Raw genomic sequence first — 56,066 nt, 5'->3', positions numbered from 1 at the left:
CTTCGCGCCGGCCTGCACCGCCGGGCCGCCGTCGCTCTGCGAGCTGCCGCGCCACACGTAGTCGCTGGTCAGTGCGGCACTGCCGCTGACCTGCACCTGTGCTTGGGCGCTGCCGATGCCGAGCAGCCCTGCCAGGGCGGCCACCATCGCCGCCATCATCCCCTTGCTGTTCACTGCACTGTGTTCCTCGTCGAAGGCGGTCACGCCGCCGGGAACGCAGTGTCGAGGCGGTGGCCGTAACGGATCGAGGGTGCTGCCGGGCCCATGGCGCAAATTCGGCGTAAATCCCGTGGACCGGGGGCCGCGTGCCAGCGGCGCGGTATCATGGCGCCTTGTTTCCAGGAACCAACCGCGTGGACGCCATCCTGACTCCGGTATCGATCGGCGAGCTGATCGACAAGATCACCATTCTCGAGATCAAGGCCGAGCGCATCGGCGATGTGGCCAAGCTGGCCAACGTCCGCACCGAGCTGGATGGCCTGCTGCCCTTGCTGCAGCAGCAGCTGCAGGCACAGCCGGCACTGGCCGTGCTGAAGCAGCAGCTGAAGGCGATCAACGAGCGCATGTGGGATATCCAGGACCAGCTGCGCGACAAGGAAGCAGCCCAGGTGTTCGACGATGCGTTCATCCAGCTGGCACGCGGTGTCTATGGCACCAATGGCGAGCGCGTGCAGGTGAAGAACGAGATCAACCGCGTGGCCGGTTCGGCGCTGGTGGAAGAAAAGCAGTACCAGGGCGAATAAGCCGGCTCACCCTCACTCGAGCAGATGCCGGATGCGGAACAGTTCGCCGTCACTGCGGATGCCGAGCTTGCGATAGGCGGTCCGCTTCTGCGTACTGACCGTGCTGGCCGTACGGCCGAAACGCCGTGCGACCTCGCCGGTGCTGCAGCCCTGCAGGACCAGCCGGAGCACTTCGCGCTCACGTCGGCTCAATGCTGCGAGCAGCGGCTCCGGTGTCCGCCGCATCCGCGATCGACTCAACGGCGTGCGAAGTTCCGGCGGTACGAAGCGTCCGCCACGGACCAACACATCGACCGCGCGTCGCAGCATGTCCGGCGAAGTCTCCTTGGACAGGAAGCCGCGCGCGCCGGCCTGCATCGCCAGGGTCACCGTGCTGGCATTGCAGTGTGCGGACAGCACCAGCACCGGCAGCAGCGGCCAGCGCCGTGACAGCAGGCGAAGCAGGGACAATCCTTCCCCGGGCCCATGCGGTGCCAGCAGATCGACCAGCAACAGGTCGATGTCGCCGGGCTGGCGCTGCAGCAGGTCGAACAGTTCGCGCTCACAGGTGAAGCTGGCACAGACCTGCACGCCAGCGTGCCGGCGCAGTACGACTTCCACCCCCAGCCGAAGTACTGGATGCGGCGCCAGCATGGCCAGGCGGCAGGGCCGGTCGAGACACAGAGCGGGAACGGCAGGCGGCATCACACAGATCCGGCAATACGAAGTACCCACCGTAGGTCGGTGCTGCGGTCAGCGGAATCCAATTTATTGCAACAGAGCACGACCGGGGCGTGTGGTCAGGCGCGGTTTCGTTTCCCCACAACGCAACAGGCCCGGCAGAAGCCGGGCCTGTCGAGGCATCGTCAGCGCGCAGGCGCGCCGAAGAAGCAATTACCAGCTGAAGCGCGGGCCGACGGTGTATTCCTTGTCGCCGTCGCGGTTCATCTTCAGCTCGCCGTTCAGGCCCCAGTTCTGGTTCAGCTTGACCTGACCGCCCAGGCGACCGTACCACTGGCCTTCCGGATTGATGCCGTGCTTCTTCGAGAAGTCTTCGTAGCCGACCATGCCGTAGACTTCGGCGTGGGCACCGAAGGCGGTGCGGATACCGGCTTCAGCGCTGTAGCCGTTGAAGTCCAGGCCGTGCTTCTGGTCGCGCTTCTGGTAGGCAACGCGGGCAACGAAGTCGGTGGTCGGAGCGATTTCAACGTTGTAGCCGGCGCCGATCTTCCACTGGTCCAGCTTGATGTTGGTGTGGTCGATTTCCTGGCGGCTGTACTCACCGAAGGCGTGGAAGTTCGGCAGGAAGCCGTAGGAACCCTTCACGCCCCAGCCGTCGGCCTTGAACGCGTCGATGTCGGTCTTGGCGTAGTCGGCTTCGGCGTAGTTGTACGACAGGTTCTCAGCAGCCGAGGCGGTGAACGGCAGGGCAGCGGCCAGGGCCAGAGCAATCAGCGAATTCTTCATGGGGGTACACCTTTACTTTCTTATGGTGTGCAGCAGCGCCAGGGCGCCATCGCATCGGGAATGTAAATTCTCCGTTATTCGCCACAACGCTCCCTGAAAACAGCGGTCTTCGCATTGCTGAATTTTTTGGCTTGATTCAGGCTGCGTCTGGCATACGCGCGCGGCGCGCGTGCATTTGTGATTCGTCGTCGATTGCAACAGGAGGTTGCCTTGCACGTTTCCGATCCGCTGCTGATGCCTGTCCGCGCCGCCCTCCTGGCCTGCGCGGCCCTGTTCCCGATCCCCCCTGCGCACGCGTTGCAGGCGGCTGACTACCAACGCGCCGAACGCGTGCATGACAGTCATCTGCGCGGTGCGCTGCGCAATGCTTCGGTGCTGCCCCACTGGCTGGCCGATGGGCGGTTCTGGTACGAACGCGAAGACGCGCAGGGCCGGCGCCAGGCGATACTGGTCGATCCAATCCAGGCTACGCGCCAGATCCTGTTCGAACCCACTGCGCTGGACGCCGCAGTTGCACCTCTCGGTGCCAGCGGGCCACGCCTGCGCTTGAACAGTGTGCAGGTACTGGATGATGGCCTGCGCCTGCAGTTCAACGGCGAGGCGGCAATCAACTGCCAATGGCCACGCCTGCAGTGCACGGCCGCACCGCAGCCGTCGCCGCCAGCCGATGCATTGCCTTCGCCTGGCGGCGACGCCTGGCTGCAGGTACGCGATCACAATCTGTGGCTGCAGCGCTCTGGAACGGCGTCGCAGGTACTGACCCACGGCGGTGAGGCCGGGCATGGCTATGGCGTACTGCCGGACTTCACCCTGCGCGGCATTGCACGCCGTCAGGGCCGGATGCCGGTGCGTCCGTTCGCGGTCGGCTGGTCAGCGGACGGGCGCTACGTGGCCGGCATCCGCTACGACGAACGCGCGCTGCAGGACTACCCCTATCTGGAAAGCAGCCCGACCCACAGCGCGCGGCCACGCGTGCATACCGTGAAGCTGGGGGTGCTGGGCGATGCACAGCAGGTACGCGACAGCCTGTATGTGATCGATATCCTCAGCGGCAGGCAGCATGACATCGCTCTGCCCGAGGGCTGGAACACGCTCAGCGAGGCCGGCATCCTGGGTTGGGACGGTGATCGGTTGTATGCCGTGATCGCGCACTTCGGCACACCGCGCAGGCTGCGCCTGGTGGAGGTCGATGCCAACAGCGGTGCATTGCGCACGGTTCTGGAAGAAGCCAGCGACACTCGCCTGCAGCTCAACGTGTATTCCTACAACCGGCCCGCGGTGGCCATCCTGCCCGGGCAGGACACCGCCGTGTGGTTCTCGCAGCGCGATGGCTGGGGCCATCTGTACCGGGTGCGCCTGTCCGACGGCAAAGTGCTGCGCCAGCTCACCCGCGGCAGATGGGTGGTGCGTGACCTGCTGGGTGTGGACGCTGCGGGTGGCTGGGCGTACTTCAGCGCCGGTGGCGTCGACGGTGGCGACCCCTACGTGCGCGGCCTGTACCGGGTATCGCTGCAGGGCGGTTCGATCCAGCGCCTGGCCGCTGATGGCAACGACCACATGGCCGATGCCGGTACCGGCGCGCTGTTCGGGGCACGCGCGCCGCAGGCGATGTCGCCTGGCGGCGGCTATCTGGTGGATACCGTTTCCCGTCTCGGCCAGCCACCACGCACCGTGCTGCGGGCCAGCGATGACGGCCGTGAAGTGATGGTGCTGGAAACAGCCGATGACAGCGCGATCGTTGCTGCCGGTTGGCGCCCACCACGGCGCGAGCGGCTGCTGGCCGCCGATGGGCGCACGCCGATCTTCGCCACCGTCTACCTGCCCCGTGACTATCGCGATGACGGCAGCTTCCCGGTGATCGACGCGATGTACGGTGGCTCCTTCATCAGCAATGCGCCGGTGACCTACGCCGAGGCGGTATCTGCCTTGAACCCGGTGTCACGCGCCAGCCTGGCCGAACTCGGCTTCGTGGTGGTCAGCATCGATGCGCGCGGCACCGGTGGCCGCGACAAGGCGTTCCATGACAGCAGCTTCCTGCGCGCCGCCGATGTGCAGCTGGATGACCATGTGGCCGCGCTGCGCCAGCTGGGCGAACGCTACCCGGGCATCGACCTGCAGCGGGTCGGCATCTATGGGCATTCGTTCGGCGGTTACAGCGCGGCGCGTGCATTGCTGCGCTATCCGGCGTTCTACAAGGTGGGCGTGGCCTCGGCCGGCAGCCACAATTTCCAGGGCATGTACGGCGGCGCGCTGCACGGCATGGACCGGCTGTTCGGTGGCGTGCTGCCAGCTACGGCCATGGCCGATGGCGTGCCGGCGCCCTTTGCCGGGCTCGACAATGCGGCACTGGCCGGCAACCTGCGCGGGCATCTGCTGCTGGTCTATGGCGAACTGGACGAGAACGCGCCACCGGCGCTGACCCTGCAGCTGGCCGCCGCCCTGAACAAGGCCCAGCGCGGCTACGACCTGCTGTACCTGGCCCGGCAGGACCACGAACTGTTCCGCAACGACGCCACCTACACGCACCGCATGTGGGACTACTTCGTGCGCCACCTGGCCGGCCAGCAGCCGCCGGATACGGTGCTGGCACCGCTGCCCGGTGGCCCGGGCTGAACAGGCGCACACAGGATGTCGATCCCCGACGCCCTGGTTCGTCGGGTATTTGAAGGCCGTGCATGCGGCACGGTCCATCCGGAGGCAGGCAATGAGCTACATCGATGGTTTCGTCCTGGCGGTGCCCACCGCCAACAAAGAGAAGTTCCTCGCCCATGCACGCACAGGGGATCCCGTTTTCATCGAGTACGGCGCGCTGCGCGTGGTCGAGTGCTGGGGCGACGACGTGCCACACGGCAAGACCACCGACTTCTTCGGCGCAGTGAAAGCCACGCCAGACGAGACGGTGGTGTTTTCGTGGATCGAATGGCCGGACAAGCCGACCCGCGACGCCGGCATGAAGAAGATGATGGAAGACCCGCGGTTTGATCCGGCGACGAATCCGATGCCATTCGACGGCGCGCGGATGATCTACGGTGGCTTCGTACCAATCTACGAACTGACCCGCTGAACCGGGCGGACGTGCTCAGCGCGCGTCCGTTTCATCGCTGGCGGAGGCATGGCCGGCGCCCAGTGCGGCGCCGGCGCCGAGGCCCACACCGCCCATGCCGGCCCCCATTCCGCCACCGCCGCCTCCACCCGCACGACCGCCCTTGGCATCGCCGTCGTTGCGGCCCTTGCCACCGCCACTGGCACCGCCCGGCCGGTCGGCCCCTGTGGCGGTATCTGCAGGTCGGCCGGAATCGGCGCGAGGTCCAGCGCTTCGCGCACGAAGTCGCGCAGCGAGACCACCAGTTCGTGGGTGTGCACCGGTCGCCCCTGCGCAAGATCGTTGGCAGCGCGCGCAGCCAGCCGCACCTGTTCGTCGGTGCCCAGCAACAGGATGTCCGACAGCGCCGCTTCAACGGCATCACGGATGCGGCGCGCGCGATCCGAGCGGGGTTCGGCAATGCCTTCGGCATCTTCGCGCTGGCGCAGGTCGCGGCGGTGGCTGGGATCCACGCCCAGTTCGCCGGTGAACGAACCGCCCAGGGTCTTGTAGGCCGCCATCAGCGTGCGCAGCCGTTCGTTGATCTGCCGGTTCTCGCGCTCGCGGCGCTGTTGCAGGGTCTGCATCACCAGCAGGCGGATGCCCACGCCCAGCAGGGTGATCAGGACCAGGCCGGCCAAGGTGGACAGCACGCCCTGCCAGGAACTGAAGTCGATACCACGCATGCACGGGGCTCCGGCGGGAAGAACCTGCATCTTGCCCCAGACCGCGCCCCAGAAACGCGAAAGGCCCCACCACCCGGTGGGTGGCAGGGCCTTCGGTCACGGCGCGATTACTTGCGCTTGGCGACCTTGCGCACGGCCTTCTTGGCCGGCGCCTTCTTGGCGGCGACCTTCTTCAGCGGGGCAGCCTTCTTGGCAACCGTCTTGCGGGTGGCGGCAACCTTCTTGCCCACTGCCTTCTTGGCAACGGCGGACTTCTTGCCGACCACCTTCTTGGCAGCAGCGGTCTTCTTGCCGACGGCCTTCTTGGCCACAGCAGCCTTCTTGCCGACAACCTTCTTGGCGACGGCGGTCTTCTTGGTGGCGACCTTCCTGGTGGCGGCAACCTTCTTGCCGACAACCTTCTTCGCAGCCACGGCCTTCTTGCCAGCGACCTTCTTGGCGGCGACGGTCTTCTTGGCCACGGCCTTCTTGGCGGTGGCGACCTTCTTGCCGACAACCTTCTTGGCGGCCGCGGTCTTCTTGGCGACGGTCTTCTTGGCGACGGCAGCCTTCTTGGTGGCGGCCTTCTTCACGGTAGCGACCTTCTTGCCGGCAGCCTTGGTGGCGGCCTTGGTGGTCTTCTTGGCAGCGGCGGCCTTCTTGGTCACAGCCTTGCCTGCAGTTGCCTTCTTCTTGGCCACTTCCTTCTTCAGGGCAGCGGCTTCGGCCTTGGCGTTCTTCTTGGCCGCTTCCAGCTTCTTCTTGGCGTTGGCAACGGTCTTGCCGACCGACTTGGCGGCCTTCTCGGCCTTCTTGGCAACGGTCTTCTCGACCTTGGCCACAGCCTTCTTGGCCTTGGCAACGCGGGTACCGGCAGCCTTGGTGGCGCGCTTGACGGTCTTCTTGACCGACTTCACGGCGTCTTCGGCGGCGTGGGCGATGGTCTCGCCAACGTTGGTGGCGGTTTCTTTGACGTTCTCGACGGCGTCGGTCACGACCGACACACCATTACCGTTGCTCATGTTGCCCTCCTGGGGGCCTTAAGTATCAAAACGGGGCGATGCTATACCGACATTGACGATCGTGGAACGGGGCACGCACCAGCAATCGCATCTGATGCGACGGCAATGGTGTAGCCCGCCACTGCTGCAGCAGTGGCGGGTTTACAGGAAACCCCTTTTTTTTAAGGACTACGCCACATCGACCGCGTGGTCGAAGATGGCCGTTGCGTGCCGTTGAACGGATGCAGCGTCCAGTGCGCGCTGTGACGCATTGCGGCGCCCTGTTGCGCGGAACTGCGCAAGTATCAGTCTGTGTCCACGCGCCGTGCGATGGTCTTCGGTGGTGCAGGAATCGCCCCTGCGGGCGTCGCCACAGCCTTGTTGCCATCCTCCGCCCCCCCCTTCGCGGCCTGTGGTTTTCATGGCGCATTTATCCAGATCGCGACACACTCATTCAGCATGTTTTACCGTAGGGCCGAACCGTCCCCATCCACGCCAGCGAACCGACTCCCATGCGACCGCTTCCCACCCTGCTCACGCTCGCAATCGCCGCCGCCTTCGGTGGCTTCGTTGCCACCGGCATCAATGCGCACCTGGACAACCGGGCCGATGCCGCACCGCTGCCGGCGGTCGTGCCGACCACCGCTGCATTGCCGGCCTCGGTGGCCGGACAAGCGGTACCGTCGCTGGCACCGATGCTGGAGAAGGCGATGCCGGCGGTGGTCAGCGTCAACACCAAGCAGGTGGTTCGCGTGCGCAACCCCTTCTTCAACGACCCGTTCTTCCGCCGCCTGTTCCCGGACATCCCGCAGGAACGCATCAACGAGTCGCTGGGCTCGGGCGTGATCATCGACGCCAAGGAGGGCCTGGTACTGACCAACCACCATGTCATCGACAACGCCGATGACGTACAGGTGACACTGGCCGACGGGCGCACGGTCAAGGCCGAGTTCCTCGGTTCGGACCGCGATACCGACATCGCGCTGATCCGCATTCCGGCGCAGAACCTGACCGACATCAAGCTCGGCAACAGCGACCAGCTGCGGGTGGGCGACTTCGTAGTGGCGATCGGCAATCCGTTCGGCTTCAGCCAGACGGTCACCTCGGGCATCGTCTCGGCGGTGGGCCGCAGCGGCATCCGCGGGCTGGGCTACCAGAACTTCATCCAGACCGACGCGTCGATCAACCCGGGCAACTCGGGTGGCGCACTGGTCGATCTGCAGGGCCAGCTGGTCGGCATCAATACCGCCAGCTTCAACCCGCAGGGCAGCATGGCCGGCAACATCGGCCTGGGCCTGGCGATTCCGTCCAACCTGGCGCGCAGCGTGGTCGACCAGCTGGTCAAGCACGGCGTCGTGGTGCGCGGCACGCTGGGCGTGGAAAGCCAGAACCTGACCGCGCAGATCGCGCAGGGCCTGGGCCTGGGCGAAACCCGTGGCGCACTGATCACCCGCGTGCTGGCCGGTTCGGCCGCCGCCGCTGCCGGCCTGAAGCCGGGCGACGTGGTGGTCTCGGCCAATGGCCAGCGCGTGGACAGCGCCGAGGCCCTGCACAACGTGGAAGGCCTGGCCGCGGTCGGCAGCGCGTTGACGCTGGACGTACGCCGCGAAGGCAAGCCACTGCAGATCAAGGCAACGCTGAAGGAACAGGCGCGCGCGGTCACCGGCGAGAGCCTGGACCCGCGCCTGACCGGGGCCACCTTCGTCGACCTGCCCGAGTCACTGCGTCAGTCCGGAGTCGGCGGCGTGCTGGTCAGTGAGGTCAAGCGCGGCAGCCGCGCGGCCACCAACGGCCTGCAGCAGGGCGACATCATCACCGATGCCACGGTGGGCGAATTCGCCGACCTGGCCAGCTGGCGCGCCAACTTCCAGCAGCGCCCGCCGACCCTGGTGGTACGCGTGCTGCGCAACAATGGCCAGCAGCAGGGCCAGCTCGTGATGCGGTGATCGCCCTGCCGTAACACCCCCTATACCCCGGCAATGCTATTGCTGTCAGTCCAGGTCGGCACCGCCGACACCCGTTCCCCCATCGCAACAGGAGTGATTCGATGAGCCCCACCAATACCGAGAACCTGAAGGAACACCTGGGTGAAGCCGGTTCCCACCTGAAGCAGGCCGCGTCGGCCGCCGGCGGTGCGATCAAGGGTGCAACCGGCGCAGCCGGCGACGAACTGCGTATCGGCAAGGCCAACGTCAAGGCTGAACTGTCCGACAGCGCGCTGTCCGGCCTGGCTGCCGCCGAGTTCGGTGGTGCCGCCGCCAAGGAACAGGTTGACGCACTGATGGACAAGGGCAAGGACCTGATCGACAGCGCCGCTGAGCTCATCCGTGAACGTCCGCTGGCCTCGTTCGGCGTCGCCTTTGCTGCCGGCTGGATCATTGCCAAGCTGGCCCGCAGCAGCAGCGACAAGTAAGCCGCGGCGTGAGCGAAGACAACGCGCAAACCCCTGATCCAGCGGCCACCCCGCCGCTGGATGAGAGCATCCGTCAGGTCGGCGCGGCCGGTCGTGCCGCCGCCGATTCGGCCAGGCATTCGCTGCGTTCGCTGCGCCGGTTGGCCTCGGCCGACTTCGCGCTGGCGCGCAGCGCGTTCGGCCGTGCGCTGGCTTGGGCCGGCGTGGCGATCGTATTCGGTGCCTCGGCCTGGCTGCTGATGGCCGCCACCCTCATCGCCCTGCTGCAGAGCTGGGGCCTGAGCTGGCTGCAGGCCCTGCTGATCACCTCGCTGCTGAGCCTGGCCGTCACCGGTTATGCGATCTGGCGGGTGTCCTACTTCTTCCACCACACCGGCATGCACGCCACCCGGCGCCAGTTGTCACGCCTGGGCCTGTTCGACGAGCCCAGCGAAGACGATCCCGATGCCGATGTGCAGCTGCCTGAGGGCAAGCCATGAAGTTCGGTGCGCTGCAGCGGCGGGTGAAACGCTGCGAACAGGTGGTGACCGTGCGACTGGTCGAAACCCAGGACCACTGGTCCACGCTCAGCGACGTCTGGCGAAAAGGCTGGTCGCCGCTGCGCATCGTGGTGGTCGGCCTCGCCGGTGGCTTCATTGCCGGCAAACTGGAAGTCCCGGGCAAGGTCAACGGTGCGCGCTGGTTGCAGATGGTGGGTTCGGTCTCGAACCTGTTCGCCAGTGCGCAGGCCGCGTTCGCCACGGCGATGGCAGCACAGGCGGCGGCCACCGCCGACGATGCAGCCGAAGAAGCCGCCGACGCCAGCGAACAGGCGCAGGCCACCGCATCGGCATCCACCGCACGGCCGGCACCGGCGGCGCAATCCACCGCGGAACCGGAAGTGAGCGAACCGCGCCCGGCCGAAGCCGCCACCGAGCTGTCCGAACGTTGATCCACGAAATCCGCCGCGCCGATCGCGGCCGGCGGATAATGCGCTCCCCTTTCCGGTTGATGCGTCGATGAGCGAGTCACTCCTGTCCCCGTCACCGGCTGGCCCTGACGAGCCAGAGGCAGCGCTGCCACCGCCGTCGCGCCCGCGCGGGCCGATGTCGCTGGTGGTGCTTGCGACCCTGGCGGTGGGCTACACGCTGTGGGCCGCACAGGACATCATCCTGCCGGTGCTGCTGGCGATGTTCTTCGCGCTGGTCGGCAACCCGATCCTGCGCCTGCTGCAGAAGCTGTGGATTCCGCGCGCGCTGGGCGCGCTGCTGATCCTTGGCGCCGGCTTGGGCGTGACCGGATCGCTGGCCGTGCAGCTGATCGGGCCGGCGATGGAGTGGGCGCAGGAAGCACCGCAGCAGCTGCGCAAGGTTGCCCGCCAGGTGCAGGACCTGACCAAGCCGGTGCAGCAGGCCAACCAGGCCGCGGAGAACTTCGCCCGCGTGGCCGGTGGTGACAGCAACCGCAAGGTGCAGGTGATCCGCACCCAGCTCGACGACCCGTACCGCATGCTGACCCGTGCGCCGCGACTGGCCGCCTCCGTGCTGGCGGTGGTGCTGCTGACCCTGTTCTTCATGATCTACGGGCAGAGCCTGCAGCGCGCGGCGATCGCCCTGTTCCCGAACCGCCAGCAGCAGCGCTTCACCACGGACATCCTGCGTTCAATCGAGCGCGAGGTCTCGCGTTACGTGCTGACCATCAGCGTGATCAACACCCTGGTCGGGCTGGTGTTCGCCGGCGTGCTGATGCTGCTCGGCATCGGCCTGCAGGAAGCGCTGCTGTGGGGCACGGTGGCCGCACTGCTGAATTTTGCGCCGTATGTGGGTCCGTTGATCGGCGTGGCGCTGATGCTGCTGATGGGCTTCGTGGAATTCCGCGACCCGCTGCAGGCGCTGCTGCCAGCGGCCGCCTACCTGGCCCTGCACACCCTGGAGGGACAGATGGTGACCCCGATCGTGCTGGGCCGGCGCATGAAGCTGTCGCCGCTGGTGCTGATCCTGGCGCTGATGGTGTTCGGCTGGGCCTGGGGCATGATCGGGCTGCTGCTGGCGGTGCCACTGCTGGTATGCATCAAGCTGGTGCTGGCGCGGCTGGACGGCATGCAGGGCTGGGCGCGGCTGCTGGAATGAAAGCCGCGCGGGCAGGGGTAGAATGGCGGGGTGAATTTCCCCGTCCAAGCCATCACCCTCGACCTTGACGACACGCTGTGGCCGTTCGCTCCGATCGGCGCCCGCATCGACCTGGTCCTGCACGAGTGGATGCGCGAACACAGCCCCGCCACGGCCGCGATGTATCCGGTGGCGGCGATGCGCGAACTGCGCGAACGCCTGTACCACGCCCATCCGCACCTCCATCATGACCTGAGCGCGCTGCGCCGGCTGACCCTGCACGAAGCGCTGCACACCAGTGGTGCCAGCCTGGAGCTGCTGGAGCCGGCGTATGAAGTCTTCTTCGCCGCGCGCAACCAGGTCGAGTGCTACCCCGATGCGATCGATGCGCTGGCGCGGATTGCCGCGCGGGTACCGGTGGCAGCGCTGAGCAACGGCAATGCCGATCTGGAGCGGATCGGCCTGGCCCATCATTTCGCCTTCCAGCTGGGCGCGCGCGAACACGGCGCGGCCAAGCCTGAGGCGAGCATCTTCCATGCCGCCTGCACCCGCCTGGGTGTGGCGCCGGCACAGGTACTGCACGTCGGCGACCACGCCGAAATGGACGTGGCCGGAGCGATCGCCGCCGGCCTGCGCGGCTGCTGGATCAACCGCGAAGCAGCCACCTGGACCCATCCGCAGCTGCAGCCGGACCTGCAGTTCGACACCCTCACCGGCCTGGCCGACTGGTTGGATGCCAACCTCGACGCTGCCGCACCCCGGAGTACCTGACGCATGAGCGAGATCACTGGTTTCACTGCCGACACCGCCGCAGCGCTGCCGCTGTATGTGCTGGACCGCGAGCAGTTCGCGGTCTGGAAGGACGGCCAGCCGGCCGCCACCCGGGCATGGCTGGCGTCGCAGGGCTTCACCGCCGGTGCCTTCACCACGGCGTTGCTGCCCGGCGCCGATGGTCTGGCCGGAGCGGTGATCGGTGTCGGTGATCGTGCCGATGCCTACAGCTATTCGCATGCCCCGCATGCCCTGCCGGAAGGCAGCGTGTGGCAGCTGGCCAGCGAACTGCCGGCCGCCGAACTGGCGCTGCTGCAGCTGGGCTGGGGCCTGGGTAGCTACCGCTTCGACCGCTATCGCAAGCGCCACCGTGCGCCGGCGCGCCTGGTGGCCGAGCCGACCGGCGAAGTGGCCGAGCTGATCGCCGCCAGCCTGCGCGTGCGTGACTGGGTCAACACCCCGACCGAAGACATGGGTCCGCAGCAGCTGGAAGATGCCGCACGCGCGCTGGCCGATGCGCATGGCGCGCAGGTCGAGGCGATCACCGGCGACGAACTGCTGAAGCAGAATTTCCCGGCCATCCACGCCGTGGGCCGCGCATCGCACCGCGCACCGCGCCTGGTCGTGCTGCGCTGGGGCAAGGACACCGATCCAGCACTGGTGCTGGTCGGCAAGGGCGTGTGCTTCGATACCGGCGGCCTGGACATCAAGCCGGCCGACGGCATGCGCAACATGAAGAAGGACATGGGCGGCGCCGCGCATGCCCTGGCCCTGGCAGGCCTGGTGATGGCACGCGGGCTGCCGGTACGGCTGACCCTGCTGGTGCCGGCGGTGGAAAACGCGATCGGTCCCGATGCCTTCCGCCCGGGCGAAGTGATCGCCACCCGCAAGGGCTTGAGCGTGGAGATCGACAACACCGACGCCGAAGGCCGCGTGATCCTGTGCGATGCACTGACCTTCGCCAGCGAGCAGAAACCGGACCTGGTGCTGGACTTCGCCACCCTCACCGGCGCCGCGCGCATCGCGCTGGGCCCGGATCTGCCGGCGCTCTTCAGCAATGACGACAGCGTGGCGCAGCAATGGCTGCAGGCTGGTGATGCGACCCGCGACCCGGTCTGGCGCATGCCGCTGTGGCGCCCCTACCTGCGTTACCTGACCAGCGGCATCGCCGATCTGGCCAACGCCGGCTCGCGCATGGCCGGTTCGGTTACCGCCGCGCTGTACCTGGAACGCTTCCTGGAAGACGGCCAGCGCTGGGCGCATCTGGACGTGTACGCCTGGAACGACGGTGAACGCCCGGGCCGTCCGGCCGGTGGCGAAGCGCTGGCGCTGCGTTCGGCGTGGGCAATGCTGAAGCAGCGCTACAGCTGATCGGGTGGGTGCCGACCGTTGGTCGGCACGCCGTCCCCGGAAAATCTGACGAAAAATTGAATTTCGGGCCCGGCCGGGTTCTGCGAGGATGTGTGGGTCGACCACCCACACGCTCCGTGAAGGCAGGACTCCGACCATGTCGCTCTTCCGCTACACCCGCGCCGGCCAGACGCCGGGCACACCGCGCACGCATTCGCCGCTGCCCTGGATCGCACTGATCGCGCTCATTCTGGGTGCCATCGCGCTGGCGTTCGCCTGGCTGGCCGGCTGGATCGGCGACCGCCTGACCGCGCAGCGCTTCACCGACACCATCGAGGCCACCGGCCCGGCCCATCCGGGCTTCCGACGCGCGCACAGCAAGGGCATCTGCGTGAGCGGCTGGTTCGAACCCAGCGCGCAGGCCCCTACCCTGTCCAGCGCCCGCGTGTTCTCGCAGCGCCGCGTACCGGTGATGGGCCGCCTGTCGATTGGCGGCGGTGACCCCTACGGTGCCGACAACACCGCACGCGTGCGCAGCCTGGCGGTGCAGATGGTCAGCGATGACGGCCAGGAATGGCGGATGGCGATGAACAGCTTCCCGTTCTTCGCCGTGCCCGATGCCGAGGCGTTCTACGAACAGACACGCGCCTCCATTCCGGACCCGGCCACCGGCAAGCCCGACCCGCAGAAGATGGCCGCCGTACTGGCCAAGTACCCCAGTGCGCAGGCGTTCCAGCAGTGGGCCAAGACGGCACCGTGGACCAGCAGCTGGGCCGACACCACCTTCAACAGCGTCAACAGCTTCTGGTTTACCAATGCGCAGGGCCAGAAGCGCGCGGTGCGCTGGCGCTGGCAGCCACAGGCGCCGGTGGTGGAAATGGATGCGGAAACGCGCACGCAGGCCAGCGTCGATTTCCTCAGCCAGGAACTGCGGCAGCGCCTGGCCAGCGGTCCGGTGCGCTGGAACCTGGTGGTTACCACCGCCGAGCCTGGCGATGCCATCGACGATCCGTCGGTACCGTGGCCCGAGTCGCGTGATCAGGTAGTAGCCGGCGTACTCAGCCTGGACCGCATGCAGTCGCAGGAACAGGGTGCGTGCGGCCAGATCAACTTCGATCCGCTGATCCTGCCCAGCGGCGTGCGCGGCAGTGACGATCCGATCCTGGCCGCCCGCTCGGCGGTGTATTCGCAGTCCTTCAACCGCCGCGAACGCGAGCGCGCCAGCGGCAACGTCGAACAACCGAAGGAGGCCGCACGATGAGCACTGGCAACGGCCACTTCAACCTGCTGGCGCGGGTGCTGCACTGGTCCATGGCGCTGATGATCATCGCCATGTTGTTCATCGGCGTGACCATGGTCGCCTCACTGCACCTGCGGCCAATGCTGATCGACCTGCACCGCCCGCTGGGCATCGCCATCCTGGTGCTGGTGCTGCTGCGCCTGTACAACCGGCTGCGCCATCGCCCGCCGCCGCTGCCGGCGGATCTTCCGGTATGGCAGGTGATGGCGGCCAAGGCCTCGCACTGGATGCTGTATGCACTGATGCTGGCGATGCCGCTGATCGGCTGGGCGATGCTGTCGGCCGGTGGGTACCCGATCGTGCTGTGGGGCGGCCTGCATCTGCCGCCGATCGTGCCACACACACCGGCGCTGTACGCCGCGTTGCGTAATGCGCACAGTCTGCTGGCCTACGTGCTGTTCGCAACGGTGCTGATGCACGTGGGTGCGGCGCTGTTCCACCTGTGGGTGCGGCGCGATGGGGTGTTCCAGGCGATGGCGCGCGGGAAGGATTGATCGGGTTCGCCGGGAATTCCCGGCGGATCGTTTCCGCGCCTGCGGAGAGGTGTCACTTTCTTTGCGCGCAAAGAAAGTAACCAAAGAAAACGCTCCGCCGGCCGCGAGCGACGTGCTTCGCACGCCGGTGCCCTGCGCTTCTCGGTCCGTCGAGGGACGGCGCGGGAACTCGCTGCGCTCAGACACCCGCGCCTCTTCGCCCTCGCCGGTCCTGCGGTGCTCGGCTCGCTTGAAGGCGGACTTGAAGATCAAGATCAACAGCAAGAGCATCCACGCGCGGCGTGGATCTACTGGGTGCAGCTTTTTCCTTTGACGTTGGGTCCGCCTTGAGCGAGCCGAGCATCGCAGGGGAATCAGGGGCGCAGAGGCGCCGGTGTCTGAGCGCAGCGAGTTCGGCGCCGTCCCCTGATTCGCCGAGAAGCGCAGGGAACCGTCGCGTAGCGACGGCTCGCGCTCTGGCGGCGTGTTTCTTTGGTTACTTTCTTTGCACGAGCAAAGAAAGTGACACCTCTCCGCAGGCGCGGAAATGATCCGCCGGGCAGCGCCCGGCGCTACCAGTGCGTCGGCGCACGCCCCTACAACCACCCCTTCTGCCGCGCCAGCCGATACGCCTCGATCCGGTTAGCCACGCCCAGCTTGCCGATGCACTCGGACAGGTAATTGCGCACCGTACCGTGCGACAACCCCAGCTGCTCGGCAATCTCGCTGGCGGTTCGGCCCTCCCCTGCCAGGCGCAGCACACGGCGCTCGCGGTCGGTCAGCGGATCGGCCTGCGACCACGCATCCAGCGCCAGCTGCGGGTCGATCGCACGGATGCCCTGTTTCACCTTGCGCAGTGCATCGGCCAGGTTCTCGGCCGGGGCGTCCTTCAGCAGGTAGCCCAGCACGCCCGCCTCCAGCGCGCGGCGCAGGAAACCGGCGCGGGCGAAGGTGGTCACGATCACCACCTTGATCGGCAGCTCATGGCGGGCGATGCGCTGCGCCAGCTCCAGCCCGGACAGGCCCGGCATCTCGATGTCGGTGACCAGGATGTCCGGCATCAGCTGCTGCAGCATCCGCCACGCAGCTTCGCCGTCGGCCGCGCTGCCCAGCACCTCGATATCAGGCTCCAACCCCAGCAGCGCCGACAGCGCGCCGCGCACCATCGCCTGGTCCTCGGCCAGCAGAATGCGGATCATGCGGGTCCCCCCTGTGCCAGCGATGCCGAGGACAGCGACATGGTGGCGGCCCCCAAGGGCACGCGCACGGTCAGCAGCGTGCCTTCGCCGCGGGGCGACTGCAGCGTCAGCTGCCCACCCAGCGCCGCCGCACGTTCGCGCATGCCGCACAGCCCATTGCCCTCGGCCTGCACGCCACCGCGGCCGTCATCGCGTATCTGCATCGCCAACTGTCGGTCCTCCAGCATGAAATCCACCTGCACGCGGGTCGCCTGCGCATGGCGCACGATGTTGGTTGCGGCCTCGCGCAGCACCAGCGCCAGTCCACGTTCCACGTCCACCGGCATCGGCGGTGGCGTCGTGTACTGCAGGTGCACCTGCTGGCATTCCAGCAGCAGACGGGCCGACGCCAGTTCGCCGGCCAGGTCGCTGGCACGGATACCGGTCACCGCGCTGCGCACCTGTGCCAGCGCTTCGCGGGCGATGGCCTCGGCTTCACCGATCTCCTGCCGCGCCCGTGCGTCATCGCGGTCGTACAGCTTGCGTGCCAGTTCCAGCTTCAAGGTGATCAGCGAGAGCGTGTGGCCGAGCAGGTCGTGCAGGTCACGGCCGATGCGTTCGCGCTCAGCAGTGGTCGCCAGCCGCCGTACTTCGTCCTGCGACAGCTGCAGGGCAACGTCGCGCTGCTGGCTCAAGGCCTCCACGTTCACCACCAGCCCGACAATGAACGACACTGCCGGCATCCACACCATGGCTTGCCACGGATAGCCGAAGTAGAGCGCAGCACCGCAGAACAACAGGTTCAGCCCGGTGAGCTGCAACAGGTACACCCACCAGCCTCCACGGCTGCTCATGCGGATCATCACGCAACCGAACACGAAGTAGCTCAGGCCCGACGGGTACCACGGCAGCAGTACCAGGGCGAGCACGATCATGCCCAGCGCATAGCGCCACCCATGGTGCCGGGGCGCCAGCATCACCTTGGCATAGAGCAGCAGGAACAGCGGATAGCTGGCCAGGGTCAGCAGCAGCCAGCGCAGCGTGAAGCCATTGCCGAGCACCGGGGTGAGGAAGATCCATACCGACCACAGCAGGTGGATCGCTCCGCTCCAGGGCGACTTGCCACGTCGCAGCAGTTCGGCCACGGCCGAATCCGGCGCGGGGCGCAGCAGGGACGCAAGCCAACTCGACGGCACGGGAGAATCCAGGCGGGGACGATCACTGCCGATCATGCCAGCTCAGCCGATCCGGCGCAGGCGACGCCGTGCCAACAGCAACGCCACCGCCGTGACCGCTAGCAGCACCAGCAGATGGCCCCCGATGCTGCCCGCCGACGGCAGCCCGACCACCGGCAGCGCCAGCTGCGCCAGATGCCAGGTCGGCCACAGCGGTGCCATCGTCGAGAACAGCACAGGCAGCGCCGACAGTGGCAGCCACAGGCCCGAGAGCAGGGCCAGCGGCAGGTAGACCAGGTTGACCATCGCCGGTGCCGCACTGGCACTGACATGGCTGCCGATCAGCAGGCCGATCGCCCCCAGCGGCAACGCCGCCAGTCCGGCCACCGCCATCAGCTGCAGCACCTGCAGCGCCTGCAACCGCACGCCACCCAGCACGTGCGCCGCGCCGATCAACAGCGAAGCCACCAGCAGCGCGAACATCACTGCCATCGCCAACCGTGCCAGCAGCGGTGCCGCAGCAGGTATCGGCAGCGCGCGCTTGAGCGTCAACAGGCCGCCTTCGCGGTCCAGCGCCAGCTGCACGCCGAAGCCGAACAGGGCCGGGGCCATCGCGCCGAACACACAGTAGGTGGCCAGCAGGTACAGCGGTGCGTGACCACGCCCCAGCAGCACACCGAACAGCAGATAGAACAGCACCGGGAACAGCAGCGAGGGCACCGCGAACGCCGGCGTGCGCCAGGCACGGCGCAGTTCGGCCACCAACTCGGCGCGGTACGGACGCAGGGCCTGGTGCCAGGCAGATGCGAGCGCGGGTGTAGTGCCGGTACGGGTCATCGTGTTCATGCGGCCTCCCGGGTCATGTCGAGGAAAGCGTCGGCCAGTGCCGCGCCCTGTACTTCCAGCTCGCGCAGCTGCGCATCGGCGGCCAGCAGGCGTGCCACCACCGGCTCGGCCGGGCTCGCCAGCAGCTGCAGGTGCTCGCCGTCGCGCTGCACCTGCTGCACGCCCGGCCACTGCTGCACGTCTTCGGCGGGCAACACGCTGCGGCAACGGATCCGACGCGGCCGATCGGCCAGGCGCAGCTCGCTCAACGGCGCGTCGGCCAGCACCCGGCCCTGCTCCAGCACCACCACCTGCTGTGCCAGCGCTTCGGCCTCTTCCAGATAATGGGTGGTCAGCAGCACGCCGCAGCCTTCGGCCACCAGCTGCCGGATCGCCTGCCACATCGCCTGTCGCGCCTGGATGTCCAGTCCGGTGGTGGGCTCGTCCAGGAACAGCACCCGCGGGCGGCCACACAGGGCGATGGCGAACTGCACCGCGCGCTGCTGGCCACCGGAAAGCTGGCCGTAGCGGCGGCGTGCCAGTGCCTGCAGACCGGCGCGCTGCAGTATCTCCTGCAACGGCATCGGGTCCGGATAGCAGGCGCTGGCCTGCGCCACCAGTTCGTCCACCTGCAGCATCGGTGGCAGGCTGGTGCTCTGCAGCATCACACCCAAGCCGAGGCGACGGCTGCGCTGCTGCGGGTCACCGCCGAGCAGCTCGACCTGGCCGGCATCGGCGCGGCGCAGACCCAACAGCACGCTGATCGCGGTACTCTTGCCGGCACCGTTGCGGCCCAGCAATGCCAGCACCTGGCCAGCGCGGACCTGCAGGTCGATGCCCTGCAGGGCGGTATGGTCGCGATAGCGCACCTGCACCTGCTGCAGGCGGGCCAGCGACGGGGCGATCGGATCCATGGGCGGTACCGGTAGCGGGGACGTTGCCATCCTGTGCCGCCGTGGTCACATTTCGCAGTTGCCGCCGTCAGTGTCATCGGGTGACAGCTGTCACTGCCGTCATCGCCGTACCTGCCTTCATGCTGTGCCGCACGCTCCACCGCCGGAACCGCCGCCGTCCGCTCTTCCGGCCACACCCGCCCGAATGCCTGTGATGGAACGAATGAACGCTTCTGCCGAGCTGTTGAAGGAACTCCGTATCGACCGCAAATTGCCGCCGCCCGCCTCCGGTGGCAGCAATGGCGGTGGACGTCGTTGGCTGTGGATCGCCATCATCGTGATCGTGCTGCTGATCGCCGCCGCCGTAGCCTTCCTGTTCGGCCGCGCGCCGGCCGTGGAGGTGGAAACCGCGCCCGCCGTGGCCATACAGCAAGGCAACGCCAGCAGTTCAGTGCTCGATGCCAGCGGCTACGTGGTCGCCCGGCGCATGGCCACGGTCTCGGCCAAGATCACCGGCAAGGTGCGTGAGGTGATGATCGAGGAAGGCATGCGGGTGGAGCAGGGCCAGATCATGGCCACGCTGGACCCGATCGATGCCGACGCCCAGCGCAGCCTGTATGCCTCGCAGCTGCAGGCCGCACGCAGCCAGGTGGCCGGGCTGGAGGCGCAGCAGAAGCAGGCCACCGCCGAGGCCAGCCGCCTGCAGGCACTGGTCGGCCAGCAGCTGGTGTCACGTTCGCAGTACGACCAGGCCGTGGCCCAGCGCGACAGCCTGCGTGCGCAGCTGGAAACGGCACAGCGCAACGTCAAGGTGGCCAACGACCAGCTGGCCATCGCCGACCTGGGCGTGGACAACAACATCGTGCGCGCGCCCTTCTCCGGGGTGGTCACCGCCAAGGCCGCGCAGCCCGGCGAAATCGTCTCGCCGCTGTCGGCGGGCGGTGGTTTCACCCGTACCGGCATCGGCACCATCGTCGACATGGACTCGCTGGAGATCGAAGTCGAGGTGGGCGAGGCCTTCATCGGCCGCGTGCAGCCGAAGATGCCGGTGGAGGCCACGCTCAACGCCTACCCGGAATGGAAGATTCCCGGCGAGGTCATCGCCATCATTCCCACCGCCGACCGCGGCAAGGCCACGGTGAAGGTGCGCGTGGCGCTGAAGGTGAAAGACCCGCGCATCGTGCCGGAGATGGGCGTGCGGGTCAGCTTCCTGGAACAGGCGCAGCCGCAGGCGGCCACCAAGCCGCAGGGCGTACGCGTACCGGGCGGCACCGTGGTCCAGCGCGAGGGCGCCTCGGTGGCCTTCGTGCTGGGTGATGAGAACCGCGTGCAGCAGCGCACGGTCGAGGCTGGCCAGGCGATGGGCAAGGACCGCCAGATCCTCAAGGGCGTGAGCGCAGGTGAATCGGTGGTGGTGAACCCGCCGGACACCCTGCGCGATGGCGCCAAGGTGCAACAGAAACAAGCGCAGTAACGGCCTGGCGCCCATGGGCGCCGCCGGCAACACCGCTCGACGCACGCCTGCGCCACCGCAGGTGCGCTTCCCCGTTTCCCGTCTTCCGTGGAGAACCACCCATGTCGACCCTGGTTTCACTGCGCAACATCACCAAGACCTACCAGCGTGGTCCCGAGAAAGTGCAGGTGCTGCACGGCATCGACCTGGACATCGCCAGCGGCGACTTCGTGGCGCTGATGGGCCCATCCGGCTCCGGCAAGACCACCCTGCTCAACCTGATTGGCGGCCTGGACAATCCCAGTGGCGGCGAGATCAGCATCGAAGGCGAGCGCATCGACCAGATGAGCGGCGGCCAGCTGTCGACCTGGCGTAGCCATCACGTCGGCTTCGTGTTCCAGTTCTACAACCTGATGCCGATGCTGACCGCGCAGAAGAACGTGGAACTGCCACTGCTGCTGACCCACCTCAATGCCGCGCAGCGCCGGCGCAACGCGGAGATCGCGCTGACTCTGGTCGGCCTGGCCGACCGCCGCAGCCATCGTCCCAATGAACTGTCCGGCGGCCAGCAGCAGCGCGTGGCGATCGCGCGGGCGATCGTCTCCGACCCGACCTTCCTGATCTGCGACGAACCGACCGGCGACCTCGACCGCCAGTCCGCCGAGGAGATCCTGGGCCTGCTGCAGCAGCTGAACCGCGAACACGGCAAGACCATCATCATGGTCACCCATGACCCGAAGGCCGCCGAGTACGCCACGCACACGGTGCACCTGGACAAGGGCGAGCTGGCCGACGCGCCGCTGGCCCACTGACGGAGGCCACGGCAATGAAATACTTCTCGTTGGTCTGGGCGCAGCTGTTCCGCAGCCGCACCCGCACCCTGCTGACCCTGCTCTCGGTGGTGGCCGCGTTCCTGCTGTTCGGCATGCTCGACTCGGTGCGCGTGGCGTTCACTTCCGGTGGCAGCGTGGAAGGCGCCAACCGTCTGGTGGTGGCTTCGCGACTGTCGATCACCCAGTCGCTGCCGATCCGCCTTGAAGCGCAGATCCGCCAGGTAGCCGGCGTGCGCGACGTGGCCTATGGCATGTGGTTCGGCGGCATCTACCAGGATCCGAAGAACTTCTTCCCGAATTTCTCGGTGTCGCCCAACTACTTCGATGTCTACCGCGAACTGCAGATCGACCCGGCGCAGCTGGAAGACTGGAAGCAGACCCGCACCGGCGCCATCGTCGGCGAAACCCTGGCCAAGCAGTTCGGCTGGAAGATCGGCGACACCATCCCGCTGCAGGCCACGATCTTCCCGCGCGGCGGCAGCAACGACTGGCCGCTGGAACTGAAGGGCATCTACCGTTCAAAGGACCGTGCGCTGGCGGCCAACGAAGAACGCCAACTGATGATGAACTGGAAGTACTTCGATGAGTCCAACGACTACATCAAGAACCAGGTGAGCTGGTACACGGTGACGCTGGACAACCCGGACCACTCCTCGCGGGTGGCACAGGCCATCGATGCGATCTCGGCCAACTCCGACCACGAGACCAAGACCCAGACCGAATCGGCGTTCCAGCAGGCCTTCGTCAAGCAGTTCGCGGATATCGGCATGATCGTCACTTCGATCATGGGTGCGGTGTTCTTCACCCTGCTGCTGTTGACCGGCAACACCATGGCGCAGGCGGTGCGCGAGCGCGTGCCCGAACTGGCCACGCTGAAGACGCTGGGCTTCAAGGACGGCACCGTGCTGACCCTGGTGATGGTGGAGTCGGTGCTGCTGATCGGCCTGGGCGGCCTGATCGGCATGGGCCTGGCCGCGCTGATCCTGCCGGCGATCGGCCCGAAGAGCATGGGCATGCTGCCGCCACACGTGCCAACCCCAACCTGGCTGATGGGGCTGGGCCTGATCGTGGTGATCGGCATCATCGTCGGGTTGCTGCCCGCGCTGCGCGCCAAGCGCCTGAAGATCGTCGACGCACTGGCCGGCCGCTGAGGAGGACACCGACATGTTCAAGAGCAAACTGAAGAAGTGGCTGGGCAACGGTGTGATGGTGCTGCTGCTGGTGATCGGCCTGGTGCTGTGGATCAGCCTGCCGTGGTTTGGCGTGCTGGCCGTGGCCGTGCTGGTAGCGCTGTGGCTGCTGTTGACCCGCAGTGGACGGCTGGCGTTGGCCGCCACCCGCATCGGCGTGGCCAGCCTGCCGCAGCGCTGGGGCGCGTCCTCGGTGATCGTGGTCGGCATCGCCGGCGTCGTCGGCGTGCTGGTGGCGATGCTGGCGATGGGCGAAGGCTTCCAGGCCACGCTCAACAACACCGGCGATGACACCACCGCCATCGTGCTGCGTGGCGGCTCGCAGGCCGAAACCAATTCGGTCATCACCCGCGAACAGGTGCCGACGCTGTCCACCCTGCCCGGCATCACTCGCGATGCCGAAGGCCGGCCGCTGCTGTCACCGGAGCTGTCGCAGGTGGTCAACCTGGTGTCGAAGTCCGATGGCACCGACGTCAACGCGCAGTTCCGCGGCGTCGGCCCGCAGGCGTGGGCGGTGCATGACAAGGTCAAGATTGTCGAAGGCCGCAAGTTCGCCACTGGCCTGCGCGAGATCGTGGTCGGCCAGGGCGCCAAGGGCCAGTTCCGCGATCTTGACGTGGGCAAGACGCTGACCCTGGGTAACCAGACCTGGACCGTGGTCGGCGTGTTCGCCACCGGCGATGCGCATGATTCGGAGCTGTGGACCGACGCCGATACGCTGGCCACCACCTACCAGCGCAGCGCCTGGCAGTCGATCAGCGTGCGTACCGATGGCAAGGCAGGCTTCGAGCAGTTCAAGGCGGCAGTCGCCGCCGATCCGCGCCTGAAGCTGGACGTGGAAACCACCCGCGTCTACTACAGCAAGCAGGGCGGCGGGCTGACCAAGCTGATCGACATCCTTGGCAAGGTGATCGGCACGATCATGGCGGTGGGCGCGGTGTTCGGCGCGCTCAATACCATGTATGCCGCCGTGGCCACGCGCGCACGCGAGATCGCCACGATGCGTGCGATCGGTTTCCGTGGCCTGCCGGTGGTGACCGCGGTGATGCTGGAAACCATGCTGCTGGCCCTGCTGGGTGGCCTGCTGGGATGCGCGGTGGCGTGGCTGCTGTTCAACGGCTACAGCGTGTCCACCATCGGCAGCAACTTCAGCGCGGTGGTGTTCAAGTTCCACGTCTCGCCGGAGCTGCTGTGGACCGGACTGAAATGGGCGCTGGGTATCGGCCTGGTCGGCGGCCTGTTCCCGGCGCTGCGCGCGGCGCGTTTGCCGATCACCACGGCGTTGCGCGAAACCTGAGCATTTCGCAGCGATACCACGCGCATCGCGCAGGGGGACGGAGCGAACGCTCCGTCCCTTTTTGTTTGAGCGTCATCCACGCATGGATGCATGCGTACTCGCATCGCTACAGATTGCGCCAACACCGCCGCTATCGATGCCTCTGCCCATCGCAAACGCAGCGCGCGTGACGCTGCGCACAACCCATCTGTGGATTGTTGGTTGCGATTCATTTTCGCGCCCATCCGCGGCGCAGAGACAAACAGTTACGAATGGAAACACTCTAGAATCGCGCCCCCCACGTTGGTTTGCAGCACCCCACGCGTCCAGAGAACGGGCGCTTGTTTTTCCTGAAACACGAGATGTCACGGATGTCCCTGAAAACCAATCCGCTGCGCAACGCGATCGTCATCGCGCTGGCTGCCAGCTGCACCACCCCCGCCTTCGCACAGAGCGCCGGCGAAACCCCGACCAACCTCGACCGCATCGAAATCACCGGCTCGCGCATCCGCCAGGCCAGTGTCGAAACCGCACAGCCGGTCGTCGCGCTCAACCGCGCCGAGATCGAGAAGAAGGGCTACATCAACGTCGCCGACATCCTGCAGGACGTCACCGCCGCCGGTGCTCCGAGCCTGAGCCGCTCGTCGTCGCTGAGTTCTTCGCGTGACTTCGGCGGCACCTACGTCAGCCTGCGCAACCTCGGCCCGGAACGCAGCCTGGTGCTGATCGACGGCCGCCGCATGGGCGTCAGCGCCGGTGGCTACTCCGACCTGGCTTCGATTCCCTCGGCAATCGTCGAGCGCGTGGAAGTGCTGACCGACGGTGCCTCGGCGCTGTATGGCTCGGACGCCATCGCCGGTGTGGTCAACATCATCACCCGCAAGAACTTCGACGGCGGCGAAGCCAGCGTCTACGTCGGCCAGTACGGTGAAGGCGACGGCCAGAAGCGCTCCTACAGCGCCACCTTCGGCAAGACCTTCGACCGCGGCTGGTTCAGCGTCGGCGCCGAGCGCACCAAGGAAGACGAGATCCTCGGCAGCGAGCGCGAGTTCAGCCGCTACCCGGGTGGCCCGCGCCACGCCGATGACGTCGACGCCCTGAGCCCGACCACCCAATGGGGCACCGTCACCGTCGGCGGCAAGCCGCTGACCGTGGGCCCGGGCGGTGATCCGAGCCAGGCCGGCAACTTCCACACCCCGGACCCGGCGGATGGTGCCAACGCCAAGACCAACATGAGCCTGCTGAGCGGTCTGGAGCGCACCTCGGTGTTCGCCAACGGTGGTTTCTCGATCACCGACAACCTGCGCATCGTGGCCGACGCGCTGTACAGCAAGCGCGAGTCCACCAAGCACCTGGCCGGCTACCCGTACTCGGTATCGGCCGCACAGGCCCGCAATGGCACCCGTGCCGCCCTGTCCAAGGACAGCACCTTCAACAAGTGGGGCCAGGACGTCCTGTTCTCGCACCGCACTGAAGAACTGCCGCGCGGCACCGAGAACAACCTGGACACCAAGCGCGCCAGCATCGGCCTGGAAGGCAGCTTCGAAACCGGTTCGCGTTACTGGGACTGGAACGTCAGCTACATGTACAACCGCAACGAAGGCGAACGCATCGGTACCGGCAGCATGTACCAGCCGCACGTCGACCTGGCGGTCGGCCCGTCCTTCATGGATGGCACCGTGGCACGCTGCGGCACCCCGGGTGCAGTGATCGCCGGCTGCGTGCCGTGGAACCCGGCCGCCCCCATGGGCTATGCGGGCCCGGGCTCGCTGAGCAACCAGGACGTACAGGACTACCTGTTCACCCGCTTCGTCGACAAGATGAAGAGCACCACCAAGGTGGCCAGCGCCAACATCTCCGGCTCGCTGTTCACTCTGCCGGCCGGTGACATCATGGGTGCGATGGGCTTCGAGCACCGCACCGAAGAAGCCAGCTATACCCCGGACCTGATGGTGCAGAAGGGCCAGATCGCCGGCACCACCGGCCAGCCGACCCGTGGCGATTACTCGCTCAACGAGGTCTACCTTGAAATGCAGGTGCCGCTGCTGGCCGACCTGCCGTTCGCGCGTGAACTGTCGCTGGACCTGGCCGGTCGTTACACCGACTACAACACCTTCGGTTCGACCACCAACAGCAAGTTCGGCCTGAAGTGGAAACCGATCGACAGCCTGCTGGTGCGCGCGACCTACGGTACCGGCTTCCGTGCACCCACCGTGGACGATCTGTACGGCGGCGCAGTGTCCAGCCGCGATTCGTTCACCGATCCATGTGATACGAAGTTCGGCATCGCCGCCAGCAGCCCGACCGTGGCAGCACGCTGCAAGGCGCTGAATGTGCCCGCCAACTTCCGTCAGCAGACCGGTGCGGACGGCAACCTTGCCAACCGCCCGGGCCAGCAGGCCACCTCCGATTTCAACTCGGGTTCCAACCCGGAACTGAAGCCGGAAACCGCCAAGACCTGGACCGTCGGCCTGGTCTACAGCCCGGAATTCGTGCAGGGCCTGGACGTCAGCCTGGACTGGTGGAAGATCCGCATCAACAACGCCATCGTCGGCGAGTCGGCCACCGATATCCTCAACCAGTGCTACGTGCAGGGTGTGGATTCGGCCTGCGGTCGCTTCACCCGTTCCACCGCTGCGGCCACGCGTGGCCAGGTCTCGGCGCTGGATCGTTCGCTGGTCAACGCGGGCTATCGCGAAACCGCCGGCTATGACATCGGTGTGCGTTACCGCCTGCCGGAAACCGCGTATGGCAAGTTCGCCATCAACTGGAACACCACCTACACCGACTACCTGGAGCAGCGCAACGACAGCGCCGCCACCACGCCGGTGGAGCAGAAGACCGGCTGGCAGGGCAACTTCCGCGTGCGTTCGACCTTCAACCTGGATTGGCAGTACGGCGATCTGGGCATCGGCTGGACCGCCCGCTACTACTCGGGCATGAAGGAAGCCTGCTCGTATGACCTGGGCGGTGGCCCGGACTGCAACATGGCCGGCTTCGTCTCGCCGTACACCGATGCGCAGCCAAGCCGCAAGGTGGGCTCCAACACCTTCCACGACCTGCAGGTGCGTTACAGCCTGCCGTGGGACGGCACTGTGTCGCTGGGCGTGAACAACGTGTTCGACCACCAGGGTCCGATCATGTACAGCCAGCCGAACAGCAGCTTCACCTACTACGGTGGCTTCGACATCGGTCGTTTCATGTACATGAAGTACCAGCAGCGCTTCTAAGGCTGCAACCGCGTTCCCGCCACCGCCATCTCTCTCCTGGCGGTGGACGGAAGCAGAACGGCGCCCCTCGGGGCGCCGTTCTTTGAGGAAGCGGGGGTCGGATCCCTTCGCCCTGCGAAGGGCTCTGACCCCGTCCCATCCGACGCAGGCCCAGTCAGCGCCTTGCAGCGCGCATCGTGCGGATGTTGTCACCGACGAACAGCACCAGGCCGGCCCAGATCGCGGCAAAACCGATCGCCTTGGCCGTGTCGAACGCTTCATGGAAGAAGAACACGCCCAGCAGCAGCTGCAGGCTCGGTGCGATGTACTGCAGGATGCCGACCAGCGACAGCGGGATGCGCTTGACCCCGTAGGCGAAGCCGATCAGCGGCACCGCCGTGATCACCCCGCCGAAGATCAGCATCAGATCGTTGGCCCAGCCCCAGCCACCGAAGAAGCCACCGCCATGGCCGTTTTCCGACCACAGCGCGAAGCCCAGCGCGGGCAGGAACAGATACAGGCTTTCCACGCCCAGCCCGGCCACCGGATCAACCGACACCAGCTTTCGCAGCAGGCCGTACAAGCCGAACGAGCACGCCAGGCCCAGCGCGATCCACGGCGGCGTGCCCGCATCGAGGGTCAGCCAGGCCACGCCCACCGCTGCAATGGCTACCGCCAGCCACTGCACGCGGCGCAGGCGCTCCTTCAGCACCAGCACGCCCAGCAGAACGTTCACCAGCGGGTTGATGAAGTAGCCCAGGCTGGTTTCGATCACATGCCCTGCGTTGATCGCCCAGATGTACAGGCCCCAGTTGAAGGCGATGGTCAGGCTCGATACCGCCAGGATCGGCAGCGCGCGCGGCTGCGCGGCGATCTTCTTCCACCAGCCCAGCCGGGAGGCGATCAGCAGCCAGGCCAGCACCAGCACGGCGCTCCAGATGATGCGATGGGCGATGATCTGGAACGAGGGCACTTCGTTGAGCAGATGCCAGTACACCGGCACCAGCCCCCACAGCACGAAGGTGGAGGCAGTGATCAACAGGCCCCGGCGTTGTTCTTTCTCATCCATGCTCATCTCTTTCGCGTCCTTGCCATTGTCAGTACCACCACACCCAGAAGAATCACCACCATCGCCAGCAGGTCGCGCCAGCCGAATCGTTCACCGTTGAGCAGTGCGCCCAGCAGCACCGCGATCACCGGATTGACGTACGCATAGCTGCCGGCCAGCGCCGGGCGCACGTTCTGCAGCAGCCATACGTAGGCGGTGAACGCGACGATGGAACCGAACACGCACAGGTAGGCCATCGCCAGCAGGCCGCCGGTGTCGGGCAATGTGGTCGGGCGTTCGCCCACGGCCAGGCCGATGACTACCAGCAACACGCCACCGCAGATCATCTGCCCGGCGGCGGTCATGAACGGGCCCGGCAGGTCCAGGCCGCGTGCCCACACCGAACCGAAGGCCCAGCCGACCGGCGCGATCAGCAGCAGCACCAGCCCGGTCGGCGATGCGGTCAGACTACTGCCGGCATTGAGCCAGACCACGCCCAGAAAACCGATGGCGATGCCCAGCCACTCGCCACGGCTGGCGTGCTGGCCGCGCAGCGCTGAGAACAGCGCCATCCACAGCGGTACCGAAGCCACCGCAGTCGCGGCCAGGCCCGAGGACACCTCACGCTCGGCCAGCACCACCATGCCGTTGCCCAGCACCAGCATGGTCACGCCCATCACCACCAGGTTGCGCCACTGCCGAAGGGTCGGGTTCGGCAGCTTCCAGAACAGGCGCAGCGCCGCGAACATCACCCCGCCGGCAATGATGAAGCGGCTGCCGGAGACCATCGTCAGCGGCAGTGCGCCGCCGTGCAGGGCCTTGGCGATGCCCAGGTAGGTCGAGCCCCAGACCACGTAGACCAGCAGCAATGCCAGCGCGACAAGGCCGCCCCGGGGGGCAGCCGCAGACGAAGAAGGGGGAGCCGACATGACACACCAGGGAGCCGGGGGAAGGCGGATTCTAGGACGTTTTGAGTATGGTCCGTGACCCCATACGGTGGCACGCTGTCATCCATCCATGCACCCTGCTCTGGTCTGCTACCCCGTGTTGACGGCTGATGCAGTACCAAGAGGGCTGCCCGGCCGCGCCGCCCCAAGGCCGGGCGCCGTTTTCCCTGCGCACGGACGCGCCGCATCGAGGATTCCCACCCAGATGAGCACCACGTCCCAACCTGCCGTACCCGCGAACGACCGCGCCGCCCTGCGGCGGTCGATCTCCAACACCCTCAAAGGCTCCGCCGGCAACCTGGTGGAGTGGTATGACGTCTACGTGTACTCGGTGTTCGCCGTGTACTTCGAATCGCAGTTCTTCTCGCCGGACGACAAGAACTCCACCATGTACGTATGGGCGATCTTCGCCGCAACGTTCCTGATGCGCCCGATCGGCGCCTGGTTCTTCGGCCGCTTCGCCGACCGCCACGGCCGCCGCCTGGCGCTGACCGTCTCGGTCACGTTGATGGCGCTGTGCTCGTTCCTCATCGCCATCACCCCCACCGCCGCCAGCATCGGCATCTGGGCTGCAGTGATCCTGCTGTTCGCGCGTCTGCTGCAGGGCTTCGCCACCGGTGGCGAGTACGGTGCCAGCGCCACCTACATGTCCGAGGCCGCCATTCCCGGCCGCCGCGGCTTCCTCTCCTCCTTCCACTACGTCACCCTGGTCGGCGGCCATGTGCTGGCCCAGCTGACCCTGCTGCTGATGCTGACCTTCTGGGGCAAGCCGGAAATCTCCGAATGGGGCTGGCGGATCGCCTTCGGTATCGGCGGCATCGCCGCGGTGGTGGTGTTCTGGCTGCGCCGGGGCATGGACGAGTCGCTGTCGGAGTCGTCCATCGAGGCCGCGCGCGAGGGCAAGGCACAGAAGTCCGGTTCGATGTACGAACTGTTCGTGCACCAGTGGCGTCCGCTGCTGCTGTGCTTCCTGATCACCGCCGGTGGCACCGTGGCCTTCTACACCTACTCGGTGAACGGCCCGAAGATGATCCAGAGCGCCTTCGCCGGCAACGACCCGATGACCGGCACCCTGATCAACCTGGGCGTGCTGGCCTTCCTGATGGTGCTGCAGCCGGTCGGCGGCTGGCTGTCGGACATCATCGGCCGCAAGACCCTGCTGGTGTTCTTCGGCGTCGGTGGCGTGCTGTACAGCTGGTACCTGATCACCCAGCTGCCGCACCAGCATGACGCCACCCTGGCCTTCCTTACCCTGGCCATGGCGTTCGTCATCCTCACCGGCTACACCTCCATCAACGCGGTGGTGAAGGCCGAGCTGTTCCCCACCCACGTGCGTGCACTGGGCGTGGGCCTGGGCTATGCGCTGGCCAACTCGCTGTTCGGCGGCACCGCCCCGCTGCTGTACCAGGGCGCGCTGAAGACCGGCCACGTCGACTGGTTCGCCATCTACGTGACCGCCACGATCGCGGTATCGTTGGTGGTCTATGTGTTCTTCCTCACCAACAAGGGCCCGAACTGGCTCGACGGCACCCGCAAGTAGGCGCGTTGCCCTGATCGCGGCCACCGGTGCACTGCCGGTGGCCGCTGCGTCTCCCGCCACGCCACTGATGTGGATGGCGGCGACGCTGGCCGCAGCCACGGCACTGGCCTGGCTGCTGCGTCGTCCCAACGCACAGGCCGCGTGGCCGCGCATCGGCTTCGGGGTCGCCCTGCTGGTGTTCTGCGGCGCGCTGGCGCTGCAGCTGGCGGTGGACCTGGGCAGCGGCCACAGCTCGCTGCAACTGCGCCTGCATCGCGGCATCAATGCAGGATCACCGGTTGGCCTGCGTACGATGGTGGCGTGCTATCTGGCAGCGCTCGTCGCCAGTGGCTGGGGCGCGTGGAAGCTGTTGCGCCGGCGCAGGTAGTGCCGGCCGGCAATCGGCAATCGGCAATCGGCAATCGGTAGAGTCGACTGTTAGTCGACTGCTCTCTCTGTCGCCACCGGAAAACCCACGATGCGCGCGATAGTCAACTAGCAGTCGACTCTACCGGCGGAATGACATGACACCCCGCCGGTCCCGATCCTCAGCGGCGGGCCGCTTCGCTCTTGTCGCGCGCGCCGCGGAACTCCGATTCCTTCTCCCACGTCGGCCAGCGGCGGCTGTTGGCCAGCTCGGCGCCCAGGTCGTAGACCAGCAGGGTGTCGGCCGCGTGGCCGCTCGGGTCCCAGCTCGGGGTCCACGCATCGCAGGCCTGGTGGTAGCAGTCGGCGAAGTACTTCTCGCGCAGCGCGCGGCCGGCTTCAACTCCACCGTCCAGCTTGTCCAGGCCTGGGCCGATGGTGATCGCCGGTACGCCCAGGCGGGCGAAGGCGAAGTGGTCGGCGCGGTAGAAGAAACCGGCCTCCAGGTTCGGGTCCGGGCTGTAGCTGCGGCCGCGGGCCTTGGCCACGCGCTCCAGATCGCCTTCCAGCGACACCCGGCCCTTGCCCCACGAAGCGATGTCGCGGGTCGGGCCATCCGGGCTGAACATTTCGATGTTCAGCACTGCAGCGGTCTTGTCCAGCGGCGCCAGCGGATGCGCGGCGTAGTAGCTGGCGCCCAGCAGGCCCTTCTCTTCGGCGGTCAGTGCCACGAAGTACAGCGTGCGCTGCGGCTGCGGGCCGGCGGCGAACACGCGGCCCAGTTCCAGCACCGTGGCCACGCCGGTGGCGTTGTCGATCGCACCACGGCGGATGCGGTCGCCCTTGGCGTCGGCCTGGCCGATACCGAAGGCATCCCAGTGCGCGGAGAAGATCACGGCCTCGTCGGCGTGTTCACCACCGGGCAGCTTGGCCACCACGTTGCGGGTCACCACCTGCTCGCGCTTGAGCGCGAAATCCACGCTCAGCTTCGCGTTGTCCAGTGCCACCGGGCGGAAGTCTGCACGCATCGCCTTGCGCTTCTCGGCATCGAAGTCGAGGCCGGCGTCGGCGAAGATCGCCTCGGCCAGCTCGCGCTGCATCCAGCCGCGCAGCGGCGTGTGCTGCGCCATCGCCTCGGCCTGGCCGCGTTCGATGTCGAACAGCGGCGAGGTACCCGAGCTCTTCACCGTGGCCCAGCCATACGCGGCCGGCGCGGTCTCGTGGACGATCAGCACGCCCTCGGCGCCACGGCGTGCGGCTTCCTCGAACTTGTAAGTCCAGCGGCCGTAGTAGGTCACCGCCTTGCCGTCGAACGCGCCCGGCGCATCGGCTTCGAAATCGGCGTCATTGATCAGCACGACAGCGATCTTGCCGTGCAGGTCCACGTCCTTGTAGTCGTTCCACTGGCGTTCCGGCGCGTCGATGCCGTAGCCGACGAACACCAGCGGGGCATCCTTGATCTGCACGCGCTTGCGCGGCTGCAGGCTCTGCAGGGTCACGTCCACGCCGTTGGCCAGCGCACGCTTGCCACGCTTCAGCGACAGGCTGGCCTTGGCCGGTCCGTCCAGCTGCGCGCGCACCAGCGGCACCGGCTGCACCCAGCTGCCGTCCACGCCACCCGGCTGCAGGCCATAGCTGCGGAACTGCTCGATCAGGTACTGCACCGTGCGTTCTTCGCCTTCGGTCGCCGGCGCGCGGCCCTCGAATTCATCCGACGCCAGCACACGCACGTGGCGCGACAGTGCCTGCGGATCGATGCCGCCGCCGGGCAGGTCATTGGCCGCATGGGCCAGGCCCCCGACAAACAGGCAGGACGACAGCAGCAACACGCGCATCGGATTCACGGCAGTACCACGGCTAGCTTGGAAGTCACCAGAGTGTAACGTGGTCGTGACATCACGGCGCAGCCTGGGCCCACGTCCTCCACGCATGGCGTGGATCTACCTGCTGATGCGGTCCAGCCAGCACGCCAGGCCCTGCGCGTTGAGTTCGATGTCCATCGCCAGAACAGCCGTCACCGCCGCATCGTCCAGCGCGCAGCCATGCAGCTGTGCACGTTCCAGGTACAGCGCCTGCAGTGCGGCCAACAGGCAGCGGTGGCGGTCCGGCCGGCCATCGCACTGGCGGCCGATGGCAGCCATTGCATCGATCTGCTCGAACAGGTCGTCGGCCAGCTTCTGCACGTGCTGCACGCGCCCATAGTGGGTCAGGTACATCGCCTGCGGACCGTAGCCCAGCATGCGCTGGATCGAGGCCTTCATCGCTTCCGGGTCGAACTGCACCGGCGACGAGGTCGGGAAGATGAAGGCCCCCTGCGCGCTGTCCAGCTCGCGGTAGGAGATGCCGAAGGTATCGCCGGTGAACCAGCTGCGGCTGCGCGCATCCCACACGCAGTAGTGGTGCAGCGCGTGGCCCGGCGTGTGCAGCAGGACCAGCTCGCGGCCGGCCAGATCGATGCGGTGGCCGTCTTCGGCCACCACCACACGCTGCTCCGGAATCGCCTCGATGCGACCATAGCTGCGCGCGATCTCCTCGGCACCATAAACGGCGGTGGCACCGGCAATCAGCCGGGTCGGATCGATCATGTGCGGCGCGCCGCGCGGGTGCAGCACCGCCTTTGCGTTCGGCAGCTGCTGCATCAGCAGGCCGGCGCCGCCGGCGTGGTCCAGGTGCACGTGGGTCAGCAGCAGCCAGTCCACCGCCTCCACACCCAGGCCGGCGTCCGCCAGCGCCTGCAGCATGGCCGGCACTGACAGGCCTGTGCCGCAGTCCACGAAGGCCGCGCGGCCGTTTTCAACGATCAGATAGGCCGCGTCGAAGTCCGCACGCTGGAAGCCGGTATCGATGGTGTGGATGCTGGGGTCGGCGGTCATCGGCACGCACCTGGCAGGATCGGGAACAGACCCCCATGGTAGGCGCGCAGGTGGCCCGGGTTCGATGCGGCTTTGGTCGGGTAGTGCCGGCCGCTGGCCGGGTAGAGTCGACTGTTAGTCGACTGTCGCGCGCAGCGCGGGCTTCCAGAGAGCAGTCGACTAACAGTCGACTCTACCAAGGCAAGCGCAGGCCAACCAACCGCAGGTCCATCGGGTGCGCAAGGGCCAGGTTCAGCGCAATGCGAACCGCGGCCGCAGCAGCAACGCCAGCACCAGCACCGCCAGGAACGCGCCGTAGGCGTACAGCACCGCCAGCACCTGTGGCCAGATCGGGCCGGCGCCGGGCTGCACCACGCCGATGCGGTACCCCCACAGCATCGACACGATGCTCAGGGCGAAGGCCAGCACCAGGGTGGTGGTATCGAACAGGCGCCGCCGCGCGGTGCGCGGCTGGCGCGGGAACAGCCAGTACAGGCTGCCCAGCAGCAGGAACCAGGGCAGGAACAGCAGCAGCGACAACCAGGCCATTGCAGACTCCATGTCATCGCGCCGGAGGCGCGCGGACATCATGCCATGGGCGCTGTGCCGCGGTCGTGCCGGCGGGGTGCTTCCCTGTAGAGCCGAGCCTATGCTCGGCTGGGTAGCAAAGCAGCCGAGCATGGGCTCGGCTCTACAGAGGCGTAGCAAAGTCGAGCATGGCTCGACTCTACAAAGGGCAGGCAGACCCTGCGATCAGGTCCCTTCGCGCAGCGCGGCCAAGGCCGCCAGCACGGCGTCCACCTCGGCCTCCAGCTTGAACAGCTCGCTCTGCAGCTGATCGCCCTGCTCGGCCTGCTTGATCACCGCGATCAACTGGCCCGCATCTCGCGGCGAATCGAAGCCTTCGCTCTGGATCAGCAGCGTGCCGTCACCGGCGGTCAGCTTGAAGTAGAAGCGGCCGTCCTTCTCGCGGTACTGCTTGAACAGCGGCGGTGCCACGCGGGCAACGCCGGCGTCCTCGCTGGCGATGTCGCCGGCGGTGGACAGGTCACGCAGGCCCACGGCGTGGCGCAGCTCTTCCAGCAGCGGTGCCGCCAGCTGCTCGCGCAGCTGCTGGCCACGGCGCTTGAGCAGCGCTTCGATCTTCTCCGGCTCGGCCATCAACGCGTTGTAGCGCTCGCGCAGCGGCGACAGCTCGCTGTCGATGCGCTCGAACAGCTGCTGCTTGGCATCGCCCCAGCTGATGCCGGCGGCGAAGGCCTTGGCGAATTCAGCGGTCTGTTCCGGGGTGGCGAAGGCCTGGTACATCTGGAACAGCGCCGAGCCCTCGGTATCCTTCGGCTCGCCGGGTGCGCGCGAGTCGGTCAGGATCGAGAACACCAGCTTCTTCAGCTCCTCGCGCGGCACGAACAGCGGAATGGTGTTGTGGTAGCTCTTGCTCATCTTGCGGCCATCCAGGCCCGCCAGCGTCGCCACCTGCTCGTCGATCACCACGTCCGGCAGCGGGAAGTACTCCTTGCCGTACACGTGGTTGAAGCGCTGGGCGAAATCGCGCGCCATCTCGATGTGCTGGATCTGGTCACGACCCACCGGTACCTGGTTGGCCTTGAAGATCAGGATATCGGCAGCCATCAGCACCGGGTACATGAACAGGCCGGCGCTGACGCCTGCGTCCTCGTCCACGCCTTCCTCGCGGTTCTTGTCCACCGCCGCCTTGTAGGCGTGCGCGCGGTTGAGGATGCCCTTGCTGGCGATGGCGGTCAGGAACCACATCAGCTCGGTGGTCTCGCGGATGTCGCTCTGCCGGTAGAACCACACGTGTTCCGGGTCCAGGCCGCAGGCCAGCCAGCTGGCCGCGATCTCCAGGGTCGCGCGCTGGGTGCGCTGCGGGTCCTGCGACTTGATCAGGCTGTGCAGGTCGGCCAGGAAGAAGAAGCTCTCGATCCCCGGCGCGCGGCTGGCGGCAATGGCCGGACGGATGGCGCCAACGTAGTTGCCCAGGTGGGGCGTGCCGGAGGGGGTGATGCCGGTAAGGACTCGGGTCGTCATGACTGCGTGGGGTAACCTTCGATGAACGGGGCCAGTTTACCTTGCACGCCATCAACCCCGTCAGGGCCTGCGGCGCGTTCATTCACGCAACCCCGCTGGAGACGCCCGATGAAACGCCTGCTGCCCCTGCTGCTGATCCTGCCCTTGGCCGGCTTCCGCCCCGCCCCGATGCCGCCGCCGGCGTACGAGGGCGGCCCCGTGCGCATGGCCTTGGTCGACCGCGACCGCGGTAGCGAACTGCGCAGCTACCCCGCCGAGGGCCAGCGCTGGGTGGCCGGGGAACGCGGCCACCGCTACGCCGTACGCCTGTACAACGACAGCCCGCGCCGGGTGCTGGTGGTGCTGTCGGTGGACGGCGTCAACGCCATCTCCGGCGAGGATGCCGATCCCTCGCAGACCGGCTACGTGCTCAACCCCGGCCAGCGCGCCGACATCACCGGCTGGCGAAAGAGCCAGGATGAAGTGGCGCAGTTCGTGTTCAGCAGCCCCAGTGGCAGCTACGCCAGCCGCACCGGCCGCCCGGACAACATCGGCGTGGTCGGTGTTGCGGTGTTCGAGGAAGCGCGGCGCTGGCGCCCGGAGCCGATCCTGCGCCGTAGCCTGCCGCTGCCGGCACCGGCCGCACAGGCCGAAGCGGCGGCCGATGCCAGCGCCAGCAACAGCCGCATCGAGGGCTACGCCAGCAAGTCGCAGACGCCAGCGCTGGGCACCGGCCACGGCGCACGCGAGCAGTCTTCGGTACGCGATACCGACTTCGAACGCGCCAGCCGCAGCCCGGCGCAGGTCCTGCAGCTGCGCTACGACAGCGCCCGCAACCTGCGCGCGCGCGGCATCCTGATGGATTCGCCCTCACGCCTGCCGCGCGAACCGCAGGCGTTCCCGAACCGCTACGTGCCGGACCCGCCGGCGCGCTGATCGCCTGCCCAGACAGCGCAACGCCCGCAACCTCTCGGTGCGGGCGTTGTGCTGTGGGGGAAACCGTAGCGCTTACTTGTAGTCCGGGTAGTCCTTGCTCACCGCATCCTGGAACTCACGGACTTCCTTCTCAGCGCGGTCCTTGGCCCAGCCATAACGTTCCTGCAGGCGACCGGCCAGATACTCGGCATTGCCTTCGGCCACATCGAAGTCGTCGTTGGTCAGATCGCCCCACTTGGCCTGGGCCTTGCCCTTCAGCTGCGACCACTTGCCGGAAATGATGTCTTTGTTCATTGCTGGGAGTCCTTGGTTGCAACGGCGTTCTTACCGTGGCTCCAGCTTCGCGCAACGGCTGTTGACTAACGGTCAACCGGCCATGAAATAGACGCTCACCTGCTTGAATGGTTCACTCCGCTTAGACAGTCATGCGGTGAAACGCGCGCAAAAAAAGGCCGGGGAAATCCCCGGCCTTTTTCTCTTTCCGTTCCGTGCAGGGCTCAACGGCCCTTCGCGGTGTCCTCGACCTTCTCGCCCGCCTTCTGCACGTCCTTGCCGGCACCGGCAATGGTGTTGCAACCGGCCAGCAGGGCCACCGAGAACATCGACAACAGCATCAGGGCAACTACGCGCTTCATGGGCTTCTCCTTGGGTTCACCGCTACACCGCTTCATTCGCGGATGGGATTCTTTCGCTCGGCGGGAGGGCACCGATGCCCACTGCCGCCGCGTGAAGTGCAATCTGGCGGCAGGGGCGTGGAGCGGGTGTGAACGGATCACAGATCCGTTCAGGCGGAGCCGTCAATCGCGCATCAGGGTGGACTTGCCGAACAGGCTTTCGACCAGGTCCACGGCCAGTTCGGCGGTGGCATTCTGCTTGTCCAGCAAGGGGTTGAGCTCGACGATGTCCAGCGACCCCATGCGCCCGGTGTCGGCAATCATCTCCATCACCAGCTGCGCCTCGCGGTAGTTCACCCCGCCCGGCACGGTGGTGCCCACGCCCGGTGCGATGCTCGGGTCCAGGAAGTCGACATCGAAGCTGACATGCAGGTGGGTGTTCTCGTCGATGCCGGCCAGCGCCGCTTCCACCGCGCGCTTCATGCCGTTCTCGTCGATGTAGCGCATGTCATAGACATCCACCTTGTGAGTCTTGATCAGACGCTTCTCTTCCGGATCCACCGAGCGGATGCCGATCTGGTGCATCTGCGACGGGGTGATCGCCGGTGCGCTGCCACCCAGCTGGGTCAACGCGTCCGGGCCGAGGCCGCACAGACAGGCCACCGGCATGCCGTGGATGTTGCCGGACGGGGTGACATCGCTGGTGTTGAAATCGGAATGCGCATCCAGCCACAGCACGCGCAGGGTCTTGCCCTGCTCGCGGCACCAGCGCGCCACCGCAGTGATCGAACCGATGCCCAGGCAGTGGTCGCCACCGAGCATGATCGGCATGCGGCCGGCCTGCAGTTCGGCATAGCTGGCTTCCATCAGTGCATGGTTCCACGCCACCACTTCATCCAGGTGGCGGTAGCCTTCCACCGGCGCGGTCCACGGGTTGCGCGGACCATCCAGGTTGCCCAGGTCGCGCACGTCCACGCCGCGCGCTTCCAGCGCCTCCGGCAGCCCAGCCACGCGCAGCGCTTCCGGCCCCAGCCGGGCACCACGATGGCCCGCACCCACGTCGGTGGGAACGCCAATCAGGGATACGGAGATGGGATGGGCCATGGGTGCCTCCTGCGCGGGAAAAAGAAGCACAGTCTAGCCAGAGCTGTGTGACACCACTCGCGGCGGTGCAGCAGGGCATTGGCATGGCATGGTGCCGCGCGGACCCAACCGCCCTTCATGGAAGATTGCGATGTCGCCCTTCATCAATACCGCCTGGCCACGCCTTTTCACCGTAGCGCTGCCGATCGCCGTTTTTGCGGTTTTTTTGAGCAACTCGATCGATGCGTCGCCGAACGACTGGCTGATGCAGGCGATGCTGCTGCTGACGCCAGTCTCGTTTCTGCTGTTCCTCGGGTTGGGGTGGCAGCGCCTGCGCAAGGCACACGCTGAATACCCGATCCTGAAAAGCGAACTGCACCGCATGCTGGAGGCATTGATCGGCAACGTGAAGGTGGCCGCGCTGTGGTTCGGCCTGACCGTCGTCGGCATGTTCGCTCTGATGCTGGCGTGGGTGTTGCTGCGGAAGACAGGCGCCTGACGCCGCGTCCCTACCCGCGAACTCAACCGCCGCGGCGACGAACCGGCGTCATGCTCTGCACCTGGCCGTTGTTGCGCATCATGCACAGGAAGCGGCCATCGGGGTAATCGATGATCAGTTCCTGGTAGTCGCTACCCACCGGCATCTGGGTCACCAGCGTGCCCTGCGCGCCCTTGCGCATGTTGCAGGAACCCAGCGCGGTATCGCCTGCCGGCGCCGGGGTGGCCACCGAGGACACATTGCGGAACACCGCGCGGCAGCCGCCGTTGACCCACACCGAATGCCGCGCCAGCCCCCAGTTCTTGCCTTCCTCGCAGCGGGTACGGCTGAGCTGGCGCACGATTTCCACGTTGCCGCGGGTATTCAGATCGCACGACACCTGCTGCTGGCCGGTGGATTCGCAGGTGACTTCGCGGGGTAGCGCGGCATCCCCGGCGGCAGCGTCGCGAGGGCGGGCGCTGTTTGCGGCGGGCGCAGGCGCACCACTGCTACTGACCTGGCAGATGCCATTGGCGCCGCCACGGCCGGTGTAGCTGATCTGCGGCGTGCCGTCATCGCTGCGGCTGATCGACAACGTGATACCACTGTTGGCATCGCGTGCTTCGAAATAGCGGTCGTTGTAGCGCTTCAGCGTGGCCTCGCGGCCCTGCACGTAGACCGGCCCGCCATCGTCGGCGTGAACATCGATGCCGCCCGGGCAGCTGGCGTTGAAGAACGGTACCGCAGCCATGGCCGGGGCCACGAACGCGGTGGATACCAGTGCGACGGTGAGCGACAGGGCGTGGCGACGCATGTGCGGATCCCGAAGGGGCCCAGGTGGGCGTGTAGCGGCAGTATGCGGTGGGCGCTGCGGGCGGTCCGTGAGGAATATCAAGATCCGGGTAGCGCGCGTGGGGATTCACGTCTGGTATCGTTGCCTTGGTGCTTTACCGAGGCTGTTAAGCCAGCTTTACGTCGCACGCTACTGTAAGCCGTGCGGCATCAGTGGCGCGGCCCGGATGGCCGATGATGACGGCGCTGCGCGATATGTCGCTTCTGGCATTGCGATGCTCGAAACAGGCCAATCGCGATAATTCATTTTTCCTTTCAGATCACCCGATGCCATCGGAAAAAACGACTGGCACGCGGGCATTCTGCGTGCGCATGATGAATCGCCACCTGCAAAGGTGGTCGGGTCTTCCAAGCCCGTTTGATTGAAGCTGTATACGCTTGCCAGCCGGCGTCGTCCTCCCAAGAACGGCGTCGGCTGGCAATCCGTTCACCGGTCTACGGCGGGCGGTGCGTGGGGGCCTTGTGCCCGCCGGCTCATCGATCACCGGTCTTGGAAGCCACGCATCGCCCGCCACCCTCTCGTGGCGGCGCCTCTGTGCCTGACGAGGATGCCCGCATGTCCAAGACCCTCTACCCGTATCTGACCGCCACGCTGGGCGACGCCGCCCTGCATCTGCCGCTCGAACTGGCGCAGCCCCTGGAAGCCGCCTTCGCCGCTGCGAACGATGCACCCACGCCCATCAACCTCCCCGTGTGCCTGCGGCAGATCCAGGCCGGCGATGCCGCCGACGGACAGCCGTGGCAGGGGCCGGCCAGCACGCCCGGCCAAGCGGTGGACGCCGCGCGCAGGGATCGCGCCGCCGCCGGTCTGGTGTCGGTGCTGGAGCTGTACCACGCCGCCGAGCGCGTGCGCGTGGATGGGGAAGAGAAAGACGATATCGGCGATGGCGCGCGCGAGGGGCTGATGCTGGCCTGTCGGGGGCTGGCGGAGTATGTGGCGTTGCAGGTACGTAGCTGAGGCTGCGTTGGCAGTGTCAGCGGCGTTGATCGAAGGATCTGCCCACGTCATGCATTGAGCTGACTCACCGGCTTGGGACGAAGAAACCGCCGAAAGGCGGCTTTTTCAAGTTCGTTCCACCGTCTTTGCGACAGGCGGCGCGCCGACGCATCAAGATCGGCGCGTGTGCTTATGCTGCGCTGGCATGCAGGCGCACACCCAGGGCGCGGGTCACTTTGAGGATGGTCGCGAAATCGGGGCTGCGCTCGCACGACAGTGCGCGATGCAGACTCTCACGCGACAGGCCTGCCGCACGCGCGACCTTGCTCATGCCCTGGGCGCGCGCGATGTCGCCGAGCGCCTTGGCAATGAACGCAGAATCGCCATCGCTTTCTTCGATGCAAGCATCGAGATAGGCCGCCATCTCCTCCGGTGTACGAAGGTGCTCGGCCACGTCAAATGCTTTGAGTTCAATTTTCTTCTTGATGGCCATGATGGGACAGCTCCAGTACTTCGGTAGTGAGTCGTTTCACCTGCAGCCCGTTCGACGCCTACAAGGCACGCGCAATCTCCCTGGCCTTCTCGATGTCGCGTTGCTGCGTACCCTTGTCGCCGCCAGCCAGCAGAATCACCCACTGCCTGCCGCGCTGGGTGTAGTACACGCGGTAACCCGGTCCCACATCGATGCGCAGTTCGGAAACGCCATCGGCCAGATAGCGGTGATCGCCCAGATGGCTTTCGCTGAGCCGACCGATACGGGCCATCGGTACGAGCAAACTCGGTTACGTGCTTGAGAGAACAAAGCAATCTTCTCTAATCTATGGAAAACCTCAAAGACCCAACCATGCACAGCGCCAACTCACTAATGAATATACTCGCTTGGCTCAGCGTTACCGTCACCATTCTGGCGATCACCATCATCTTGGGAAGGTTCTATCCACCACAGCTGCTAGCCGCATTCGGCCTGGGCTGCACGTTTCTTGGATTATCTGCCTCATTCGTGGCGGCATACACAGCGTCTAGACGAGCGCGGAAAGTAGAACACATGTCACCAAAGGATTTTTTACCACAAGAGCCTGCTCCTAGTGCCACTTTTGTTGACGAGTCCGGAATCATGGGCCAGCCCCCGCCAAGCCTGGATTCACTTAGCGCTCGACTCGACCAGCTAAAGAGCAGAGTCAACATTCTCCACTCGACTACTGAAAAGAGATTTGCGTTCTCCGATAGACGACATGATGCGATCCTCGCGGTACTGCGGCATCAGCGGGAGGTGCTGATCCCCTTGGCGGCTGCCTCAACGTCTAGATACGTGTATTTCTCGTGTTGGCTAACGTTATACGGGGCAGTGCTTTTGGCTTTCCCCATCTGGATCAGCCAAGTCATCTCCGAAGTGAGCAATTCTGCGATCTACGTTTTCGGCGAGCTGCACCGCGTTTTGTGGCTGTAGTCATCGAGGATCTGCTGGCGCGTTTATAGAACCATCGCCATAGGGCAAGCGGGAGCTTAGGAGCCACGGATAACGTCATACAGGGGTGGGAATCCTGCAGGGGTTTCAGAAAAGGCAACCCATGGGTCTGACCGCAAGACGAGTAGATACGCCGGCTTGTGCGCGCGGAGATTCACACCTAACCTGAATGACGTTTGCGCTGCCTACGCAGGGCAACTGATATGCTCATCGGAAGGAGCCTCGTAATGACCGCAGAGTCCACGCTCGTTCGCTTGATTTCCTCGCCACAACCGCGAGCAGTAGCTCTGATTGGAGGCTGGGGGCGAGGTAAGACCCATTTGTGGCGCAACCTAGTCGAGTCCACGCCACACCAACCGCGTGCCAAGTACAGCTATGTGTCTCTCTTCGGAGTCAACAGTCTCGAAGATTTGAAGCTGGCGATCTTTCAGCGGGAGATCGACGCAGGCCCTCCGCTGGCCGAGCCGACTTGGTGGGAACGGATAAAATCAAAAGTGTCCGGGCGAGCCATTGTTGAATCCGCGACGCAGATCGAGAACCCTTGGCTAAACAACCTAAACGCGCTCTACAGAACGATTGCTTTCTCTCAAGTGAGAGAGCGACTCATCTGCCTGGATGACCTCGAAAGAAGGGGGAAAGATCTCAATCTGGAAGAAGTTTTGGGTTTAGTAACCTTCCTATGCGAAGAGCGGCAATGCGCTGTCGTGCTGATCTTGAATGACACCACTATGGACGGCATCGATGATTGGAACAAATACCGAGAGAAGGTTTTCAATGCAGAAGTGACATATCGCCCATCAAGTGAAATGTGCATCGACATAATTCTAGGAACCGACGTTCAGAATGAATGGTACAGAGGCGCGCGCCACGTTCTGATGCAACTGGACGTAAGTAACATGCGCATCATGACCCGTGTAAAGGACGCAATTGCACCCCTCACCGAACTATTTCCAGCTGCATCGGGCCCGACTCAGTTCCAGATCGGCGCAACGCTGGCTCTGTACGTGTACTGCCACAACGCCTCGGGAGAGGGAGCTCCGCCCATGGATCGAGCACTTGCTCACAATCGATTCGCGTTCGCGATGAGCGATGGTGAGCACACTGAGGAAGAGAAACGATGGGAGGCCATTCTGAGCAAGGTTGACTTCTACCCGGACGAGCTTGATCTTGCGGTGACGGCCTACGTCCGGGACGGCTATCCTGACGTTGCAGCGTTCACTGCCCAAGTCGCTCGAATGGAATCTGCGCATCAAGCAAACAGTGCAGACCAAGCTTTCACTTTGGCATGGGAGTCCTATCACAACTCGTTCGACGACAATTCAGAAGATGTCATTGCCAAGTTCGCCGAGGCGTTCCCAGCAGCAGCTCCGACCATGCACGCAATGAACGCGAATTCTTCGATTGCGCTGATGAGGCAGCTGGGGCAGGATCAGCTTGCCGATGCCTTCATCGCAAACTGGATCGCCCCGCGTCGGGGCGCGCGGCGGCGGGAGCTCTCTCTGCATGAGGCTCAGATCTTCGGCCCGCTTACCGACGCAGGGTTCATTAGTGCATTGGACCTAGCGGAGCGAGAGGAAACTACCGAGCCCGACTTGGACGAAGCCTTGGATACCGTAGCCCGAGGCCAAGGCTCGCTTGACCGAGCGCTCCATACGATCTCCCGCTCGGACCTTGAGGAGGTAGTTCATTGGTTTGAACGTAATCCGGGTCGAACGTCTAGAACCTTTATCACTACGAGCATGCAATTTCAGGGTGGTGAACACGTGGCCGTTGCGCAACGCCGAATCCGCAGTGCGCTTGAAACGCTTGCCGAACGGTCTCCCATCAATTCAGTACGAGTATCAGCCATACTCAGGGCCATTGATGGCTATTGACTTCGCTTGGAATTTCGATGAAGTCGAACCCTTGCATGGTTCAGAAGCGCCCAGCTGTGGCCGCATGCCATCCGGCTTATCTCAGATCCGATACCGCGCCGCGTGAAACACGCGCACTGTAGGATTTCGGCCCTGGGCGGCAGCCGACGCCAGTCATTTAATAGCAGCGCCTGAGCGTCATCCTTCCTCATGCGGAAGTATTGGGCCGGTCATAGGCGAATCCATGTCAGATGGAATTTCTAGTCCCATTCATGGTCGGCGAAGTCCTCGTGGGCGTGGCAATCGTGCTTCAATGCGGGCTAAGCCAGACGAGCAGCACACCGCGCTAGCCTTCTTCGTTGAAACATCCATTTTCAATGGCGTTTCAGCAAATCCCAAGTGGTGCCGCTTATCCGAATCGAACGGATGACCTACTGTTTACAAGACAGTTGCTCTACCAACTGAGCTAAAGCGGCATGGGTGGTGCACCGGCGGCAGTGCCGCGGTGAGGGGATTCTAGCGCAACCGCGCGCATTCCAGCGACCGGCTCTGCGCCGCCCCGCTGCGCTGCTGGGCCTGGGCCGGCTGCGTACCTGCCGCCAGCTGCCCTTCCAGCCACCACTGGCCGGCGTCGCCGCTGGCGATCAGGCGCGGCTGGAAGCCGGCGGCCTGCACCGCCGCCATGCGCCGCTCGGCGCCTTCGCGGTTGCGGTACTGGCCCAGCGCCACGGCGTTGGCCTCCTCGCCCTGGCTGATGATGTAGTAGTCGCTCAGGCCGGCGGCGACGATGCGCTTCACGGTGGCCTGCGCTTCGTCACGGTTGGCGGCGGCCGGCAGCATCACCCGGTAGCGGGCGCTGCCGCTGGCAGCGGGCTGTTCGCGCAGGCGCACCTGGCTGAGCACAGCGCCGGCCTTGCCCTGCGCGCTGGTCGCGGCGGCACGGTCTGCGAACGGGCCCAGCGCGACGCAGCGCGGCGGCTCGGCGGCCGCGGGCGGGGTTGCGGGCTTCTCCGGTGCCGGAACGGATGCAGACGGTGCTACCGGCTTGGCAGCGGCCGCAACCGGCGTAGCCTCAGCTACCTGCGGCTTGGGAATTTCCGGCTTGGCCGGCACAGCCGGCGCCGGCGTTGCAGCCACGGCTGTCTTCTCCGCCAGCTCGCGCTCCACCAACGGCGCGGTCGGCGCGGCGGCCGTGGCTTCGGCGGCCGCATTGGCATCCACGCCACCGGGCACCCAGCGCAGCTCGGCCACGCCAGCGGGTTGCGGTGGCGGCGCAGGCTTCTGTGGTGCATCGCGCAGCAGCCACCAGCAGGCGACGCCAAGGTTGAGGATGGCCAGCACGACGATCAGGGCACGGGTCAGCATGCGCGGATACTAGCCTGCGGGCTGGTGCACCGCCCAGCGGGCGAGGCCATCCAGCACCAGCGAGGGGTGGTAATCGGCGCCGGGCAGCAACGGCATCAGCGCCGGTGCGCCGCCACCGTGCACCAGCAGCGACGGTGCCACGCCGAGCAGCGCATGCGCCTGCTGCGCGCTGCGTTCGATCAGCGCCACGGCCGCACCATCGCAGCCGGAGGCCAGCGCGTCGGCGGTGTCGTTGGCGAACTCACTGTAGTCACCACCCGTGGCCGGCAGCTGCACGGCACGGGCGTGCAACGCTTCGCGCATGGTGGTCGGCGATGCGGAAATGCGGCCACCGTGGTGCTGGCCGTCGGCGTCGAGCAGGTCAATCGTCAGTGCGGTGCCCACGCCCACCACCAGCACCGGGCGCTGCGCCTTGGCAGCGGCCAGCAGCGCCAGGAAGCGGTCGACGCCGAACTTTTCCGGCTTGGCATAGGCGATGCGGACGCCGGCGCATTCGGCGCTGGTACGCACCACGTGCACGTTTTCGAAGCGGCGCTGCAGCTGGTCCAGCATGGCGCTGGTCAGCGACGGTGCCGCCACGCTGGCCACGAACGCGGTGGTGCCGCTGGGCAGGCTGTGCGGCGGCTGCCCGGCCATGCCTTCGGCGCCATGCGCCCACGCCTGCACGTCACCGGCACGATCACCCTGCAACGGCGCGAACTTGAAGCGCGAGTTGCCGAGGTCGAACAACCAATCGCTCATGCCGCCCTCACGCTGACTTCGCCGGCGTGCAGCAGGCGTTCCTGGCCATCGATGCGCACGCGCAAGGCGCCGTCATCGGCCAGGCCGAGCGCGGTGCCATGCTGCCACTGCCCTTCCAGTTCCACCCGTACTTCGCGACCGGCCAGCATGTCGAACGCGGCATAGCGCGGCAGGAACGGCGCCAGGCCTTCGCGATCGAATTCTTCCAGCGCCGGCAGCAGGCGCGTCAGCACGGCGGCGACCACCACGTTGCGGTCCACCGGTTTGCCCGCCAGCGTGTCCAGGTCCACCCACGGCTGGGTGATCTGTTCGGCGAAAGACGGCGGCATGTGCGTGTTGATGCCGATGCCGATCACCGCGCGCGCCGGGCCGGCGTATTCCCCACCGCCTTCTGCGAGCAGGCCGACCAGCTTGCGCTTGCCATCGACAATCAGGTCATTCGGCCACTTCAGCTGCGCCTGGGTATAGCCCAGGTCGTGCAGCGCTTCGGCCACGGCGATGCCGGCCACCAGGCTCAGCCCGGCCAAGCGGCCGAGGCCACCGGAGAACAGCCGCAGCACCGACAGGTAGATATGCGCGGCCAGCGGCGACGCCCACGTACGGCCGCGACGGCCGCGCCCGCCGGTCTGGCGCTCGGCCAGCAGGACGCTGACCCCGCGCTGGGGCGCGCTGCAACGCAGCAATTCGGCGTTGGTCGAGTCCACCGTCCAAGCCACCTGCAGGTCGTGCAGCAGGGCCTGGACGTCGGCAGGCAGGCCGGCGCGGATCGCGTCCGGGTCCAGCAGATCAACCGGGCGGGTCAGGCCGTAGCCCTCGCCAGCGCGGCCCTCGATGTCCACACCGGCGGCCCTAAGTCCTTGAATACGCTTCCAAATGGCCGCCCGGGTCTGACCCAGCTCACGGGCCAGGGCGTCGCCGGACAGGCGACCGGCAGCGAGTTTGGCCAGCAATTGGCGATCGTCCACGGCAGCTTCCACGAAGTCAGAAAGGAATTATGCGGGAAAGCCGCCAGCGACGCCCGCCACGCTGGGTTCCGCAAGGGCTTCCAACGGGGCGGCGAGTTCGGGCTAGAATCGGGAACTCACCTTCCCTTAACGTGGATGTCGTCAATGCGCCGTTATGCCCATTGCCTGATCCTGCTGATGATGCCCTTCGCGGCCTCTGCGACAGCAGCGCTGGACGACAGCCGCGGCGCCTGCGTGTCGTCCAACGGTGATGCCGCCTCACAGCGCGCACCGACCGCGACCGCCTCGGCGGCCACCACCAAGCCGGCTGCGGTTCGCCCGGCCGCCAGCAGTGCCACCAGCACCGGCGGCGGCGGCAGCGACGACGACGTGCTGCAGCGCATCCGCGCGCCGAAGTGGCACAGCTACCTGCCGGGAATGTTCCGCTGATCAAGTCGTTGCTGCGGTGGCTGCGGCCTGCGCCGCGGCCGATTGACGATGCACTTTGGGAAGACGCCTGCCGCCGCGCGGCCTGGCTGCGCGGTCTGGACGACGAACGCCGCGCACGCCTGCGCGTGCTGGCCACGCGCTTCCTGCACGAGAAGACCATCACGCCGATCGGCGAGCTGCAGCTGCAGGCCGGCGATGGCGTGCTGCTGGCGGCGCTGTGCTGCCTGCCGCTGCTGGAGTTCGGCGAAGTGGGCCTGGAAGGCTGGTCGCAGCTGATCGTCTACCCCGATGCGTTCCGCGTGCACCGCAGCCACATGGATGCAGCCGGCGTACTGCACGAATGGGATGACGAACTGATTGGCGAGTCGTGGGACAGCGGTCCGTTGATCCTGTCCTGGGCCGATGTGCAGGCCGACCTGGCGACGCCGCACGAGGGCTACTGCGTGGCGGTGCACGAGATGGTGCACAAGCTGGATGCGCTGGATGGTGCGATGGACGGCACGCCACCACTGCCGCGCGAATGGCAGCGCGAATGGGCGGGCATTTTCCAGCGCGCCTACGACGCCTTCTGTGCACAGGTGGACGCAGGCGAGGAAACGTTGATCGATCCGTATGCGGCCGAAGCACCGGAAGAGTTCTTCGCGGTGGCCAGCGAGTATCACTTCTCGGCGCCGGATCTGCTGCAGCAGGCGTTGCCGGAAGTGGCCGCGCAGCTGCGGCGGTTCTATGGCGAGCCGCCGGCGATAGTCGGCTGATTCACTACCGCAGCTGATGTAGAGCCGAGCCATGCTCGGCTGCTTTTTACGGAGCAGTCGAGCATGGCTCGACTCTACACAAGGCTACGGCCCCGGCGGCAAACGCACTTCGAAGCGGGCCCCGCCCAGTTCGCTGGAACGGCCGACGGTCAGTTCGCCGCGGTAGTCCTTGATCAGGTCCTGCACGATCGACAGGCCGATGCCGTGGCCCTGCACGCGCTCGTCGCCACGCACGCCACGCTGCAGCACCTTGCCGATGTCGTCCGGGGCAATGCCCGGGCCATCGTCGTCCACCGCCAGCAGCAGGCCGGCACGACGCGCGTTCGGTGCCGGCAGCGGCTGCGCGGTCAGCAACACGCGGCGGTTGGCCCACTTGAAGGCGTTTTCCAGCAGGTTGCCGAGCAGTTCCTGCAGGTCGCCCGGTTCGCCGTGGAAGCGCGCGGCCGGGTCGATGTCGAATTCGCACAGCACGCCCTTGGAGGCATAGACCTTTTCCAGGCCGCGCACGATCTCCTCGGCGTTGGATTCGATCGGCAGCGGCGCGGAGAACAGCTTGTGGCCCGACGACGCAGCACGTGCCAGCTGGTAGGAGACCAGGTTGTTCATGCGCTGCAGCTGCACGTCCAGCTCCTCGCGCAGGGCGCCATCGCCGGCACCGCTGTCCATCTGCGTGCGCAGCACGGCGATGGGCGTCTTCAGGCTGTGCGCCAGGTCGGCCAGGGTATTGCGCTGGCGCTCGAGGTTCTCGCGCTCGCTTTCAATGAAGGCGTTGATGCTGTCGGTCAGCGGCTCCAGCTCGCGCGGGTGGCGCTCGCTCATGCGCTCGGTTTCGCCGCGCTGCACCTTGGTCAGCTCGGTGATCACGCGACGCAGCGGCCGCAGGCTCCACTGCAGGATGACGGTCTGCAGCAGCAGCAGGATCAGGCCGATGCCACCCAGGTAGAACCAGACCCGGCTGCGGAACACCCGCAGCTGCGCACCCAGCGCGCGCGAGTCTTCCATCACATAGATGGTGTACGGGAATTCGGTGGCGGGATCGGCGTCGGCATCCCACACCAGGCCCAGGCCATAGCGATACACCGAGCCCTGGCTGCCATCGATCTGGATCATCGGCAGCGGACCTTCGAACACTTCCTGGCGCGGTGCCAGCAGGCCGCCGCCGACGGTGGGCAGCATCGGGCCTTCGGCGGACATCGAATTGCCCTTGCCGTGCGGCATCACTACCTGCAGGTACAGGCCACTGCCCGGCACGTCGAAGCGCGAATCCGGCGGCTGCTCGCGGATGTACAGCGAGCGGTCGCGGGTGAAGTCGATGCCGGCCGCGTAGGCGGTGGCGTAGTTCTTCAGGCGCTCACGCAGGTTCGCCTTCGCCGTATCGGCGAAGGCGGCGTCGAGCGCGTAACCGGCCAGCGCCAGGAACGCGACCAGGCCCACGGACGCGGCGAACATCTGGCGCGCCTGCAGTGAGCGCGGCCGCCAGCGTCGGAAGAACCACAGACGGCCGGACATCGTGTAATCGCCAGGGTGAGCCGGCTCAGCCCTCGTTGCGCGGGATCGCGAAACGGTAGCCGCGGCCGCGCACGGTCTCGATCGGCTTCAGCTCGCCATCCGGGTCCAGCTTCTTGCGCAGGCGGCCGATGAAGACCTCCAGCACGTTCGAGTCGCGGTCGAAGTCCTGCTGGTAGATGTGCTCGGTGAGGTCGGCCTTGGAGACCAGCTCACCGGCATGCATCATCAGGTACTCCAGCACCTTGTACTCGTAGCTGGTCAGGTCGACATTGCTGCCGGCGACGCTGACGGTCTGCGCAGCCAGGTCCAGGGCAACCGGGCCGCATTCCAGCGTCGGCTTGCTCCAGCCAGCGGCGCGGCGCAGCAGCGCGTTGACGCGGGCCAGCAGCTCTTCGACGTGGAACGGCTTGACCAGGTAGTCGTCGGCGCCCTGCTTCAGGCCCTCGACCTTGTCCTGCCAGCTCGAACGCGCGGTCAGGATCAGCACCGGGAACTTCTTGCCTTCATCACGCAGGGCCTTGATCAGCTCCATGCCCGACATCTTGGGCAGGCCGAGGTCGATGATGCCGACATCGAACGGGACTTCGCGCCCCATGTAGAGGCCTTCCTCGCCGTCCTGCGCAGCATCGACGGCAAAGCCTTCGCGCTTGAGCCGGGCTGCCAGGGTCTCACGCAGCGGGGCTTCGTCTTCGACCAGAAGGATACGCATGAACTCTCCCTAGTGTCCTGGGTGTGGCCCGGAGGCCTGTGGGGTACGGGTTGATAACAGCGACTATCCCTGTTCAGGGGTTATCGCCGCGTAGTGATGACATATCCGACCGCGGCGTGCGCGGCTGTGAACGCGACGGGGCGGGGTCGTCCATGTAGCGGACCCGGCCCCGATCGTCCATGTACTTCACCCGGTTGATGTCACGACCGTCGAACGGAACGCGCTCGGCGCCGAGGATGTGGCCACCGGTGCTGCGCTGCACGCGGCGCACGGCATCGGACAGCGAACGTTCGTCGCCGCGGTTGCCGCGCTCGCCCCGCTCCATCATCTCTGCACGCCCCTGATCGCCACGCGGCGGCTGTTGCGCCAGCGCCGATGACACCGGCACAGCCGACAGCACCACGCAGGTGGCCAGGGCAATGCGGCAATGGAAGGGAGCGGAAGACATCGATGCGATCCTAGCCGAGCACGGCGATTCGTTCAAAAGTCGTAAATCCGGGTGCCGGGTTCGGGGCCCGGTGTTTTACAAATCCTTTGCAAATTCTTGGTTTGGGGCAGTGAATCCGGTCTGAACTTTTCCGGTCCAACGTCCGGGTTGTTCAGCTAAGTGAACATTCGGGACGAATCGCCGCTGCTTGTCAAGTCAGGAATGTGACTGCGGTCACGCTGCGGCGCGATCAGCTTCGCGTTCGGTGACCGCCAGGGCCTGTTCGACCAGGCTCCAGTCGGCGCCCGGGCGGTGTGCGCCCTCGCTCAGCACCTGACGGAATGCGCGGCCGCCGGGCTGGCCGTGGAACAGGCCGAGCAGGTGGCGGGTGATGTGCTTCAGCGCCAGGCCTTCGCCCAGACGCGCCTCGATGTAGGGGCGCAGCGCGCGCAGCAGGTCACCACGGGCCTGCAGCGGGGCGCCGGTGTGCAGCGCCTCCAGCTGATGCAGCAGGTAGGGGTCGTGGTAGGCCGCGCGGCCCAGCATCACGCCATCGACGTGCGCAGCCTGCGCCTGTACCGCTTCGATGCTGGCCAGGCCACCGTTGATCACCACCGGCAGCGCCGGACGCTCCTGCTTGAGGCGGTAGGCCCAGTCGTACTTCAGCGGCGGAACCTCGCGGTTCTCCTTCGGCGAAAGGCCCTTCAGCCACGCGTTGCGCGCGTGCACTACCACCATTGCCGCACCGGCGACAACCTGGCGGTCGACGAAGGCGGCAAACACGTCGTAGTCGTTGTCCTCGTCCACGCCCAGGCGGCACTTCACCGTCACCGGGATATCCACCGCATCGACCATGGCCGCCACGCACTCGGCCACCAGCACCGGCTCGCGCATCAGGCAGGCGCCGAAACGGCCAGCCTGCACGCGGTCGGACGGGCAGCCGCAGTTGAGGTTGACCTCGTCGTAACCCCACTCGGCGGCGATGCGCGCGGCCTGTGCCAGCAGCGCCGGATCGCTGCCACCGAGCTGCAGCGCCAGCGGCTGTTCGCTGGAATCGAAGCCGAGCAGGCGCTCGCGGTCGCCGTGGATGACCGCATTGGCGTGCACCATTTCCGTGTACAGGCGTGCGCCCGGCGCCAGCACGCGATGGAACACGCGGCAATGGCGATCCGTCCAATCCATCATCGGGGCAACGGACAGGCGCAGGGAATCGGCGTAACGGGCGGTGGCGGACGTCATCGGGGTATTGATCGTGGAGACTGGCATTGCCAGTGAGATCAATAGTTTACACCGGCCGGCTGAATGGCGGCGGGCGCCCCCCGGGAGCCGGTGCACCCGCCCTGCGGGGAACGCCGCGGCCCGCCCTACTGCACGCGCCCCTTCACCTGTTCCTGCTGCGCGTCCTGCGCCTGCGCGTTGAACTGGGTCTCCAGTTCCGCGCTCTGCCGGGTACTGGCCTCGACCGACTGCGAGACCGCCTGCTGGCGATCGACGAAGATGCGCTGCGCCGCCGGATCACCCGGCGTGCCCTGCACCGCGAACAGGCCGGTGCCATCCGGGCGTGCCACCACATGGTCGATCTGGCGCATGCCGGCCACCTTGCTCTCGTAGGCCAGCTGGCCGGCCGCACGCTCGGCTTCCTGCGGGTTGGCGAACAAGGGGGACAGCCCCGCCTGCGCGCGCTGCTGTTCCAACCCCTGCAGCTTCTCCAGTGCCTGGGCGAAACGCGGGTTTTCGGCATGCCCGGGGTCGCGCATGCTGGCCGGTGCTGCAGGTGCTGGCGGCGCGGCCGGTTCGGTGTGTACCGGGACGGCGGCGGTCTGCGCACCGGCCTTCAGCGCGGCCGGATCTGCCAGGCGGGCCAGGGTGAGACGGCCCGCCTTGCCGTCATCGTCCAGGCCGTTGTTGGCCTGGAACTGCTTCAGCGCCGCCAGCGTGTCCTTGCCGAAGATGCCATCGGTGCCCAGCGCGGTGCCGTCGGCGGCGGTATAGCCCAGCGCCGCCAGCTTGCCCTGCAGGGCCTTGACCTCGTCACCGCGCTCGCCCTTCACCAGCATGCCATCGGCCATCGGTGCCTGCTGCGCGTCGCGTGCGGCCTGCGCGGCTTCAGGGCCCTGTGCCTGCACCTTGCCGCCCAGAGTGATGCGGTCGTTGAGAATGTCCCCCAGATAGCGCCGATACTGGTCCGGCTCGACTTCGATGTGCGCGTGTATCGCGCCCGGCGACCCAACATCCGACTGCCGCACCAAAGGTGCGCCGTACTCGACGAAATCCCCGGTCTTGTACGGAATGGACCCGCGCGCGCCGTGCAGCACCTGGCCCACCAGCTCGCGACGCGCATCGCCGACCGGATGGCTGTAGATGCTGATGGAATTGGTGTCGTCGTCGTTGAGCTTGACGTAGCCGGCCACCGGACTGGGAACCATCAGGCTGCGCCCGCCTGACCGATCGGTCAGGATCAGGTCCTTCTGCACCAGCGGAATGCCGTTGCGGTCTTCGCGCCTGCGCACCGCCTCCAGCTCGCCCTCGACCTTTTCGGCGGTACGGTCGACCCTGCTGGCGTCGCCCGCGCGCACGGCGGCCGCGTTGGTGTTGGGGTGGTGGATCTTCAGTTCGCGGAACGCCTCTTCACCACTGATGCCGTGACGCAGGGTGCGGTTGCTGCCGCCATTGCCGTAGGGCTCCACCACCGTGATGCGCTCGCCGCCGGGTGCAGCGGCGGCAGGTCCGCTGCGGCGCTCGGGCGCAGGTGCCGCTGCGGGTGCAGCGGGTGCAGCCGGTGATGGCGTTGCAGGGCGATGCTGTGCGGCTTCGGCATCGATCGCGCGGCGCGTGGATGCGTCGGCCATGCCGGTGGCCGGCAGATGGTGCTGCTGCTGGAAGGTATTGATGGCGTGCTGGCTCCCCGCCCCCAGGTAACCGTCGGGGGTAATCAGCTTGCCCCGCGCATCGGTCAGCCCCAGTGCCGCCATGTCAGCCTGCAGCGCGCGTGCTTCGCGGTCGATCGCGCTCAATGTGGCCGGCCCGGCCTTGCCATCCACCGGGGTCAGGCCATGGTCACGCTGAAAGGCCTCGACGGCCTGCCGGGTGGTGGCATCGAACTGGCGGTCGGGATGGATGGCCTGCGCCCCCGTCCCGCCATAACCCAGCGCGTGCAGGTTGTGCTCCAGCTTTTCCACCGCGCGGCCACTGGAGCCTTCCTTCAGCACCTGCGGACCACCGCCACCGTGTCCATGCGCTCGCGCCTGTTGCAGCGCCACCCGGATGTCCGGGTCACTGCCTTCGGTGGCAGGTGCGAAATCGCGGCGCCCCACCTTCAGATGCGCCCGGTCCATCGCCTCTTTGTTGCTGGCGTAGGCGTCTTCATACCCGGCAGCGACGTCGGCGGCGGTCAGCCCGGCATAGAACTTCCTGCTGTGGCGGATCGCGGCGGCCTGGTCACGCAGGTCCTGGTAATCACCGCCGCGCTTGAGCACAGCTTCCAGATCATCCAGCCGACCCGGCAGCTGGTTGGCCGTCTTGGCAATCAACGCGATGGCCTCGAAGCGCTTGTCTTCGGCAATGCCGCTGCCATGCTTTTCCAGCATGTTCATCGCAATGTGCGTCGCGTTGCGTACCTGCGGGTAGTCGATGTGCGTGTGGATCCACTGCTTGCCTTCCGGCGAGCCGGCCCAGGCATTGATGCTGTCGCGGGTGGGCGCATCGATGAAACGGATGGACGGCCGTTTCTCCCGTCCATCCCCATGGCTCAGCAGGTCCGCACGCAGATCGGCGCGATCGTGGGTGAACGGCAAGCCGTGTGCGCTGGCATAGGCACTGGCCTGGTCGATCACGGCATCGACGTAGGTCTTCTCGCCCGGCTTCAGCGTGCGGCGCTCTGTCGCGCCCAGCGGCCACGTACCGCGCTGGCCGAAGTCGACCTGGATGGTGCCCAGCGAATAGCCGCTGTTCTCGGCCACCGCGCCGACGGTGCCCCACTTCGGCTCATGCAGGCCCTTGGTGACGCCGGCAATGGAGAGATGGTACGACGACCCACCGCCTTCGGTGCCGCGGCCGACGGCGAAGAACACTGCACCGGCGGTGGCATCAAGATTGCGGGTATCGATATGGGTAGGCATGGCTCAGTTCCTTGTCCTTGGAGAGTGACCGGGCGCGGACAGCGCTGGCTCAGCGGGCCAGCACGCGCCCCTGCAGTTCGATGGCGCGGTTGGCGTACCGGTTGATGCGGCACGACTGTGCATCCAGCATCGCCCCCACATGGTCACTGGCAGGCGCGCAGCGCTTGTCGGTGTCTTCAACCCAGTTGGCCTGCTCGTCCATCCAGCGGTCCTTGGCCGGACTGTCCGGGCTCGCCATCAGACGCGCTACCTGCGCCTCCAGCTGCTGCTTCTGATAGGCAAACTCGGCGGCGTCGCACGCTTCAAGCTGGTCGTCCATGCCGCGGGCGTCCTGCACGCAGCGGGTGTATTCATCGCGCAACGGCGCCTTCGCATGGGAGGTGTCGGGAGGAGCGCTCTGTACCAGCAACGCATCGGCACGATTGGCAACGCGGAACAGGCGGCATTCCTGCGCCCTCTGCAGCGCATCCACGCCGGCATCGGCCGCTGCGACGCAATGACGGTCGGTATCGCTGCGCCAGGCCGCCTCGCCGGCGCGGAATGCAGATGTGGCAGCCGCGTCGAGTCCGGCCACCGCCTTGGCGGTGCCCTCCTGCAGGCGCGCCTGCTGGTAGGCCAGTTCATCCTCGCCGCAGGCCTGCAGCTTGCCTGCGTCTTCCACGCCATCCACGCACCACCCGTAAGCGGGCCGCAGGCGGCCTTCGCTG

General features: G+C 66.5%; 55 protein-coding genes, 1 tRNA gene and 1 pseudogene (2 of these 57 only partly in view). 26 read left to right on the top strand and 31 right to left on the bottom strand.

Going from position 1 to position 56,066, the window contains the following annotated elements; all coding sequences use genetic code 11:
- A protein-coding gene (locus FQS62_RS01560; protein ID WP_208042955.1) for a TorF family putative porin crosses the window boundary here: on the bottom strand, positions 1–174 show its 5' end (the start). Its footprint begins 525 nt before the window's first position; the window shows 174 of its 699 coding nt (coding positions 1–174); the start codon lies at positions 172–174; its stop codon lies beyond the left edge, outside the window.
- 179 nt (positions 175–353) lie between these two features.
- Between FQS62_RS01560 and FQS62_RS01555 the strand changes: the two genes are divergently transcribed.
- Positions 354–743, top strand: a complete 390-nt coding sequence (locus tag FQS62_RS01555) for a DUF6165 family protein (RefSeq protein WP_049448701.1) — start codon at positions 354–356, stop codon at positions 741–743.
- 12 nt (positions 744–755) lie between these two features.
- On the opposite strand, the gene FQS62_RS01550 is transcribed toward FQS62_RS01555, so the two are convergent.
- Entirely contained in the window at positions 756–1,427 is a 672-nt protein-coding gene (locus FQS62_RS01550) for a response regulator transcription factor (RefSeq protein WP_049448702.1), read from the bottom strand.
- 189 nt (positions 1,428–1,616) lie between these two features.
- Entirely contained in the window at positions 1,617–2,189 is a 573-nt protein-coding gene (locus FQS62_RS01545; protein WP_032130335.1) for an OmpO family porin, read from the bottom strand.
- Positions 2,190–2,399: 210 nt separating this feature from the next.
- On the opposite strand from FQS62_RS01545, the gene FQS62_RS01540 reads away from it, so the two are divergent.
- Together FQS62_RS01540 and FQS62_RS01535 are read left to right on the top strand one after the other, a co-directional pair.
- A complete protein-coding gene (locus tag FQS62_RS01540; protein WP_226053672.1) occupies positions 2,400–4,802 on the top strand; it encodes a S9 family peptidase in 2,403 nt (800 codons plus the stop codon).
- 91 nt (positions 4,803–4,893) lie between these two features.
- Positions 4,894–5,253: a DUF1428 domain-containing protein gene (locus FQS62_RS01535; protein WP_005407745.1), complete on the top strand. Its 360-nt coding sequence runs from the start codon at positions 4,894–4,896 to the stop codon at positions 5,251–5,253.
- A 15-nt stretch (positions 5,254–5,268) separates the two neighbouring features.
- Here the strand turns inward: FQS62_RS01535 and FQS62_RS01530 are convergent.
- Together FQS62_RS01530 and FQS62_RS01525 are read right to left on the bottom strand one after the other, a co-directional pair.
- A pseudogene (locus FQS62_RS01530) lies at positions 5,269–5,957 on the bottom strand (hypothetical protein).
- Between the two features lie 107 nt (positions 5,958–6,064).
- Positions 6,065–6,958 carry a histone gene (locus FQS62_RS01525; RefSeq protein ID WP_208044017.1) on the bottom strand — a complete coding sequence of 298 codons (894 nt, stop codon included), beginning with the start codon at positions 6,956–6,958 and terminating at the stop codon, positions 6,065–6,067.
- Between the two features lie 491 nt (positions 6,959–7,449).
- Between FQS62_RS01525 and FQS62_RS01520 the strand changes: the two genes are divergently transcribed.
- The 9 genes from FQS62_RS01520 to FQS62_RS01480 all read left to right on the top strand — a co-directional run bounded on the left by FQS62_RS01520 (position 7,450) and on the right by FQS62_RS01480 (position 15,352).
- Positions 7,450–8,883 carry a Do family serine endopeptidase gene (locus FQS62_RS01520; RefSeq protein ID WP_049448706.1) on the top strand — a complete coding sequence of 478 codons (1,434 nt, stop codon included), beginning with the start codon at positions 7,450–7,452 and terminating at the stop codon, positions 8,881–8,883.
- A 101-nt stretch (positions 8,884–8,984) separates the two neighbouring features.
- Positions 8,985–9,350 carry a hypothetical protein gene (locus FQS62_RS01515; protein WP_049448707.1) on the top strand — a complete coding sequence of 122 codons (366 nt, stop codon included), beginning with the start codon at positions 8,985–8,987 and terminating at the stop codon, positions 9,348–9,350.
- Positions 9,351–9,358: 8 nt separating this feature from the next.
- A complete protein-coding gene (locus tag FQS62_RS01510; RefSeq protein WP_049448709.1) occupies positions 9,359–9,829 on the top strand; it encodes a phage holin family protein in 471 nt (156 codons plus the stop codon).
- The gene (locus FQS62_RS01505) at positions 9,826–10,281 is read left to right on the top strand and encodes a hypothetical protein (RefSeq protein WP_049448711.1); all 456 of its coding nucleotides are present in this window, start codon (positions 9,826–9,828) and stop codon (positions 10,279–10,281) included. The genes FQS62_RS01510 and FQS62_RS01505 overlap by 4 nt, the downstream gene beginning before the upstream one ends.
- 67 nt (positions 10,282–10,348) lie before the next feature.
- Positions 10,349–11,458 (top strand): AI-2E family transporter, encoded by a 1,110-nt coding sequence (locus FQS62_RS01500; protein ID WP_208044018.1) that lies wholly within the window; start codon positions 10,349–10,351, stop codon positions 11,456–11,458.
- A 30-nt stretch (positions 11,459–11,488) separates the two neighbouring features.
- The gene (locus tag FQS62_RS01495; protein ID WP_049448715.1) at positions 11,489–12,208 is read left to right on the top strand and encodes an HAD family hydrolase; all 720 of its coding nucleotides are present in this window, start codon (positions 11,489–11,491) and stop codon (positions 12,206–12,208) included.
- Positions 12,209–12,211: 3 nt separating this feature from the next.
- Positions 12,212–13,579 carry a leucyl aminopeptidase family protein gene (locus tag FQS62_RS01490; RefSeq protein ID WP_208044019.1) on the top strand — a complete coding sequence of 456 codons (1,368 nt, stop codon included), beginning with the start codon at positions 12,212–12,214 and terminating at the stop codon, positions 13,577–13,579.
- 136 nt (positions 13,580–13,715) lie between these two features.
- The gene (locus FQS62_RS01485; RefSeq protein ID WP_208044020.1) at positions 13,716–14,819 is read left to right on the top strand and encodes a catalase family peroxidase; all 1,104 of its coding nucleotides are present in this window, start codon (positions 13,716–13,718) and stop codon (positions 14,817–14,819) included.
- The gene (locus FQS62_RS01480; RefSeq protein WP_049448721.1) at positions 14,816–15,352 is read left to right on the top strand and encodes a cytochrome b; all 537 of its coding nucleotides are present in this window, start codon (positions 14,816–14,818) and stop codon (positions 15,350–15,352) included. Before FQS62_RS01485 ends, FQS62_RS01480 begins: the two co-directional genes overlap by 4 nt.
- Positions 15,353–15,927: 575 nt before the next feature.
- Here the strand turns inward: FQS62_RS01480 and FQS62_RS01475 are convergent.
- From FQS62_RS01475 to FQS62_RS01460, 4 genes are read right to left on the bottom strand one after another with little or no spacing between them, the layout of a single operon-like run.
- Positions 15,928–16,530: a response regulator transcription factor gene (locus tag FQS62_RS01475; protein WP_049448262.1), complete on the bottom strand. Its 603-nt coding sequence runs from the start codon at positions 16,528–16,530 to the stop codon at positions 15,928–15,930.
- Positions 16,527–17,741, bottom strand: coding sequence for a sensor histidine kinase (locus FQS62_RS01470; RefSeq protein WP_208044021.1), 1,215 nt, complete (start codon positions 17,739–17,741; stop codon positions 16,527–16,529). The genes FQS62_RS01475 and FQS62_RS01470 overlap by 4 nt, the downstream gene beginning before the upstream one ends.
- A 6-nt stretch (positions 17,742–17,747) precedes the next feature.
- A complete protein-coding gene (locus FQS62_RS01465) occupies positions 17,748–18,530 on the bottom strand; it encodes an ABC transporter permease (RefSeq protein ID WP_088480281.1) in 783 nt (260 codons plus the stop codon).
- Positions 18,527–19,423, bottom strand: coding sequence for an ABC transporter ATP-binding protein (locus tag FQS62_RS01460; protein WP_049448258.1), 897 nt, complete (start codon positions 19,421–19,423; stop codon positions 18,527–18,529). Before FQS62_RS01460 ends, FQS62_RS01465 begins: the two co-directional genes overlap by 4 nt.
- A gap of 202 nt (positions 19,424–19,625) precedes the next feature.
- Between FQS62_RS01460 and FQS62_RS01455 the strand changes: the two genes are divergently transcribed.
- From FQS62_RS01455 to FQS62_RS01435, 5 genes are all read left to right on the top strand, one after another.
- The gene (locus FQS62_RS01455) at positions 19,626–20,876 is read left to right on the top strand and encodes an efflux RND transporter periplasmic adaptor subunit (RefSeq protein WP_208044022.1); all 1,251 of its coding nucleotides are present in this window, start codon (positions 19,626–19,628) and stop codon (positions 20,874–20,876) included.
- A 101-nt stretch (positions 20,877–20,977) separates the two neighbouring features.
- The gene (locus tag FQS62_RS01450) at positions 20,978–21,667 is read left to right on the top strand and encodes an ABC transporter ATP-binding protein (protein ID WP_004137569.1); all 690 of its coding nucleotides are present in this window, start codon (positions 20,978–20,980) and stop codon (positions 21,665–21,667) included.
- Positions 21,668–21,681: 14 nt separating this feature from the next.
- Positions 21,682–22,839, top strand: a complete 1,158-nt coding sequence (locus FQS62_RS01445; RefSeq protein WP_208044023.1) for an ABC transporter permease — start codon at positions 21,682–21,684, stop codon at positions 22,837–22,839.
- Between the two features lie 13 nt (positions 22,840–22,852).
- Positions 22,853–24,175, top strand: coding sequence for an ABC transporter permease (locus FQS62_RS01440; protein WP_088480277.1), 1,323 nt, complete (start codon positions 22,853–22,855; stop codon positions 24,173–24,175).
- 350 nt (positions 24,176–24,525) lie between these two features.
- On the top strand, positions 24,526–27,384 hold the full coding sequence (locus FQS62_RS01435; RefSeq protein ID WP_088480276.1) for a TonB-dependent receptor plug domain-containing protein: 2,859 nt from the start codon (positions 24,526–24,528) through the stop codon (positions 27,382–27,384).
- Positions 27,385–27,538: 154 nt separating this feature from the next.
- Here the strand turns inward: FQS62_RS01435 and rarD are convergent, their stop codons facing one another.
- Both rarD and yedA read right to left on the bottom strand, forming a co-directional pair.
- Entirely contained in the window at positions 27,539–28,438 is a 900-nt protein-coding gene (rarD, locus tag FQS62_RS01430) for an EamA family transporter RarD (protein ID WP_088480275.1), read from the bottom strand.
- Entirely contained in the window at positions 28,435–29,340 is a 906-nt protein-coding gene (yedA, locus tag FQS62_RS01425; protein WP_154348358.1) for a drug/metabolite exporter YedA, read from the bottom strand. The genes rarD and yedA overlap by 4 nt, the downstream gene beginning before the upstream one ends.
- A gap of 223 nt (positions 29,341–29,563) precedes the next feature.
- On the opposite strand from yedA, the gene FQS62_RS01420 reads away from it, so the two are divergent.
- Positions 29,564–30,898, top strand: coding sequence for an MFS transporter (locus tag FQS62_RS01420; RefSeq protein ID WP_010486964.1), 1,335 nt, complete (start codon positions 29,564–29,566; stop codon positions 30,896–30,898).
- Positions 30,899–30,965: 67 nt separating this feature from the next.
- Positions 30,966–31,265, top strand: a complete 300-nt coding sequence (locus FQS62_RS01415; protein WP_057500017.1) for a hypothetical protein — start codon at positions 30,966–30,968, stop codon at positions 31,263–31,265.
- Between the two features lie 160 nt (positions 31,266–31,425).
- Here FQS62_RS01415 and FQS62_RS01410 read toward each other — a convergent pair whose 3' ends face one another.
- The 4 genes from FQS62_RS01410 to FQS62_RS01395 all read right to left on the bottom strand — a co-directional run bounded on the left by FQS62_RS01410 (position 31,426) and on the right by FQS62_RS01395 (position 36,144).
- Complete coding sequence (locus FQS62_RS01410) at positions 31,426–33,078, bottom strand: M28 family metallopeptidase (RefSeq protein WP_208044024.1); 1,653 nt, start codon at positions 33,076–33,078, stop codon at positions 31,426–31,428.
- Positions 33,079–33,183: 105 nt separating this feature from the next.
- On the bottom strand, positions 33,184–34,116 hold the full coding sequence (locus tag FQS62_RS01405; protein ID WP_164158129.1) for an MBL fold metallo-hydrolase: 933 nt from the start codon (positions 34,114–34,116) through the stop codon (positions 33,184–33,186).
- Positions 34,117–34,347: 231 nt separating this feature from the next.
- The gene (locus FQS62_RS01400) at positions 34,348–34,644 is read right to left on the bottom strand and encodes a hypothetical protein (protein WP_097048223.1); all 297 of its coding nucleotides are present in this window, start codon (positions 34,642–34,644) and stop codon (positions 34,348–34,350) included.
- Positions 34,645–34,848: 204 nt separating this feature from the next.
- The gene (locus tag FQS62_RS01395; protein ID WP_208043268.1) at positions 34,849–36,144 is read right to left on the bottom strand and encodes a tryptophan--tRNA ligase; all 1,296 of its coding nucleotides are present in this window, start codon (positions 36,142–36,144) and stop codon (positions 34,849–34,851) included.
- Positions 36,145–36,252: 108 nt separating this feature from the next.
- Here FQS62_RS01395 and FQS62_RS01390 point away from each other — a divergent pair, with 108 nt between their 5' ends.
- The gene (locus FQS62_RS01390; protein WP_208043269.1) at positions 36,253–37,059 is read left to right on the top strand and encodes a hypothetical protein; all 807 of its coding nucleotides are present in this window, start codon (positions 36,253–36,255) and stop codon (positions 37,057–37,059) included.
- A 72-nt stretch (positions 37,060–37,131) separates the two neighbouring features.
- Here the strand turns inward: FQS62_RS01390 and FQS62_RS01385 are convergent, their stop codons facing one another.
- From FQS62_RS01385 to rocF, 3 genes are all read right to left on the bottom strand, one after another.
- On the bottom strand, positions 37,132–37,353 hold the full coding sequence (locus FQS62_RS01385; RefSeq protein ID WP_004153772.1) for a CsbD family protein: 222 nt from the start codon (positions 37,351–37,353) through the stop codon (positions 37,132–37,134).
- 203 nt (positions 37,354–37,556) lie between these two features.
- Positions 37,557–37,694: an entericidin A/B family lipoprotein gene (locus FQS62_RS01380; RefSeq protein WP_008266021.1), complete on the bottom strand. Its 138-nt coding sequence runs from the start codon at positions 37,692–37,694 to the stop codon at positions 37,557–37,559.
- Between the two features lie 162 nt (positions 37,695–37,856).
- Positions 37,857–38,777 (bottom strand): arginase, encoded by a 921-nt coding sequence (rocF, locus tag FQS62_RS01375; RefSeq protein WP_107378954.1) that lies wholly within the window; start codon positions 38,775–38,777, stop codon positions 37,857–37,859.
- Between the two features lie 130 nt (positions 38,778–38,907).
- Between rocF and FQS62_RS01370 the strand changes: the two genes are divergently transcribed.
- Positions 38,908–39,255 (top strand): hypothetical protein, encoded by a 348-nt coding sequence (locus tag FQS62_RS01370; protein WP_208043270.1) that lies wholly within the window; start codon positions 38,908–38,910, stop codon positions 39,253–39,255.
- Between the two features lie 22 nt (positions 39,256–39,277).
- On the opposite strand, the gene FQS62_RS01365 is transcribed toward FQS62_RS01370, so the two are convergent.
- A complete protein-coding gene (locus tag FQS62_RS01365; protein WP_208043272.1) occupies positions 39,278–40,048 on the bottom strand; it encodes a DUF3011 domain-containing protein in 771 nt (256 codons plus the stop codon).
- Between the two features lie 212 nt (positions 40,049–40,260).
- On the opposite strand from FQS62_RS01365, the gene FQS62_RS01360 reads away from it, so the two are divergent.
- Together FQS62_RS01360 and FQS62_RS01355 are read left to right on the top strand one after the other, a co-directional pair.
- A complete protein-coding gene (locus FQS62_RS01360; RefSeq protein ID WP_208043273.1) occupies positions 40,261–40,452 on the top strand; it encodes a hypothetical protein in 192 nt (63 codons plus the stop codon).
- Between the two features lie 190 nt (positions 40,453–40,642).
- Positions 40,643–41,044, top strand: a complete 402-nt coding sequence (locus FQS62_RS01355) for a hypothetical protein (RefSeq protein WP_208043275.1) — start codon at positions 40,643–40,645, stop codon at positions 41,042–41,044.
- Positions 41,045–41,213: 169 nt separating this feature from the next.
- On the opposite strand, the gene FQS62_RS01350 is transcribed toward FQS62_RS01355, so the two are convergent.
- Together FQS62_RS01350 and FQS62_RS01345 are read right to left on the bottom strand one after the other, a co-directional pair.
- The gene (locus FQS62_RS01350) at positions 41,214–41,516 is read right to left on the bottom strand and encodes an addiction module antidote protein (protein ID WP_208043277.1); all 303 of its coding nucleotides are present in this window, start codon (positions 41,514–41,516) and stop codon (positions 41,214–41,216) included.
- A gap of 58 nt (positions 41,517–41,574) precedes the next feature.
- Positions 41,575–41,787, bottom strand: coding sequence for a type II toxin-antitoxin system RelE/ParE family toxin (locus FQS62_RS01345; protein WP_208043279.1), 213 nt, complete (start codon positions 41,785–41,787; stop codon positions 41,575–41,577).
- 928 nt (positions 41,788–42,715) lie between these two features.
- On the opposite strand from FQS62_RS01345, the gene FQS62_RS01340 reads away from it, so the two are divergent.
- Positions 42,716–44,362, top strand: a complete 1,647-nt coding sequence (locus tag FQS62_RS01340) for a hypothetical protein (protein ID WP_208043281.1) — start codon at positions 42,716–42,718, stop codon at positions 44,360–44,362.
- Between the two features lie 379 nt (positions 44,363–44,741).
- Here FQS62_RS01340 and FQS62_RS01335 read toward each other — a convergent pair.
- From FQS62_RS01335 to birA, 4 genes are all read right to left on the bottom strand, one after another.
- Positions 44,742–44,817, bottom strand: a tRNA-Thr gene (locus FQS62_RS01335).
- A gap of 40 nt (positions 44,818–44,857) precedes the next feature.
- Positions 44,858–45,706, bottom strand: a complete 849-nt coding sequence (locus FQS62_RS01330) for an SPOR domain-containing protein (protein WP_208043283.1) — start codon at positions 45,704–45,706, stop codon at positions 44,858–44,860.
- Between the two features lie 9 nt (positions 45,707–45,715).
- Positions 45,716–46,447, bottom strand: coding sequence for a type III pantothenate kinase (locus tag FQS62_RS01325; protein ID WP_088480267.1), 732 nt, complete (start codon positions 46,445–46,447; stop codon positions 45,716–45,718).
- Complete coding sequence (gene birA, locus FQS62_RS01320; protein WP_088480266.1) at positions 46,444–47,412, bottom strand: bifunctional biotin--[acetyl-CoA-carboxylase] ligase/biotin operon repressor BirA; 969 nt, start codon at positions 47,410–47,412, stop codon at positions 46,444–46,446. Before birA ends, FQS62_RS01325 begins: the two co-directional genes overlap by 4 nt.
- 144 nt (positions 47,413–47,556) lie before the next feature.
- On the opposite strand from birA, the gene FQS62_RS01315 reads away from it, so the two are divergent.
- Both FQS62_RS01315 and FQS62_RS01310 read left to right on the top strand, forming a co-directional pair.
- Positions 47,557–47,841, top strand: coding sequence for a hypothetical protein (locus FQS62_RS01315; protein ID WP_014035646.1), 285 nt, complete (start codon positions 47,557–47,559; stop codon positions 47,839–47,841).
- Positions 47,808–48,596, top strand: a complete 789-nt coding sequence (locus FQS62_RS01310; protein WP_170935782.1) for a M90 family metallopeptidase — start codon at positions 47,808–47,810, stop codon at positions 48,594–48,596. Before FQS62_RS01315 ends, FQS62_RS01310 begins: the two co-directional genes overlap by 34 nt.
- Before the next feature lie 84 nt (positions 48,597–48,680).
- Here FQS62_RS01310 and FQS62_RS01305 read toward each other — a convergent pair whose 3' ends face one another.
- The 6 genes from FQS62_RS01305 to FQS62_RS01280 all read right to left on the bottom strand — a co-directional run.
- Entirely contained in the window at positions 48,681–50,105 is a 1,425-nt protein-coding gene (locus FQS62_RS01305; RefSeq protein WP_049448209.1) for an ATP-binding protein, read from the bottom strand.
- Between the two features lie 25 nt (positions 50,106–50,130).
- Positions 50,131–50,814, bottom strand: a complete 684-nt coding sequence (locus FQS62_RS01300) for a response regulator transcription factor (RefSeq protein WP_004136763.1) — start codon at positions 50,812–50,814, stop codon at positions 50,131–50,133.
- Positions 50,815–50,887: 73 nt separating this feature from the next.
- Positions 50,888–51,262 (bottom strand): hypothetical protein, encoded by a 375-nt coding sequence (locus FQS62_RS01295; RefSeq protein ID WP_049448207.1) that lies wholly within the window; start codon positions 51,260–51,262, stop codon positions 50,888–50,890.
- Between the two features lie 213 nt (positions 51,263–51,475).
- Positions 51,476–52,507: a tRNA dihydrouridine(20/20a) synthase DusA gene (gene dusA, locus FQS62_RS01290; RefSeq protein WP_208043544.1), complete on the bottom strand. Its 1,032-nt coding sequence runs from the start codon at positions 52,505–52,507 to the stop codon at positions 51,476–51,478.
- A gap of 98 nt (positions 52,508–52,605) precedes the next feature.
- The gene (locus tag FQS62_RS01285) at positions 52,606–55,359 is read right to left on the bottom strand and encodes a peptidoglycan-binding domain-containing protein (RefSeq protein ID WP_208043545.1); all 2,754 of its coding nucleotides are present in this window, start codon (positions 55,357–55,359) and stop codon (positions 52,606–52,608) included.
- 49 nt (positions 55,360–55,408) lie between these two features.
- Positions 55,409–56,066, bottom strand: partial view of a lysozyme inhibitor LprI family protein gene (locus tag FQS62_RS01280; RefSeq protein WP_157804554.1) — the 3' portion only. Its footprint extends 206 nt past the window's final position; 658 of the gene's 864 nt are visible here — the last part of the coding sequence; the start codon falls outside the window, past its right edge — the gene reads right to left on this strand; the stop codon is at positions 55,409–55,411.

This window comes from Stenotrophomonas sp. SBJS02 (assembly GCF_020428325.2).
GTDB classification, from domain to species: Bacteria; Pseudomonadota; Gammaproteobacteria; order Xanthomonadales; family Xanthomonadaceae; genus Stenotrophomonas; species Stenotrophomonas africana.
Note: the sequence above shows the minus strand (reverse complement) of the source record. Positions and strands in the feature narration are given on the sequence as shown.

Coding starts and splice junctions, on each gene's coding strand:
- FQS62_RS01550 (WP_049448702.1), bottom strand. CDS start 1,427: ATGCCGCCTGCCGTTCCCGCTCTGTGTCTCGACCGGCCCTGCCGCCTG.
- FQS62_RS01545 (WP_032130335.1), bottom strand. CDS start 2,189: ATGAAGAATTCGCTGATTGCTCTGGCCCTGGCCGCTGCCCTGCCGTTC.
- FQS62_RS01535 (WP_005407745.1), top strand. CDS start 4,894: ATGAGCTACATCGATGGTTTCGTCCTGGCGGTGCCCACCGCCAACAAA.
- FQS62_RS01525 (WP_208044017.1), bottom strand. CDS start 6,958: ATGAGCAACGGTAATGGTGTGTCGGTCGTGACCGACGCCGTCGAGAAC.
- FQS62_RS01520 (WP_049448706.1), top strand. CDS start 7,450: ATGCGACCGCTTCCCACCCTGCTCACGCTCGCAATCGCCGCCGCCTTC.
- FQS62_RS01515 (WP_049448707.1), top strand. CDS start 8,985: ATGAGCCCCACCAATACCGAGAACCTGAAGGAACACCTGGGTGAAGCC.
- FQS62_RS01505 (WP_049448711.1), top strand. CDS start 9,826: ATGAAGTTCGGTGCGCTGCAGCGGCGGGTGAAACGCTGCGAACAGGTG.
- FQS62_RS01500 (WP_208044018.1), top strand. CDS start 10,349: ATGAGCGAGTCACTCCTGTCCCCGTCACCGGCTGGCCCTGACGAGCCA.
- FQS62_RS01490 (WP_208044019.1), top strand. CDS start 12,212: ATGAGCGAGATCACTGGTTTCACTGCCGACACCGCCGCAGCGCTGCCG.
- FQS62_RS01485 (WP_208044020.1), top strand. CDS start 13,716: ATGTCGCTCTTCCGCTACACCCGCGCCGGCCAGACGCCGGGCACACCG.
- FQS62_RS01480 (WP_049448721.1), top strand. CDS start 14,816: ATGAGCACTGGCAACGGCCACTTCAACCTGCTGGCGCGGGTGCTGCAC.
- FQS62_RS01475 (WP_049448262.1), bottom strand. CDS start 16,530: ATGATCCGCATTCTGCTGGCCGAGGACCAGGCGATGGTGCGCGGCGCG.
- FQS62_RS01470 (WP_208044021.1), bottom strand. CDS start 17,741: ATGATCGGCAGTGATCGTCCCCGCCTGGATTCTCCCGTGCCGTCGAGT.
- FQS62_RS01465 (WP_088480281.1), bottom strand. CDS start 18,530: ATGAACACGATGACCCGTACCGGCACTACACCCGCGCTCGCATCTGCC.
- FQS62_RS01460 (WP_049448258.1), bottom strand. CDS start 19,423: ATGGATCCGATCGCCCCGTCGCTGGCCCGCCTGCAGCAGGTGCAGGTG.
- FQS62_RS01455 (WP_208044022.1), top strand. CDS start 19,626: ATGAACGCTTCTGCCGAGCTGTTGAAGGAACTCCGTATCGACCGCAAA.
- FQS62_RS01450 (WP_004137569.1), top strand. CDS start 20,978: ATGTCGACCCTGGTTTCACTGCGCAACATCACCAAGACCTACCAGCGT.
- FQS62_RS01445 (WP_208044023.1), top strand. CDS start 21,682: ATGAAATACTTCTCGTTGGTCTGGGCGCAGCTGTTCCGCAGCCGCACC.
- FQS62_RS01440 (WP_088480277.1), top strand. CDS start 22,853: ATGTTCAAGAGCAAACTGAAGAAGTGGCTGGGCAACGGTGTGATGGTG.
- FQS62_RS01435 (WP_088480276.1), top strand. CDS start 24,526: ATGTCCCTGAAAACCAATCCGCTGCGCAACGCGATCGTCATCGCGCTG.
- rarD (WP_088480275.1), bottom strand. CDS start 28,438: ATGAGCATGGATGAGAAAGAACAACGCCGGGGCCTGTTGATCACTGCC.
- yedA (WP_154348358.1), bottom strand. CDS start 29,340: ATGTCGGCTCCCCCTTCTTCGTCTGCGGCTGCCCCCCGGGGCGGCCTT.
- FQS62_RS01420 (WP_010486964.1), top strand. CDS start 29,564: ATGAGCACCACGTCCCAACCTGCCGTACCCGCGAACGACCGCGCCGCC.
- FQS62_RS01415 (WP_057500017.1), top strand. CDS start 30,966: ATGTGGATGGCGGCGACGCTGGCCGCAGCCACGGCACTGGCCTGGCTG.
- FQS62_RS01410 (WP_208044024.1), bottom strand. CDS start 33,078: ATGCGCGTGTTGCTGCTGTCGTCCTGCCTGTTTGTCGGGGGCCTGGCC.
- FQS62_RS01405 (WP_164158129.1), bottom strand. CDS start 34,116: ATGACCGCCGACCCCAGCATCCACACCATCGATACCGGCTTCCAGCGT.
- FQS62_RS01400 (WP_097048223.1), bottom strand. CDS start 34,644: ATGGCCTGGTTGTCGCTGCTGCTGTTCCTGCCCTGGTTCCTGCTGCTG.
- FQS62_RS01395 (WP_208043268.1), bottom strand. CDS start 36,144: ATGACGACCCGAGTCCTTACCGGCATCACCCCCTCCGGCACGCCCCAC.
- FQS62_RS01390 (WP_208043269.1), top strand. CDS start 36,253: ATGAAACGCCTGCTGCCCCTGCTGCTGATCCTGCCCTTGGCCGGCTTC.
- FQS62_RS01385 (WP_004153772.1), bottom strand. CDS start 37,353: ATGAACAAAGACATCATTTCCGGCAAGTGGTCGCAGCTGAAGGGCAAG.
- FQS62_RS01380 (WP_008266021.1), bottom strand. CDS start 37,694: ATGAAGCGCGTAGTTGCCCTGATGCTGTTGTCGATGTTCTCGGTGGCC.
- rocF (WP_107378954.1), bottom strand. CDS start 38,777: ATGGCCCATCCCATCTCCGTATCCCTGATTGGCGTTCCCACCGACGTG.
- FQS62_RS01370 (WP_208043270.1), top strand. CDS start 38,908: ATGTCGCCCTTCATCAATACCGCCTGGCCACGCCTTTTCACCGTAGCG.
- FQS62_RS01365 (WP_208043272.1), bottom strand. CDS start 40,048: ATGCGTCGCCACGCCCTGTCGCTCACCGTCGCACTGGTATCCACCGCG.
- FQS62_RS01360 (WP_208043273.1), top strand. CDS start 40,261: ATGATGACGGCGCTGCGCGATATGTCGCTTCTGGCATTGCGATGCTCG.
- FQS62_RS01355 (WP_208043275.1), top strand. CDS start 40,643: ATGTCCAAGACCCTCTACCCGTATCTGACCGCCACGCTGGGCGACGCC.
- FQS62_RS01350 (WP_208043277.1), bottom strand. CDS start 41,516: ATGGCCATCAAGAAGAAAATTGAACTCAAAGCATTTGACGTGGCCGAG.
- FQS62_RS01345 (WP_208043279.1), bottom strand. CDS start 41,787: ATGGCCCGTATCGGTCGGCTCAGCGAAAGCCATCTGGGCGATCACCGC.
- FQS62_RS01340 (WP_208043281.1), top strand. CDS start 42,716: ATGACCGCAGAGTCCACGCTCGTTCGCTTGATTTCCTCGCCACAACCG.
- FQS62_RS01330 (WP_208043283.1), bottom strand. CDS start 45,706: ATGCTGACCCGTGCCCTGATCGTCGTGCTGGCCATCCTCAACCTTGGC.
- FQS62_RS01325 (WP_088480267.1), bottom strand. CDS start 46,447: ATGAGCGATTGGTTGTTCGACCTCGGCAACTCGCGCTTCAAGTTCGCG.
- FQS62_RS01315 (WP_014035646.1), top strand. CDS start 47,557: ATGCGCCGTTATGCCCATTGCCTGATCCTGCTGATGATGCCCTTCGCG.
- FQS62_RS01305 (WP_049448209.1), bottom strand. CDS start 50,105: ATGTCCGGCCGTCTGTGGTTCTTCCGACGCTGGCGGCCGCGCTCACTG.
- FQS62_RS01300 (WP_004136763.1), bottom strand. CDS start 50,814: ATGCGTATCCTTCTGGTCGAAGACGAAGCCCCGCTGCGTGAGACCCTG.
- FQS62_RS01295 (WP_049448207.1), bottom strand. CDS start 51,262: ATGTCTTCCGCTCCCTTCCATTGCCGCATTGCCCTGGCCACCTGCGTG.
- dusA (WP_208043544.1), bottom strand. CDS start 52,507: ATGCCAGTCTCCACGATCAATACCCCGATGACGTCCGCCACCGCCCGT.
- FQS62_RS01285 (WP_208043545.1), bottom strand. CDS start 55,359: ATGCCTACCCATATCGATACCCGCAATCTTGATGCCACCGCCGGTGCA.